Source organism: Dactylosporangium sp. NPDC049140 (assembly GCF_040648435.1).
Map to the genome: position 1 here is coordinate 1 of NZ_JBEZDS010000008.1, position 57671 is coordinate 57671.

The 57671-nt window shown below is 69.7% G+C and carries 51 protein-coding genes, 1 tRNA gene, 1 pseudogene and 1 riboswitch (1 of these 54 running past the window's edge); of the genes and pseudogenes, 37 read left to right on the forward strand and 16 right to left on the reverse strand.

Features of this window, described 5'->3' with window-relative positions; translation table 11 throughout:
• The 3 genes from AB0B76_RS15220 to AB0B76_RS15230 all read right to left on the reverse strand — a co-directional run.
• A partial coding sequence (locus AB0B76_RS15220) for a hypothetical protein (RefSeq protein ID WP_360374921.1) occupies positions 1-294 on the reverse strand: 294 nt, incomplete at its 3' end.
• Between the two features lie 48 nt (positions 295-342).
• Positions 343-792 carry a hypothetical protein gene (locus AB0B76_RS15225; protein ID WP_360374923.1) on the reverse strand — a complete coding sequence of 150 codons (450 nt, stop codon included), beginning with the start codon at positions 790-792 and terminating at the stop codon, positions 343-345.
• 323 nt (positions 793-1115) lie between these two features.
• A complete protein-coding gene (locus tag AB0B76_RS15230) occupies positions 1116-2867 on the reverse strand; it encodes a DUF6119 family protein (protein WP_360374925.1) in 1752 nt (583 codons plus the stop codon).
• Positions 2868-3226: 359 nt separating this feature from the next.
• Between AB0B76_RS15230 and AB0B76_RS15235 the strand changes: the two genes are divergently transcribed.
• Genes AB0B76_RS15235 through AB0B76_RS15250 form a run of 4 tightly spaced genes read left to right on the forward strand, consistent with a single transcriptional unit; the run spans position 3227 to position 11443 of the window.
• Positions 3227-5338 carry an N-6 DNA methylase gene (locus tag AB0B76_RS15235; RefSeq protein WP_360374926.1) on the forward strand — a complete coding sequence of 704 codons (2112 nt, stop codon included), beginning with the start codon at positions 3227-3229 and terminating at the stop codon, positions 5336-5338.
• A 57-nt stretch (positions 5339-5395) separates the two neighbouring features.
• Entirely contained in the window at positions 5396-7024 is a 1629-nt protein-coding gene (locus AB0B76_RS15240) for a class I SAM-dependent DNA methyltransferase (protein ID WP_360374928.1), read from the forward strand.
• Complete coding sequence (locus tag AB0B76_RS15245; RefSeq protein ID WP_360374930.1) at positions 7017-8243, forward strand: restriction endonuclease subunit S; 1227 nt, start codon at positions 7017-7019, stop codon at positions 8241-8243. Before AB0B76_RS15240 ends, AB0B76_RS15245 begins: the two co-directional genes overlap by 8 nt.
• Entirely contained in the window at positions 8240-11443 is a 3204-nt protein-coding gene (locus AB0B76_RS15250; RefSeq protein ID WP_360374932.1) for a type I restriction endonuclease subunit R, read from the forward strand. The genes AB0B76_RS15245 and AB0B76_RS15250 overlap by 4 nt, the downstream gene beginning before the upstream one ends.
• Before the next feature lie 532 nt (positions 11444-11975).
• Here the strand turns inward: AB0B76_RS15250 and AB0B76_RS15255 are convergent.
• The gene (locus AB0B76_RS15255; protein ID WP_360374934.1) at positions 11976-12212 is read right to left on the reverse strand and encodes a winged helix-turn-helix domain-containing protein; all 237 of its coding nucleotides are present in this window, start codon (positions 12210-12212) and stop codon (positions 11976-11978) included.
• 967 nt (positions 12213-13179) lie between these two features.
• Here AB0B76_RS15255 and AB0B76_RS15260 point away from each other — a divergent pair.
• From AB0B76_RS15260 to AB0B76_RS15270, 3 genes and pseudogenes are all read left to right on the forward strand, one after another.
• The gene (locus AB0B76_RS15260; protein WP_360374936.1) at positions 13180-13641 is read left to right on the forward strand and encodes a hypothetical protein; all 462 of its coding nucleotides are present in this window, start codon (positions 13180-13182) and stop codon (positions 13639-13641) included.
• Between the two features lie 891 nt (positions 13642-14532).
• Positions 14533-14976: pseudogene (locus AB0B76_RS15265) on the forward strand (replication-relaxation family protein); the annotation flags it as partial.
• Between the two features lie 552 nt (positions 14977-15528).
• The gene (locus tag AB0B76_RS15270; RefSeq protein ID WP_360374938.1) at positions 15529-17166 is read left to right on the forward strand and encodes a recombinase family protein; all 1638 of its coding nucleotides are present in this window, start codon (positions 15529-15531) and stop codon (positions 17164-17166) included.
• Here AB0B76_RS15270 and AB0B76_RS15275 read toward each other — a convergent pair.
• Positions 17141-17212, reverse strand: a tRNA-Lys gene (locus tag AB0B76_RS15275). The two genes, AB0B76_RS15270 and AB0B76_RS15275, sit on opposite strands and share 26 nt — an antisense overlap.
• Before the next feature lie 139 nt (positions 17213-17351).
• Here AB0B76_RS15275 and AB0B76_RS15280 point away from each other — a divergent pair.
• The gene (locus tag AB0B76_RS15280; protein WP_360374940.1) at positions 17352-18143 is read left to right on the forward strand and encodes a hypothetical protein; all 792 of its coding nucleotides are present in this window, start codon (positions 17352-17354) and stop codon (positions 18141-18143) included.
• Positions 18144-18246: 103 nt separating this feature from the next.
• Here the strand turns inward: AB0B76_RS15280 and AB0B76_RS15285 are convergent, their stop codons facing one another.
• Complete coding sequence (locus AB0B76_RS15285; RefSeq protein WP_360374942.1) at positions 18247-19353, reverse strand: glycoside hydrolase family 19 protein; 1107 nt, start codon at positions 19351-19353, stop codon at positions 18247-18249.
• Between the two features lie 247 nt (positions 19354-19600).
• A riboswitch (cyclic di-AMP (ydaO/yuaA leader) is annotated at positions 19601-19747 on the forward strand.
• Positions 19748-19756: 9 nt separating this feature from the next.
• On the opposite strand from AB0B76_RS15285, the gene AB0B76_RS15290 reads away from it, so the two are divergent.
• Positions 19757-20779 (forward strand): hypothetical protein, encoded by a 1023-nt coding sequence (locus AB0B76_RS15290; RefSeq protein ID WP_360374944.1) that lies wholly within the window; start codon positions 19757-19759, stop codon positions 20777-20779.
• A 26-nt stretch (positions 20780-20805) separates the two neighbouring features.
• A complete protein-coding gene (locus AB0B76_RS15295; protein WP_360374946.1) occupies positions 20806-21018 on the forward strand; it encodes a hypothetical protein in 213 nt (70 codons plus the stop codon).
• A gap of 5 nt (positions 21019-21023) precedes the next feature.
• Here AB0B76_RS15295 and AB0B76_RS15300 read toward each other — a convergent pair whose 3' ends face one another.
• Positions 21024-22109 carry a phosphatase domain-containing protein gene (locus AB0B76_RS15300; RefSeq protein WP_360375465.1) on the reverse strand — a complete coding sequence of 362 codons (1086 nt, stop codon included), beginning with the start codon at positions 22107-22109 and terminating at the stop codon, positions 21024-21026.
• A gap of 150 nt (positions 22110-22259) precedes the next feature.
• Between AB0B76_RS15300 and AB0B76_RS15305 the strand changes: the two genes are divergently transcribed.
• Positions 22260-22565, forward strand: coding sequence for a hypothetical protein (locus AB0B76_RS15305; RefSeq protein ID WP_360374948.1), 306 nt, complete (start codon positions 22260-22262; stop codon positions 22563-22565).
• 42 nt (positions 22566-22607) lie between these two features.
• The gene (locus tag AB0B76_RS15310; RefSeq protein ID WP_360374950.1) at positions 22608-22880 is read left to right on the forward strand and encodes a hypothetical protein; all 273 of its coding nucleotides are present in this window, start codon (positions 22608-22610) and stop codon (positions 22878-22880) included.
• A gap of 96 nt (positions 22881-22976) precedes the next feature.
• Here the strand turns inward: AB0B76_RS15310 and AB0B76_RS15315 are convergent, their stop codons facing one another.
• Positions 22977-23873 (reverse strand): AAA family ATPase, encoded by an 897-nt coding sequence (locus tag AB0B76_RS15315; RefSeq protein ID WP_360374952.1) that lies wholly within the window; start codon positions 23871-23873, stop codon positions 22977-22979.
• A complete protein-coding gene (locus tag AB0B76_RS15320) occupies positions 23870-24631 on the reverse strand; it encodes an RNA ligase family protein (RefSeq protein WP_360374954.1) in 762 nt (253 codons plus the stop codon). The genes AB0B76_RS15315 and AB0B76_RS15320 overlap by 4 nt, the downstream gene beginning before the upstream one ends.
• Positions 24632-24801: 170 nt before the next feature.
• On the opposite strand from AB0B76_RS15320, the gene AB0B76_RS15325 reads away from it, so the two are divergent.
• Entirely contained in the window at positions 24802-26412 is a 1611-nt protein-coding gene (locus AB0B76_RS15325; RefSeq protein WP_360374956.1) for an alpha/beta hydrolase, read from the forward strand.
• 64 nt (positions 26413-26476) lie between these two features.
• Here the strand turns inward: AB0B76_RS15325 and AB0B76_RS15330 are convergent, their stop codons facing one another.
• The 3 genes from AB0B76_RS15330 to AB0B76_RS15340 form a co-directional block, all read right to left on the reverse strand.
• On the reverse strand, positions 26477-27592 hold the full coding sequence (locus tag AB0B76_RS15330; protein ID WP_360374958.1) for a MerR family transcriptional regulator: 1116 nt from the start codon (positions 27590-27592) through the stop codon (positions 26477-26479).
• A gap of 84 nt (positions 27593-27676) precedes the next feature.
• Positions 27677-28204 carry a hypothetical protein gene (locus AB0B76_RS15335; RefSeq protein ID WP_360374960.1) on the reverse strand — a complete coding sequence of 176 codons (528 nt, stop codon included), beginning with the start codon at positions 28202-28204 and terminating at the stop codon, positions 27677-27679.
• Positions 28191-28739 (reverse strand): RNA polymerase sigma factor, encoded by a 549-nt coding sequence (locus AB0B76_RS15340; protein WP_360374962.1) that lies wholly within the window; start codon positions 28737-28739, stop codon positions 28191-28193. The genes AB0B76_RS15335 and AB0B76_RS15340 overlap by 14 nt, the downstream gene beginning before the upstream one ends.
• 75 nt (positions 28740-28814) lie before the next feature.
• Between AB0B76_RS15340 and AB0B76_RS15345 the strand changes: the two genes are divergently transcribed.
• The 8 genes from AB0B76_RS15345 to AB0B76_RS15380 all read left to right on the forward strand — a co-directional run bounded on the left by AB0B76_RS15345 (position 28815) and on the right by AB0B76_RS15380 (position 36586).
• Positions 28815-29102, forward strand: a complete 288-nt coding sequence (locus tag AB0B76_RS15345) for an antibiotic biosynthesis monooxygenase (protein ID WP_360374964.1) — start codon at positions 28815-28817, stop codon at positions 29100-29102.
• Positions 29103-29106: 4 nt separating this feature from the next.
• Positions 29107-29547, forward strand: coding sequence for a GyrI-like domain-containing protein (locus tag AB0B76_RS15350; RefSeq protein WP_360374966.1), 441 nt, complete (start codon positions 29107-29109; stop codon positions 29545-29547).
• 160 nt (positions 29548-29707) lie between these two features.
• Complete coding sequence (locus tag AB0B76_RS15355; protein WP_360374968.1) at positions 29708-31069, forward strand: S53 family peptidase; 1362 nt, start codon at positions 29708-29710, stop codon at positions 31067-31069.
• 150 nt (positions 31070-31219) lie between these two features.
• Entirely contained in the window at positions 31220-31729 is a 510-nt protein-coding gene (locus AB0B76_RS15360) for a DUF664 domain-containing protein (RefSeq protein ID WP_360374970.1), read from the forward strand.
• An 84-nt stretch (positions 31730-31813) separates the two neighbouring features.
• Complete coding sequence (locus tag AB0B76_RS15365; RefSeq protein WP_360374972.1) at positions 31814-33139, forward strand: NAD(P)/FAD-dependent oxidoreductase; 1326 nt, start codon at positions 31814-31816, stop codon at positions 33137-33139.
• Positions 33140-33283: 144 nt separating this feature from the next.
• Entirely contained in the window at positions 33284-34519 is a 1236-nt protein-coding gene (locus AB0B76_RS15370) for a reverse transcriptase family protein (RefSeq protein ID WP_360374974.1), read from the forward strand.
• Between the two features lie 21 nt (positions 34520-34540).
• On the forward strand, positions 34541-35620 hold the full coding sequence (gene cax, locus AB0B76_RS15375; protein ID WP_360374976.1) for a calcium/proton exchanger: 1080 nt from the start codon (positions 34541-34543) through the stop codon (positions 35618-35620).
• Positions 35621-35677: 57 nt separating this feature from the next.
• On the forward strand, positions 35678-36586 hold the full coding sequence (locus tag AB0B76_RS15380) for an expansin EXLX1 family cellulose-binding protein (protein ID WP_360374978.1): 909 nt from the start codon (positions 35678-35680) through the stop codon (positions 36584-36586).
• On the opposite strand, the gene AB0B76_RS15385 is transcribed toward AB0B76_RS15380, so the two are convergent.
• Positions 36539-37078, reverse strand: a complete 540-nt coding sequence (locus AB0B76_RS15385; RefSeq protein WP_360374980.1) for a helix-turn-helix domain-containing protein — start codon at positions 37076-37078, stop codon at positions 36539-36541. The genes AB0B76_RS15380 and AB0B76_RS15385 overlap by 48 nt on opposite strands.
• Positions 37079-37155: 77 nt before the next feature.
• On the opposite strand from AB0B76_RS15385, the gene AB0B76_RS15390 reads away from it, so the two are divergent.
• From AB0B76_RS15390 to AB0B76_RS15430, 9 genes are all read left to right on the forward strand, one after another.
• The gene (locus tag AB0B76_RS15390; RefSeq protein WP_360374982.1) at positions 37156-38343 is read left to right on the forward strand and encodes an FAD-dependent monooxygenase; all 1188 of its coding nucleotides are present in this window, start codon (positions 37156-37158) and stop codon (positions 38341-38343) included.
• 105 nt (positions 38344-38448) lie between these two features.
• Positions 38449-38769: a MarR family winged helix-turn-helix transcriptional regulator gene (locus AB0B76_RS15395; protein WP_360375467.1), complete on the forward strand. Its 321-nt coding sequence runs from the start codon at positions 38449-38451 to the stop codon at positions 38767-38769.
• An 826-nt stretch (positions 38770-39595) separates the two neighbouring features.
• Positions 39596-41002: a hypothetical protein gene (locus AB0B76_RS15400; RefSeq protein WP_360374984.1), complete on the forward strand. Its 1407-nt coding sequence runs from the start codon at positions 39596-39598 to the stop codon at positions 41000-41002.
• Entirely contained in the window at positions 40999-42507 is a 1509-nt protein-coding gene (locus tag AB0B76_RS15405; protein WP_360374986.1) for an NADH-ubiquinone oxidoreductase-F iron-sulfur binding region domain-containing protein, read from the forward strand. The genes AB0B76_RS15400 and AB0B76_RS15405 overlap by 4 nt, the downstream gene beginning before the upstream one ends.
• A 4-nt stretch (positions 42508-42511) precedes the next feature.
• Entirely contained in the window at positions 42512-43102 is a 591-nt protein-coding gene (locus AB0B76_RS15410; protein ID WP_360374988.1) for a sigma-70 family RNA polymerase sigma factor, read from the forward strand.
• 119 nt (positions 43103-43221) lie between these two features.
• The gene (locus AB0B76_RS15415; protein WP_360374990.1) at positions 43222-43869 is read left to right on the forward strand and encodes a hypothetical protein; all 648 of its coding nucleotides are present in this window, start codon (positions 43222-43224) and stop codon (positions 43867-43869) included.
• A gap of 86 nt (positions 43870-43955) precedes the next feature.
• The gene (locus tag AB0B76_RS15420; protein WP_360374992.1) at positions 43956-44777 is read left to right on the forward strand and encodes a DUF4142 domain-containing protein; all 822 of its coding nucleotides are present in this window, start codon (positions 43956-43958) and stop codon (positions 44775-44777) included.
• A 164-nt stretch (positions 44778-44941) separates the two neighbouring features.
• Positions 44942-45505 carry a hypothetical protein gene (locus tag AB0B76_RS15425; protein WP_360374994.1) on the forward strand — a complete coding sequence of 188 codons (564 nt, stop codon included), beginning with the start codon at positions 44942-44944 and terminating at the stop codon, positions 45503-45505.
• Between the two features lie 391 nt (positions 45506-45896).
• A complete protein-coding gene (locus AB0B76_RS15430; RefSeq protein ID WP_360374996.1) occupies positions 45897-46112 on the forward strand; it encodes a hypothetical protein in 216 nt (71 codons plus the stop codon).
• A 108-nt stretch (positions 46113-46220) separates the two neighbouring features.
• On the opposite strand, the gene AB0B76_RS15435 is transcribed toward AB0B76_RS15430, so the two are convergent.
• The 3 genes from AB0B76_RS15435 to AB0B76_RS15445 all read right to left on the reverse strand — a co-directional run bounded on the left by AB0B76_RS15435 (position 46221) and on the right by AB0B76_RS15445 (position 49932).
• Positions 46221-47429: a DUF6596 domain-containing protein gene (locus AB0B76_RS15435; RefSeq protein WP_360374998.1), complete on the reverse strand. Its 1209-nt coding sequence runs from the start codon at positions 47427-47429 to the stop codon at positions 46221-46223.
• Positions 47430-47486: 57 nt separating this feature from the next.
• Positions 47487-48131: a LysE family translocator gene (locus AB0B76_RS15440; protein WP_360375000.1), complete on the reverse strand. Its 645-nt coding sequence runs from the start codon at positions 48129-48131 to the stop codon at positions 47487-47489.
• Positions 48132-48615: 484 nt separating this feature from the next.
• Positions 48616-49932, reverse strand: coding sequence for an MFS transporter (locus tag AB0B76_RS15445; RefSeq protein WP_360375002.1), 1317 nt, complete (start codon positions 49930-49932; stop codon positions 48616-48618).
• Positions 49933-49998: 66 nt separating this feature from the next.
• Between AB0B76_RS15445 and AB0B76_RS15450 the strand changes: the two genes are divergently transcribed.
• From AB0B76_RS15450 to AB0B76_RS15480, 7 genes are all read left to right on the forward strand, one after another.
• On the forward strand, positions 49999-51048 hold the full coding sequence (locus AB0B76_RS15450; protein ID WP_360375004.1) for a winged helix-turn-helix domain-containing protein: 1050 nt from the start codon (positions 49999-50001) through the stop codon (positions 51046-51048).
• A 120-nt stretch (positions 51049-51168) separates the two neighbouring features.
• Positions 51169-51585 (forward strand): VOC family protein, encoded by a 417-nt coding sequence (locus AB0B76_RS15455; protein ID WP_360375006.1) that lies wholly within the window; start codon positions 51169-51171, stop codon positions 51583-51585.
• A gap of 10 nt (positions 51586-51595) precedes the next feature.
• Complete coding sequence (locus AB0B76_RS15460; protein WP_360375008.1) at positions 51596-52867, forward strand: adenosylmethionine--8-amino-7-oxononanoate transaminase; 1272 nt, start codon at positions 51596-51598, stop codon at positions 52865-52867.
• Positions 52868-53218: 351 nt separating this feature from the next.
• Complete coding sequence (locus AB0B76_RS15465) at positions 53219-55246, forward strand: glycosyl hydrolase family 28-related protein (protein WP_360375010.1); 2028 nt, start codon at positions 53219-53221, stop codon at positions 55244-55246.
• Positions 55247-55589: 343 nt separating this feature from the next.
• Positions 55590-56138 (forward strand): hypothetical protein, encoded by a 549-nt coding sequence (locus AB0B76_RS15470; protein WP_360375012.1) that lies wholly within the window; start codon positions 55590-55592, stop codon positions 56136-56138.
• 34 nt (positions 56139-56172) lie between these two features.
• Positions 56173-56607, forward strand: coding sequence for a YbjN domain-containing protein (locus tag AB0B76_RS15475; RefSeq protein ID WP_360375014.1), 435 nt, complete (start codon positions 56173-56175; stop codon positions 56605-56607).
• Between the two features lie 69 nt (positions 56608-56676).
• Positions 56677-57671, forward strand: the 5' portion of a protein-coding gene (locus tag AB0B76_RS15480; RefSeq protein ID WP_360375016.1) for an aldehyde dehydrogenase family protein. Its footprint extends 565 nt past the window's final position; the window shows 995 of its 1560 coding nt (coding positions 1-995); its start codon is at positions 56677-56679; its stop codon lies off the right edge, out of view.

The following is a 57671-nucleotide window of genomic DNA, read 5'->3' on the forward strand; positions in this document are numbered from 1 at the left end:
ACCAGGGACCAGAAGATCCATCCCCGGCGGCAACGCCCCCACGATCCCGCCGATCGATGCGGCAGCATGGGCGTCAACGACGCCGTTCGGCTTCATCGACCGGCAGTACACGTATGCGACGGGAACATGGCCAGCTGCCAGACAAGTCGCGTGCAGAAGGGCAAACTCGTCAACACCGAACGTCGCCAGCGCAACACGCATCGAACCCGCCATCTCCGCGACAGTACGCGAGAAGCCTTGTGCCACCCCGGCTTCCCTGGAGCCCGGCCAGTGGACGCGCCCGATCACAGCCATCGGCATCTACTCCTCGATCTGGGCTGCCCCCGCAACTTCCGGACAACGTTAGTCCGTGACCTGGTCGAGCAACGTCTTGGCTGCCGATGCCTTCGCGGCTGCTTTCGTGTCGCCGATTTCGGTCGCCCGCCGCCGCTCGCTCGCCGAGGTGAGCGAGCGAGGCAGTGCAGGCGAAGGTCGGTGCGTGCGGCGGCAACCGTGTGTCTCGAACTCGTAGCGGATGTCGCCGACCACACCCGCCTGAGCGAGTTCGTTGAGCGCGCTGACCGCAGACCCTCCGCTTACTGGCATCGCCTTGGCGGGCGCCGGTTCCTGGTCGGCCAGCGTGCCGTTGGACCAGAGTTCGATGCCCGCCTCCCGCAGCCAGTGCCGCAGAGTCGAGGTCGGGATCTGCAGGTGCTCCCCGGCCTGACGGATCGTCATCCCGGAGTGCATCATCGTGCAGGCGATCTCCGTCAGCCGGGCCCGATCACGGTCTGTCGTCTCGGCGGCGAGCACGCCACGCCGGGCTCCCTCCGCGAGTTCGTCCTTCGCGCGTACCAGGCAGTCGACCGAGCAGTACACCCGAGTCGCAGATGCCAACCCGCCCCGCCGACGGCGCATTCCAGCAGGTACCACCCGCCCGGAACCCGCCGGCCTCTCGGCACCATGTGGCATGAGCGGCAGAAGTCGCTGCGCTCGGGTCGAGGCCCAGCCGTGTCCATCGAGGTCGTGTCCATCGAGGTCAGGCAACGTCGGCGGCGACCGACTCCGCCATCAGCACGACCCGTTGCCGAGGGTTAGTGGCTGGGCCTGCACGAGATCGACCCAGTCATCTTGGGTCAGTGGCCCGGAATCCCGATGACCTCCACGTCGATGTCGTCACTGCGCAGCCGTCGGACCGCACGGTAGAGGGCGACCTGCGAAAACGTGAAGAGCGTGTCGGCGGTGAGCCGCCTGCCGGAGCCGAGAGCGATGCCGTAGACGACCTTGGTCGGCTTGAACGACACGTCGATCGGATGACTTGGGTCATGGGCATGCACCAACTGGACCAGCCGTTCACGGGCCTCCGCCTCGTAGCGCAGTGCGTCCACTGCGACCTCGCCCTGCAGGAACAGATGGCTGAGCGGGGAAGACCGCTCCGCCCGCTTGATGTGAATCAGTTCGTTGCCGGGGCCGAGCAGGTCGCACGCCTCGATGCCGTGTCCTCGTTTGTGCTGCCGGGTCTTCAGCAGCCGCTTGTCGAGCAGCACGTAGCCGGGCCCGGACGCGGCGGCGTGCTTGTTGTAGGCGTCCTCATCGGCGAGGCCGCTGGTCCACGGTGGCAGAGCAACGGTGGGCGGCCTGTTCAGCAGGGCTTCGATCTCGGCACGCAGGAAGTCCAGGTGACGGTCTCCGATCTCGTACCACCTCCCCTCGTGGTAGATCATGTGCGCGGACCCGACAGCGATCTCTGCCGTGAGCCACCTGTTCGCCGGCGTGGGCGGGCACAGCAACTCTTCGCCATAGGCATCGGCGCACAGCGCGATGGCACCCGTCTTCAGCGCATCGAGCCGTTTGCCCACCGGCCTGCTCTGTGCCCGTTCGAGAATGGTTTCGAGGTCGAGTTCGGTGCGATAGGTCCGCCGGTACGGCACCTTGACCTGATAAGAGGCCGCGAACGGTTCGTACTCGACCTGCGCCGTGGGGACGGCGAGACCGAGGGCCTGCGGGTCGCTCTCGCCGAGCAGGTCGTCGAGCTGCTGGTCGAGGTTTTCGGTGCGAACGCCGGTCTGCAACGGCTGGACCTGTGCAACGAATTCGAGCTCCGGCGACGGGGTGTCGCGAGCGCAGACGCGGCTGATCTCCCGCAGGTCGGCGAGCAGGCCCGTCGGGTCGACGTTGAGCGGGATCTGCAACGAGTTCGCGCCCGCGATCGAGACCGGCCGGCTGGCGAATCGGGTGACTGTCAGCCGCTCGTTCTCAAGGAGGGTGCCGCACAACTGGCCGACGATTTCGCCCCACTGCTCGATGCCGTAGTGGCGGATGTGCTGACCTCCGGGCACCAGGCTGCGGTCGACCCGGCCGGTGGAGGCGAGCACACGGCGGGTAACCCGCCTGATCTGCTCGGGCTCGATGGCGCGGATCGCAAAGGCGATACCGAACCCGGGATCGGCGAGCTCCAGGTTGATCATGTGTCGGCCAACTGTGCCGTAGGTGAGGGCGTATACCTTGTCGTCCACGGCGACGAGCAGCGCGCCTCCGGCACTGCTGTATCCGACAGCGACGCTGCCACCGGTGAGCCTGGTGATGATGCCGCACCAGTCGGCCTTCTCCCGCGGCACGTACCCGTGCACCACCAGCGCAGGGGCGCCGGCGACGGTAGTCGGGGTGATCTCGAAGTCCTGCTCCCGCAGGTACCGATTGTTGAGGGCCCGCAGGAGCCCCTTCGGGTCCGGCGCAACGCCGTCGATCCGATAAAGAGTGGTGCGATAGGTGCTGGCAGTACGGTGGCCCTTCGCGGCGTTGCGTCCGGGCTTCGCACCAGCGGCGTGCCGGTCGGCTCGGGCGTTGCCGCTGCGGTCCCGTGATGAATGAGTTGCGGCCTCATGCATTGACGGATCGTCCTTCTCACTCAAGAAGCTGGGTGACGCCAGTCGACGCCGCGGGCCAGCGGCTTGCTGGCCCGCGTCAAGGTCGTCTCAGGCGAAACGTAGGTCTTCGCGGTGTTGCTACGTTCATGGATCGATTCCGGCAATCCGCTCGTAGCGGAGGGCCCGGGGCGCGCTACCCGATTCGCGGTGATCACCGCCTGCTTGGGTGTTTCCAATGGAGCACAGCAAGCTCCTCTGCGGCAACCGCATGACCTGATAATGGGGATAACCAGACTCGCAGCGCGTAGCGGAGTGTTCTTGTTTTATAGTTTGCGATGCGACACGCCGATCACTGACCGCGCCGATAGAGGAGGGCAACGATGAGCTTGATCGGCCCCTTCCTTGTCTCTATGGCCGAGATCGCTGCTATGGCCCAGGTCAAGCGGCCTGTGGTGACGAACTGGAAGCGTCGACATGTCGACTTCCCCGCTCCCCACCCTGGCGTCAACCCACATGCCCTGTTCGATGGTGCTGAAGTCGTCGCCTGGCTCATCCGTACCGGGCGCGGCAACGTCGACGCCGCGCAACTCCAGACGGAGCTAAGCCTCCATGCACTGTCGGCCTACGCACAGCGGATCGGCCCTCGCCCACTCGTCGAGTTGGTCAGCAGCCTCCTGTGCCTGCGCCACCTCGATGGCCGACCGCTCGTCTCTGGCGACAGCATCGGAGCATCAGATTCAGCCCACGCGCGCGCAGAGCTGCTCGCCCGCGCGCAGCGGATTGACTTCGACGACGAGTTCGTCCTCCACGAACTCCGCGGTGCAGAAAACCTGCTCGGCGACCTCGCCTACCTTGCCGAAAATCTGGTCGAGGCCGCCCACAGCGGCAGCGGGGCACATGAGTGGCTGCTGGCAGCGAGAAACCGACTCGGGCTGGTCGGTTTGTCAGCCGACACACTGGCACCTGAGCTGACCCAGCTCATCGCGAAGATCGCCGACGTGCAGCATCGAGCCACCGGCCAGTTGCAGGTGCGGATTGCCGACCCCAATGCCCGGTCCGGCGACCTTTTGACCGCGCTGGCAAGCCAGGCCGAAGATCCCGAACAAGTCCTCGTGCTCGCCGCTGAGCCGGACGAGTGGCTGGCAAGGCTCATCCGGCGCCGCCTTCTTCTGGCAGGCGTGGCTGAGATCTCCCTCGACATCCAGGTCGGCGTCGAATTGGAGGAGCAGATCGCCGATCCGGACCTCATTGTCACGCAACTCCCCTACCAGGCCGCGGAGCAACGGTCCACGTTGGACGCACTGGACGCGGTCGAACGGGTCAGCGACCTGCTCGGATCCGGAAGCACCGGCATCGTGGTGGGGCCAGCTACTGCACTCATCGACGCCCTCTCCGGCACGCACGAAGCCAAGCGCCGATCCGCGCTGCTGCGCGGCGGCGTCGTCGAAGCGGTCATCGGGCTACCGAACGGAGCTGTCCCCTTCCGAGCTGGCTACCGCACCGCCATGTGGGTGTTGACCCGCGATCCAGTGCCGGCCGCCAGAGGGAACGTACTGCTCATCGACGCCAGCACACATGCGCTCGGCGACAGGTTCCTGGCCCACGTCGCTGAGGATCTGCTCGTGTGGCGAGCCGAGGGCTTGCGGCCGGACGACGGACACGCGCCACGCACCGGCCACATTGTGCGGGTCGGCGACCTCAACGCCAACCTGCATGCTCCACTCATCCGACCGGCGCTGCACCCACACAGTCACGCGATCGACGACCGACCGGCCCTCATCGGCGAACTTGAGCACCGTCTGCTCCGCGCGCACAACGACACACTGCGGTACGTCGAAGAACACGGCGCGCTACGCGGCCGGGTGGTCCGACGCACCGGCGCCAAACCTGCGCGGACCACAATCGGCACACTCGTCACCAAGAAACGGATCACCCGCCTGGCCGGCCACCGCCTGGCTCCAACACACGTCACACCGGACGGTACGTACCGCGTGATCGGTTCGGCGGAGATCAGCGCAGACCACCCGACCGCCCGGCGGGGAATCGATTGGTTCACCTTGGCCGCCGAGTACGAGCACACCATCCTGACCGAACCCGGCGACGTCATCTACACCAGCACACCGACATGGGCAGCCATGGTCGACTCAGAAGGATCATCCGTCATCGAGTTCCCGGCCCGTGGCCTCCGAGTGAACCCCACAGCCAAGAACCCGCTGACCGGGCGGATCCTGGCGGCATTACTCAACACCGCTCGCGAGCCTGGCAAAGACACCATTGCCCGCGTCTCTACTGGACGTGTCGAAGGCCTCAGCATCCCCGACTTGAACTCGGACGAGGTAGACAGGCTCGATGCGCTCCTAGTCGAGATCGAGCAACGAGCCTCACTCCTGCGACAACAGGTCGACACCCTTGCTGAACTACGCCGGCTGACCCTAGCCGGTGTCGCAGACGCCACCCTCACGATCGAGACACCCACGATCGAGCCGGAGTAGCCGGCATCGACGAGGACCCGCAGCCGCAAGAACTCCCCCTGAAGGAAAGATGAGCCGATGCCTCCACGGAAACGCGCCAACCCCGTTCAGAACGAATTGCCCGGGGTCTCCAGCACCAAGGAAATCCAGGACATCCTCTGGAAGGCCGCCGACAAGCTGCGGGGTTCCATGGACGCCGCACAGTACAAGGAGTTCGTCCTCGGACTGGTGTTCCTGAAGTACGTCTCGGACGCCTTCGCTGAGCGGCGTGCCGAGATCGAGAAGAGCCTGGACGCCATCGCCGAGCAGCGGCGCGCCCAGTTCCTCGACGACAAGGACGAATACACAAGCCAGAACGTTTTCTGGGTGCCCGAGGTCGCCCGCTGGGACTCCATCTCCGAACAGGCCGCGAGCACGGACGATGGCGTAGGCCGGCTTCTCGACGACGCCATGGACGAGATCATGAAGCACAACCCGGTCCTTACAGGCGTGCTGCCGAAGATTTTCAACCGGGACAACGTCGACAAACGGCGCCTCAAGGAGTTGGTCGACCTCATCAGCGACGCCAGATTCACCGGCCACGGCAACCGACCCGCGCAGGACGTACTCGGTGAGGTCTACGAGTATTTTTTGGAGAGGTTCGCCCGGGCGGAGGGTAAGCGCGCAGGCGAGTTTTACACCCCGGCAAGTGTGGTCAAGCTGCTGGTCGAGGTGCTGGAACCGTACGAGGGGCGCGTTTACGACCCGTGCTGCGGCTCGGGCGGAATGTTCGTGCAGGCAAAGAAGTTCGTCGCCGCGCATGCCGGCCGCGACCACACCCACGACATCGCCATCTACGGCCAAGAGGCGAACGAACGCACCTGGCGCCTGGCGAAAATGAACCTCGCTATCCACGGCATCGACCCCGAAGGCATCGGCAACCGCTGGGCCGACACCTTCGCCGAGGACAAGTTGCCTGACCTCAAGGCCGACTTCATCATGGCGAACCCGCCGTTCAACATGTCCGACTGGGCGCGCAAGACTACCGATCCGCGGTGGCGCTACGGCACTCCACCGCAGAGCAACGCCAACTACGCCTGGCTCCAGCACATCGTCTCGAAGCTTGGCGACCGAGGCAGCGCAGGCGTCGTACTCTCCAATGGATCAATGTCGTCTAAGCAATCAGGTGAAGGTGAGATTCGCGCCGCAATGATCGAGGCCGACTTGGTCGCCTGTATGATTGCATTACCCGCCAACCTTTTCCGAACCACCGCGATCCCCGCCTGTCTGTGGTTCCTGAATAAGGACAAAGGCCCCCAGGGGGCCAAAGCGCTTGCCGACCGGCGCGGCGAGGTGCTCTTCATCGACGCCCAAGCGATGGGAACGATGGTTGACCGCACTGAACGCGTCCTCACCAATGACGACTTGTCCAAGATAGCCGATACATTCCACGCCTGGCGCGGCACCCAGTCAGCGACCAATAGAGGAGTCGGCTACAAGAATGTTTCCGGCTTCTGTCACTCCAGGACAATCGAGGAGATCCGCAAGCAAGACTTCGCACTAACTCCAGGTCGCTATGTTGGCCCCGCCGAGACCGAGCCGGATCCCAACGCCGAGCCAATTCAGGATCGAATCGACCGCCTCACTAAGGCACTCTTCAGTCAGTTCGAAGAAGCCGACCGGCTAGAAGCAGTCGTACGCGAACAGCTGGGGAGGATTTGTGACTGAATGGCAGTGGGTTGAGTACCAATCTCTAGCCTCCAAGGACCGGTCGGCATTCGCCATGGGTCCTTTCGGATCTAAGATCACGAAGGAAAACTACGTATCTTCAGGCGTTCCGGTTGTCAGAGGAGTGAACCTCGCACGCGGCATATTTTCCGATGAGGAATTTGTCTATATAACGAGCGGCAAGGCTGACGAGTTAATGTCGGCAAACGTGCAGCCAGGAGATCTAATCTTCACCCACCGTGGAACCATTGGGCAAGTTTCAATGATTCCACGCAGGCCGAAGTTCAATCGCTACGTAATCGGCTCAAGCCAGGTTAAAACGCGCCTCGATGAGTCGCAAGCGGTCCCGGAGTTCTACTACTATTGGTTCCAGTCCCTCGAAGGGCAGCGCTCCATCCTGGCGAATGCGTCGACGGTTGGTGTGCCTGGCATCGCTACTCCGTTGACCTCGATCCGATCATTGAATGTTCCCCGGCCTTCGATGGCAGAACAGAGGTCGATCGTAGCAACGCTAGCGGCACTAGACGACAAGATCTCGATTAACAGACGCATCGCGACCACCGCCCGCCAGCTTGCCATTAACATGCACCACCGCGAGACAAGTGTTGATGGCAGGGTTATGGATATCGGAGAAGTCGCCGCCTATCTCAACCGAGGTCAAGCGCCACGGTATACAACACAAGGCCACGGCATGTTGGTCGTTAATCAGAAGTGCGTGCGAGATGGTCGCGTAATCATTGATCCGGCACGACACACCGAGTCGGCTCGCGTTGATCCCGAGCGACAGCTGCTCAAGAATGACGTTCTAGTTAACTCGACCGGCGTCGGAACGCTTGGCAGGGTTGGCATCTGGTCGCGCGAAACGATGGCAACCGTTGACTCGCATGTCACTATCATTAGGATAAATCAGCAAGTCGTGCCGTCAATTGTTGGTGCATTTGCGATCCTAGCCGAACAGTCACAGATTGAAGGCATGGGTGAAGGGTCGACCGGCCAAACCGAGCTGAATCGCACAAAGCTTGGGAGTGTGAAAATCAAGCTTCCGACAGGAAGCTGCGAAAAGCTCGCCAGCGAGCTGGATGTTCTTGAGCAAAGGGCAGCCGCGGCCCTCTCTGAATCTCAAATACTTGCCAACCTGCGCGACACCTTATTGCCAGAGTTGATGTCCGGACGGTTGCATGCCAAGCGTGCCGAACAAGTCGTAGAGGACGCTGTATGAACGACGACGGCAAGATGAGCGAGTCCAGCTGGGAGGCGCTCACGCTGGACGAGTTGGCAGAACTCAGCTGGGAGCCCCGACTCGGCAAGGAAGTCGCACCCGGCTCGGGCAGCCGTGCAAGCTGGACCGATGTGACCCTTGTCGATGAGCTGCGCACGGCGATCGAGCGCCTCAACCCTGCCCTGCCATCGTCGGCCGTCCGTGAGGCATTGAGCATCGCAACCTCCCCGAAATCTCGGGAGGCGCTGCCGGAGAATCGTGACGCGCATGAGTACCTAGTCCACGGCATTCGCGCGGTTGTCTACACCGACGAGTTTGGTGCCGAACACAACCCGACTATTCGGCTGGTCGACCTCCGGGATCCGAACCGCAACACGTATCGCGCGGTCAGCCAGGTCATCGTCATGGACGGAGACCATCATCGCCGGTTCGACGTCGTACTCTACGTCAACGGCCTACCGCTGGCGGTCGTCGAGCTCAAGAGCGCCAGCGATGAGAAGACAACCCTCCGCGACGCGCATGCCCAGCTACAGACCTACGTCGAAGAGTTCCCTCTCGCCTTCCGGTACAACGTCTTGTGCCTGATCTCCGACGGCATCACCGCGAAGTACGGCACACCGTTCACTCCGTACGAGCACTTCGCCCCATGGAACGTGGACGAGGCAGGCAAGCGCGTCGACACCAACTCGCCGGAGTACGACGGTGAGGAGGCGCTGACCGTCGCGCTGCATGGACTCTTCACCCAGCGACAGTTCCTGGAACTCGCCGAGGGGTTCGTGAACTTCACACCCAAGGGAAAGCGGATCGCCAAGGCACATCAGTACTTCGCCGTCGCCAAGGCCATTGCCGCGATTGTGAAGGCCTCCCGCAGCAACGGGCAGGCCGGCGTCGTTTGGCACACCCAGGGCTCCGGCAAGTCCGAAGAGATGGTGTGCACCGCCGCCCTGACGTCCAAGCATCCAGCGCTGAACAACCCAACCATCGTCGTGGTCACCGACCGCAACGACCTCGACGACCAGCTCTTCGACACGTTCCAGGACAGCAAGGACCTGCTCGGCCAGGATCCGCGGCAGGTTTCCACCCGTGAAGAGCTGCGCGAAGAGCTGCGCATCCGGCGTACCGGCGGGATTGTCTTCACGACCTTGCAGAAGTTCGGCCGGACCCTGGAGGAGCGGGAGACCGGCACGGATCATCCGATGCTGTCCGACCGCACCAACATCTTGGTCATCGTCGACGAGGCGCACCGCAGCCACTACGACAGTCTCGACGGATATGCGCGACACCTCCGTCAGGCCCTGCCGAAGGCCACACTGATCGCCTTCACGGGTACGCCGATCTCGAAGGCCGATGCCAACACCCAAAAGGTATTCGGTGGCTACATCGACATCTACGACCTCAAGCGGGCGGTGGACGACGAGGCGACCGTGCGGGTCTACCACGAGCCGCGGATCATCCCGGTCTCACTGCCGAAGGACGTCGATCCCGAGACGATCGACGAGCGGGCCAACACACTGACCGCCGGTATGAACGATGCCGAGCGTCAGCGGGCCGAGAAGTACGCGACGGCGATGAACAACATCTACGGTGCGCCAGATCGGGTCCGAACCCTCGCGGAGGACCTTGTGGCGCACTGGGAGCAGCGGTCGCTGCGCATGCGCCCGCAGTTGGGCGGCCCGGGTAAGGCGATGATCGTCTGCGCGACCCGTGAGATCTGCGTCGCGATCTTCGACGCGCTCGCCGTGCTAAGGCCCGCCTGGGTCGACGATGCGGTCGACAAGGGCAAGATGAAGATCGTCTTCCACAGCATTCCAGCCGACAAGCCGCACCTGCGCAGACATTCGTTGCGACCGTCCCAGCACAAGGTCGTCCAGGCGCGGGCCAAGGACTCGGACGACGAGTTGGAACTGCTCATCGTCCACTCAATGCTGCTCACCGGCTACGACGCGCCACCGATCCATACCATCTACATGGACCGCCCTATGCGGGGCGCGAACCTGATGCAGGCGCTCGCCCGGGTCAACCGCCGATTCAACGGCAAGCAGGACGGTCTCCTGGTCGGCTATGCGCCGCTCACCGAGAACCTGCGCGAGGCGCTCGCCGAGTACAGCCCCGGGGACCGCCAGGATCAGACGCTCGGGCGCGACCTCGACCGTGCGATCACCGAGGTCCGCAACGAACACTCGACCATCTGCGGCATGCTCGCCGGCATTGGCTGGCGGGCACTGCTGGCTGACACGACGCATCCGAAGCCCCGGATCCACACACTGCGCATGGTCGCCAACCATCTGCGGGATCCGCGCACTCCGGGCAACACTGTCGAGCCCGGCGCCAAGGCGCTCGGCGCACGGTTCCGTGAGAGCGCCAGAAGGCTGGAACGCTTCTACGCCCTATGCTCAATGAGCCGAGAGCTCTCCGACCGATTCGACGATCTCGAGACGTGGCGACACGACATCGTGTTCTTCGTCGAGGTGCGCGCCTGGATGGTCAAGCTCGATGCCGCTGAACGGGAAGCAAGCGGACTACCGCTGCCCGCCGAGGTCAACCTCTACCTGTCACAACTGGCCGCGTCCGTCGTCGACGCCGAGGCGATCACTGACCTATATGCCGAGGCCGGCATTGGTCAGCTCGACATCACGCAGCTCAACGAAGTGCAGCTGCGCCGACTGGTGGATTCAGAGACTCCGCACTTGTCGATCGAGGCGCTCCGCCGCCTGATCGAGCAGAAGATGCGGGAGGTGACCCGGCACAACATCATCCGTCAGGAGAGCTTCGCCAAGCGACTTCAAGACCTGATGGTGCGCTACATGAAGCAACAGCTCACCAGCGCCCAGATGATCGCCGAGCTGGTCGCGATGGCCAGGGATGTCTCCGCCGATGCCCGCCGCGGTGAGCAGTTCGATCCGCCCCTGAACCACGCCGAACTCGCCTTCTACGACGCCGTCGCGAACCATGGCATGGCGAAGGCGCTCATGGGCGACGACATCCTCGCGGAGATCGCCCGTGCACTGGTGACCACGATCCACAAGGAACTTAGCGTGGACTGGCTTTCCCGCGAACCAGTCCGCGCCAAGCTCCGCACCGTCATCCGCCGCCTGCTCGCGAAGTTCGATTACCCGCCGGACGAGGAGCGCGAGGCTGTCGACCTGGTCATCAAGCAGATGGAGACCTTCGCCAGCGAGTGGGCTCCGGCAACCCCATAAGGTGGTATCGGTGACAACACCCGTCATACATCGGCTCCGTGCGCTGGCGGCAGCCCGCCGAAGCCTATGCCCTTGAGGCGATGATGGCCTCGGTGCGGACGAGTTCATGGGAGGTGCCCGCAGGGGTATACAACGCCCCCGCACGCGCGGGGGTGCTCCCTCGATATTCGAGGTGGCCTGGATGGACTGGGCGTCGTCCCCACCACGCGCGGGGGTGCTCGGACTAGGGAGCGACCCGTGGCGTACACGACCCCGGTCGTCTCTGCACGTGCGGGGGTGCTCCTCGGGGGGTGCCCGCGCCCCGGTCGTCCCAGTTTGTCGTCCCCGCGCAGCGCTGACGACGTTTGGGATCGCTACGTCCAGCCCGGGCGACAGCCGGGATGGTCCCCGCAGATCCGCGCGGTACGAGGACTCGACGACGATCGAAAGCTACGCTCCTGTGGTGGCCGTCTACCGCCAGCGGCCTTAGGTGCCGAAAACTGTGCGGACGAAGACGGACGGCTCGCTCAGCGCCGCCTCGATGCTGAGCGGCTCAGGCTGGCCGCTCTGCCACGTACACGCCGCGTCCCGGCTGGCCGACCACCAGGCCCTGCGCCTTGAGCTCGACCATGGCGAACTGAATGACGGTTCCGCTGACCCCGTAGATGTCGCGCAGTTGCTGGGTGCTCGGGAGCTTGTCGCCCGGTTTCAGAGTGCCTGCCCCGATCTGCGCGCGTAGATCCGCCGCCACCTGGCGGTAGTACGGCGTCCCGTCGTTCTTCAGAGGCACGTGCGCACCCTGCCCCGTTGCTCACGGAACCTGCATCACTGGGTATCGCCTGCATCACTATGTGATGTAGGTTGACCGCGGGTTCGATGGTCTGTAGATGCGAGCATGAGGCCGCCGCGCCCTGCCCCCTTATCGGCGAGCCAGGAGCGATCATGAGCGAAGAGCCGCATCCGAATTGGTGCGTCCGTACGGTATGCACCGCGTACAGCCCGGAGATGGATGAGTACCACCGGTCCGAGCCATTCGTGGTTCAGACTGACGATCCCCGCGTCAGCCTGTTCATCTCCAAGGTGGCGGATCCCGACGGCACCAACGAGTACATCGAAATCGCAGAGCTGGAGGCCGGGAACACAGACCGACCCTGGCACCTACGGGAACCAAGGCGGGAGCTATTCCTTCCGCGAGCATCTGCTGACGCGACGTGGCGTGCCATGGCGGAGCTAGTCTGAGTGGGCAAGCGGGCGCTCCCGGCCATTCCGCCGTTGTGCGTGGGCTTGGCACGCCTCGCATCAGCCCGCCAAGCCCTGAGCGCAGCGGGCTCGGAGGGCACCAGCGGCAGCCAGGCCAGCGGCGAGCAGCGGGAGTAGGTGGCCGCCGAGAGGGGGCGCCCAATGCCCTATATCCAGTCGCGACCGCGCACGCCCAGGACCAGCGCAGTCCAGGGTTGCGTAGACAAATGACCGCGCAGCCCGTGGACGGCTGCGCGGTTAAGGATGGGATTGGCGGGCCGCGGACGGCTGCCCGCGCCTTCACGCCGTGGCGAGGGCGGCGCCGGGTATGCGCCGGGGGAGGTAGCGGTGGGGACGCCAGTCGTTGACGGCGGTGGCGGCGCTGGTGAACCAGTCGGTGAAGCGGCCGACGTTGGGACTGGGACTGGGGCTTGGCCGACGGCGGTTGTCGGCTGGTGGCTGGCTGGCGCGTGGCGGGGTGGGGCGGGCGGCGCTGGCGCCGGTCGGCGGCGTGCCAGGTGCAACGCTCGCTGGGCCTGCCTGGCGGCGGCGCATGGACCGCGTTCGCTGGTGCAGCGCAGGTTGGTGCAGTTGCCGTCCGGGCCGCGTTGGTGTTCGACCGCGACGTCGAACGCGAGCCGCCACAGCAAGATGTCGACGACGTCGTCGGGGACGGGCACGTCGGCGGAGGGGTGCTGGCGGTGGCCGGTCGTGGTGGTGGGCATGGCGTCGTCTCCCGCGTCGCTGGCATCCGGGCAGCCGTCGACGCCAGCAGCGCGGTGCGGGTGTGCAGAGGGGCCGGCTGCCGGGTGGCAGCACACAGATCGACGCTTGACTTTCGATCCGGGTCAAGTCGTGCCGGTCATGGGCCGTGGCTGCTCGACGGCGTCGCTGCTGCCGACGCGCTTGCCATGTCCGTACCTTCGGCCGGCGACCGGGATGGGTCGATCTCGACGACGCCATTGGCCTGTGGCCGTTGATGGCGCGAAATTTGGCACATCGATGTCCGTGGACGCAGGCGGACGGGTGAGCACCAATCAGCACCGATCGGCTTCTCTTAGCACCAGCCAGGACTGGCGTCAATACTCTCTGCGAAATAGTCGTGTCGAGTCTCTTGACCGAGCGACTGAGCTGGTGCCTACTGGAAGCACGTCCCCCGTGCGGCGGTCTCGTTCGCCGGGCCATATCGGTCGATCTGTGGGCGCTCCTCGTGGGCGCTCGCGGTCGTTCAAGGCCCCGGTCCGGGTGCCCGCCGACGGTGGTCCGATCGACGACAGGAGGACCGCGATGAAGGATCCGTTCCCGGCGAGCTGAGCCGCAGCCAGCCGAACGGCGTGCGCCGTACGCCCGCGCCCGGCTCGGATGGTTGCCTTGCCTGAGCGGCCGTCACGTCGGCCGCCGTCGCCGTTGTTGCCCTATTCCCGCGCGCCCGCTGACCGCGGTCGTGCCGATGAACGCTGCCCAACCCTGCCGCCGGCACGCCGGACGGCACGTTCGTTGAGAACTCCACAGTGGATCCGCCTGCACCGCAACCGCCCGGCCGGGCGTTACCCGGCAGGCCACCACCTGCCCGGAATCGCCTCCAGCACCGGGCAGACCCCCAGTCTCCGATGATCAGGAGTGTTCGTGTTGCTGCCCCATCCAACCTTCCCTCAACGTCCACACGGCGACGGTTCCGGTCTTGGTCTCCGGGCGGGTCTCCGGCTCGCTGTCCGCGTCGGCGTCCGTCTTGAACTGGACACCCGGACGGACCCCGCCGATCGGCTCACAACGCAGCCAGCGGCGGCTGTCAGCGTCGCCGGTCGCGCCGCGACTGACCCGTCTGGTCGGGTCCTCCCTCGGGTAGGACCTGCCATGGACGGTGCGTGCCGATGACCGATCCGGTGCTGCGGGTGCAGTCCAGCCTGACCGACCGGGACCACCTCCTGCTCGGCTGGCTCGCCGAGCACGGTGTGCTGACGTCGTTCCAGATCGCCGGTGCGCTGTTCCCGTCCCTGGACTACGCCCAGGAACGGCTGCACCGCCTCACCCGCCTCCATGTGCTGGACCGGTTCCGGCCGCAGAAACCCGACGGCGGTTCCTACCCCTACCACTACGTCCTGGACCAACTCGGCGTCGAGGTCGTCGCCGCGCAGCGCGGCGACGACCCGCCCCGCCGCACCCAGGCCCGCACCCGGCGGCTACACCTGACCCGCCGGGCGAACCTCCCGCACCTGCTCGGCGTGAACGGGTTCTTCACCGACCTCGCCGCCCACGCCCGCACCCACCCCGGCACCGCACTCGTGGAATGGTGGCCGGCGGCGCACTGTCAGCGGCTGTCAGCCGTGCGCCGTGACCCGTTGACAGCGCCCTGAGAGCGCCAAACCCTTCCCAGCACCGGACATCGGAGGTACCTTCCGCGCCGCTCACCACAAGCAACCTGCGGACCCGTCAATCGCACTTCCGTATTCCACATCGTCGCGTATCTCGCGCAAGAAAGGAAACAGATGAACCCAGGACTCCGACCCCAGACAGCATTCACGCTTTTCGGAGGACCGTGGCGAAAACGCCCCACCACGAAAACGCCGTCCGGAGCTATCCTGACGATCCGCATCCCGGTACCACCACACGCCACGGTGGTACAAACCACTCCACCGCTATCCGCCGGAAGAAACCGCCGTCGATTCCAATGTGCATCGCCCGTGTCGACACCATATCCATGACCGACGAAGACCTCGACAAAGCCGGAAAAGCCCTCGGTGTCCTGCTCAACCAATTCCGGCGCGCACACCCCGAACTCTTTCCCTAACCGCAAAGCCAGGTGTCCCTGGTGGCGGCCCACGCCGGGCCGCCACCGGGTCCACCCCCGACCATGGAGGACCAGCCTGATGACAGGCCACCCCACCAGCCCACCCAAACGCCGCGGCCGACGCGCGACCACCGCCGGCACCCCACCGGAACGGACCGGCCCCTGCCGCGTCTGCGTCTACATCCGCCGCTCCACCGACGACGAACACCAACCCTTCTCCCTCGACGCCCAACGCGCGGCCCTCAACAAATACGTCGCCGCAAAAGACGACTGGACCATCGTCGCGGAATACGAAGACGACGCCTCCGGCGCGACCACCGAACGACCCGGACTCCAGAAAGCTCTCCAAGCCGCGAAAGCCGGACTCTTCGACGTGCTCCTCGTCTACCGACTCGACCGATTCAGCCGCAGCGTCGCCAACCTCCTCGACCTCATCAACCAACTCGAACAAGCCGGCGTCAGATTCTCCTCCGCCACCGAACCCGTCGACACCGGCGGACCCTTCGGCCGCATGATGCTGCAACTCCTCGCCGTCTTCGCCGAATTCGAACGCAACATCATCATCGACAGGGTGAAAAGTGGCATGACCGCGAAAGCGAACAAAGGCAAATGGGCCGGCGGCACCCGACCCTACGGCTACCTCGTCGAACCCCGCACCCACACACTCGTCCCCCACCCCGAGGAGACACCAACTCTGCGCGAGATCTTCCGCCTCTACACCCAGGACCGGCTCGGCACCCGAGCCATCGCCGACGCCCTCAACACCCGCGGCGTCCGCAGCCGCACCGGCAGCCCCTGGGCCGGCTACACCATCAACCGCATCCTCGACAACCCCGCCTACACCGGCGACATCGCCTACGGCGACGTATACGTCCCCGACGCCCACGAACCACTCATCGACCGCGCCACCTACGCCATCGCCCAACAGATCGCCAACGCCCGCGGCGACACCCAGACCCAGCGCGCCATGAGCGACTCCGACTACTACCTCACCGGCCTGCTCACCTGTCCCCAATGCGGCCACCGCTACATCGGCACCTCCGCAAACGGCCGCACCCGCCGCTATCGCTACTACACCTGCTTCACCCGCACCCGCTACGGCAAAGCCGCCACCTGCACCGCCCCACGCATCGCCGCCGACGACATCGACCAACTCGTCCTACAAGCCCTCCACGACTTCTACGCCAACACCGACCCTGTCCTCATCGCCATGATCGAAAGTGCCACCGCCCAGCGCGAGGACACCACCGACGACCGGCACGCCGAACTCGCCACCCTCTCCACCCGCATCACCGCCACCGAAGCCGCCATCAACCGGTACCACGCCGCGTTCGAGGCCGGAACCATGGACGACACCAGCGCCGGACCCCGCATCCGCGAACTCCGCGACCAACTCGCCCAGCAACAGGCCCGACACGCCCAACTCGACACCGAACTCGCCACCCAACCTGCAGCGCCGGAACCCGACACGCTCGCTCACGTCCGGACCTACCTGCAGCAGGTCATGGCCACCGGAACTACTGCCGCCCGCAAAGCCGCCATCGAAGCCCTCATCGCCGAAGTCCAACTCACCGACCAGGGAGTCGTCCCCGTGTTCAAGATCCCCACCCAAGACACGCCAATGCCCCCGCCCAACCCGGACGGGGGCACCAACCAAGACAGGTTACGGGTTCGCACAATGGTGCGGTCGGTGGGCCGCCAGGGACTCGAACCCTGAACCTACGGATTAAAAGTCCGCAGCTCTGCCATTGAGCTAGCAGCCCGCGCTGTACAGGGTACCGGGCGGTCCGCTGATGGCCGCAACGACTTTCCGGCCGGCCGTGTTTCTGCAGCTTACGGTCGATCGCGGCCAGCGGTCGTGACGGAGCGTAACGGCTTGCTGGCGGGCGTCACACTGCTGGCATGGACGGGGAATGCGCCGAGCTGGAGTGGAGCCCGATCGTCTCCGCGCCGGTGCACTCGGCGTTTGCCGGGGTGCTGGCCGGGCTGGTGTTCGCCGGGATCGTGGTCCTGCTGTCCGGGGCCGGCGATCAGGTGCGGCGCACGAATGCGCTGGTGACGTTCGGCAGCTCGTTTCTCGTCCTCGCGTTCGACGCGTTCCTCTTCGGGGTCATCGCCGGTGAGCGGGTGTGCGGGCGGGCCTGGACCGAGACGCTGTACGCGAGCGGCCTGCTCGGGCTCGGCGCGCTGGGCATCTTCGCGGGCATCTGCTGGCTCATCGACGCCGGGGACACGACCTCCGGCCGGATGACCCGGTTCTACGTCGTGACCACGTACGTCATCGCGCTCATCGTCAGCTACCACGTCGGCGCGACGGCTATCGAGTACCTCGACGATCTTCGCCGGACGTCGAGTGTGCCGGGGTGGCTGGTGGCGGTCGCGGCGGTCTACCGGTGGGTGATGCTCGTCGCCGTTCTCCTGGTGGGCGCGTGGCCCCGGTTCCGGCGACGGTGGGGGACGCTCGTGACGTCCACCGCCTACGCGTACGTCGCCTGCGTGGTGCTGGCGCTCTACGGCGCCGGTGGCGCATCGGGCAGCGCTCAGGACTGGACGCATCCGTCGGCCGCGCTGATCGCCGGTAACACGGTCCTCGCGCTGGCGTTCCCGGCGCTCGCCGTTCTGGCCCAGGTCGTCACGCTGCCGTCCCGCGTGCTGGCGGTCGTGGAGGAGAAGGAGCCGGAGCGCCGCACCTGACCGCCCGGCGTCGGTCCGCAAATGAAGGAGGGCCTGAACGACCCGGCGGCGGCCCCCCACACCCCAGGGAGGGCCGCCGCCAGGTTCGGAAGGAAGCGCTGAATCAGCAGGACAGGGAGCCGGCCCCCACGCCCGTGCCCAGGATCGACACGAAGCGCTGGTACGCCGACACGCGGCTCTGCACCTGTGCCGGGTTGCGGCCGCCGCACTCCAGGCTGCCGTTGATGCTCCGGATCGTCTCGCCGAAGCCGGCGCCGTTGACGATGGCGTTGTGCGGGGTCATGGTGCCCGGGCCGCTCTGGGTGTTCCAGTACCAGAGGGCGGTCTTCCAGGCCACGGCCGAGTCGGTCTGCACGAGGTTCGGGTTGTGCAGCAGGTCGATGCCCAGCGCGTCGCCCGCGGCCTTGTAGTTGAAGTTCCACGACAGCTGGATCGGGCCGCGGCCGTAGTACGCGGACTGGCCGGCCGGGCAGCCGTAGGACTGGCTCGTGTCGCAGTAGTGCGGGTAGTTGGCGGTGTTCTGCTCCACCACGTACACCAGGCCGCCCGTCTCGTGGTTCACGTTCGCCAGGAACGCGGCCGCTTCCTGCTTGCGCACGTCGTCCGAGCCGGTCTTCGCGAAGCCGGGGTACGCCGACAGCGCCGCCACCAAGCCCGAGTACGTGTAGAAGGAGTTCCGGCCCGGGAACATCTGGTTGAACTGCGCCTCGCTCACGACGAAGGAGCCGTTCGAGGGGGGAGGAGTCGTCCCACCAGTTCCACCACCGGTGCCGGTGCACGCGTACGGGTCCCAGTACCAGGTGCTGATCACCGGACTGTAGCCCGGGTTGTCATGTTCGGCGACGTAGAAGTTACCGTCCGTGAACTTCACGATGTCCCCGGTCGCGTAGTTGCGGCCCTGCACCCACGCCGGGAAGCTGCAGCCGCCCGCGGTGCCGGTCTGGGTCGGGGGCTGCGGGGTCGAGCCGCCGCACGAGCCCTGGTCCTGCCAGACGCCGGTCGTACCGGGGGGCGCCTCGTTCTGCGTCCACCACTTGGCGAGGAAGTTGTGGCCGTTGCGGGAGACCGTCGCGCCCCCGGTGTAGACCGCCGAGGCCTGCCAGGCGGGGCTGCAGGACGCGGCCGACGCGGGGAGCATGTTGAAGACCGCGACCACCCCGCCCACGACGGTCACCGCGGCCAGCATCGCCCACAGGCGCACTCTCGACACCGTTGATCACTCCTTACCCAGGTCGTCTGACCTGCCCATCCGACCAGGCGGAGGGGCGTGAAGGAGCGAACGTCATCTTTTTATGAAGAATATTTACGGTTGTCTTGAGGCATGCGGCCCGACGGTGATCTACGTCACTGCGGCGTGTCTTCAACTGGAAGAGGACAAACCGTCCGGTGCGCGAATTCGGCACCCTGGGTACAGTGACCCACGGTCACGTCCACGAGGGCACCGCCCCCGGTGCCGGGCGAGGCTGCCGCCTAATCGCCGCACTGTGGCGAGCCGGGGACCCACCGTAACGTTGGGGTGAATCCGCCCTTCTTCCGAAGGGTGGTAGGGGTCGTTCCGTCCCGAACCCGTCAGCTAACTCGGTCGGCGGCCGACGGAAGGAACAGCGAACAAGATGTCATTGCGACATCCCTACCGGCGCCTGATGGTCGCGCTGCTGGCGGCATTCGTGCTCGGGGGGCTCGCCGCCACGCCCGCCGCGGCCGAGCCCGGCGGTGACACCGGCGACGAGGGCTCGAGCGCGAACCCCACCCTGGGCTCCGTGCTCGAGGACAGCACCCGGGCCTGGTCCGAGGCGAAAGAGAAGTTCGACGCCTCGGTCAAGCGCCAGGGCGAGCTCACCGCGCAGCTGCAGGCGACCGAGGCCCAGCTCGCGACGGTGCAGGACCAGGTGGCCTCGATCGCCGTCGCGGCCTACCGCACCGGCCCGCTCACCACGTTCGCCGCGCTGATGGACTCCGGCAGTCCGGACGGCTTCGCCGAACGGGCCGGCACCATCAACCAGATCGCCCACCACAACGACAACCTGCTGCACCAGCTCAAGCAGCTCAAGGACAGCCAGGCCGCGCAGAAGAAGGCGCTCGAGGACGAGGTCGCCGCGCAGCAGCAGCAGGTCCAGACGATGGAGCAGAAGAAGAAGGACGCGGAGAACGCCCTGAAGCTGGCCGGCGGGCCGAGCAAGGGCTTCGTCACCGCCAACCTGCCGACCGCCGACCCGGTGCCCCGCACATCCACCGGCGCGCTGCCGAAGGAATCGTGCAGCGTCAAGGACCCCACGACGACCGGCTGCATCACCCCGCGCATGCTGCACGCGATGCAGGAGGCGCAGAAGGACAACTTCAAGCGGTTCGTGGCGTGCTTCCGCCCGAGCGGGCCGTACGAGCACCCCAAGGGCCGGGCCTGCGACTTCTCGGTACAGACGAAATCGGGATTCGGCGGCGTGGCCTCCGGTGACGACTTCGTCTACGGCAGCACGCTTGCCGCGTACTTCGTCAAGAACGCGAATGCGCTCGGCGTGATGTACGTGATCTGGTTCAAGGAGATCTGGACGCCCGCCGTCGGCTGGCACCATTACAGCGGCGTCGCCGGCGATCCCTCCAGCGACCACACGAACCACGTACACCTCTCGATCCTGTAATCCTCAAAGACGCGAGCGGCCGGCCGATGGGGCAACCGTCGACCGGCCGTTTCCGTGGCAAGGACGGCGCGGTCGACGTGGGCCCGACGGACATCCTCACCGACCTGCCGTACGCCCCCGGCGCCCACCTCGCCGCCGGCACCTGCCAGGTCCCGCACGACCAGTCCGAGCAGGTCCTGCACGAGCTGATCGAGAAGGTCGGCGCCCCGATGAGCTCGAGTGCGGGCCGCAAGGGCTAGAGGAGCTACAGGAGTTCCGTGTCGCGCAGCAGGCGCCACAGGCCGGCACCGTCCGGGGCGCCGAGCCAGCGCCAGTCGTGGGGCGGGAAGCGCCGCGGGTTGCCGGCCACGCCCGGGACCGCGCCGGCCAGCACCGCCTGCGTGGGCGAGAGGTGCCGGATCGCGACCGCCGCGATGCTGTCCGGGTGCTCCGCGGCGAACTCGGCGTAGATCTCCGGGTCGTGCTGGCCGTCGTCGCCGACGAGCAGCCAGCGGATGTCCGGGAACTCCTGGGCGAGCCGGGACAGCGAGGCCCGCTTGTGCGCCTGGCCGCTGCGGAAGAACCGGTCTGCCTGCGGCCCCCAGTCGGTGAGCAACAGCGGGCCGGCCGGGTACAGGTGCCGCGACAGGAACCGCGTGAGGGTCGCCGCCACGTTCCAGGCGCCGGTGGACAGGTAGAAGACGGGCGCGCCCGGGTTGGCGTTGACCAGCCGCTCGTACAGCACCGCCATCCCTGGTACCGATGCCCGGGCGTGCTCATCCAGCACGAAGGTGTTCCAGGCCGCCAGCAGCGGTCGCGGCAGCGTCGTGACCATTACCGTGTCGTCCACGTCGGAGACGATGCCGAGGCGGGTGGCGGCCGGGTCGATGATCCGGACCGGCGCCTCGACGGGGTCGCTGTCCTCGCACTGCAGCGTCACCGTGGCCCAGCCGGGGGCGAGGTCGGCCTCGACCACGAAGTCCACGAACCCGCCGCGGTCGCAGCGCACCTCGCAGGTCTGCCCGCCGGCCTGGATCCGCACGAGCGCGTTGCTGACCGACACCGCGGTGAACGAGCGCCAGCCGCGCAGCTTCTTGAGGCGCTTGCCGGGCTTCGGGTCGATGCGGGCCAGCAGCACCCGGCCGAGCACCCGGACCCAGCCGGGCCTGGTCTCGGTCGCGGCGGAGCCGTAGCCGGTGTAGGCGGTGACCGCGACGCTCCAGCCCCGCCGGCGCAGCCGCCGCTCCAGCACGGCGTGGAAGGCGTCCTCGATGCGCGCCGCCCGGTGCAGCGGCAGAGGCGCGCTGCTCGGAGAGCTCGGGGTCAGGGACACCGCCCCACCCTGCCACAGCCCTGCCACCGGTGCACCCTGCTAGCCGATCAACTCAACGTGACCAACAGACGACGGTGGCATGAAACCGTGAGCCCGAACCGGCGGGGCACTTCTAACGTGAATGTCATCGAGGAAACATGAAGGTACGAGGCGCACAGGAGGTGCGAGATGGCTACCACTTTCGAGGCCGTTCGGGCCGAGGCTCTGTTCGCCTCGGATCTGCAGGGCTCGCAGGCCCCGGCGCGCGGCGAGATCCGCACCGCGGTCGCGGCGACCCTGCGGCGCATGGGCGTTCAGGGCTGCGCGGCCCGGGTCGCGAGCGAGTTCGGCGACCACCCGGAGACCGCCGTCGCCCGCATGGCGTGGGCGCTGGCCCAGATCCGCGCGACCTACCCGGTCGAGGGCTCCAAGACGCTGCGGGCCATGCGCTCGATGCGCCGCCCGGGCGCGGTAATCCGTACGATGGCCGCCTGAAAGCCTGAATAAAAGGCGCGGCCGTCGGGCATTACCACGGCCATGCAGGAACTGCACGTCACCATTGACCCGGACGGCGCCGACCCCGCCGTCCAGCGGCTCCAGGAGCCGCTCGAGGCCCAGCTGACCTCGGCGCTGCAGCGCGCCGCCGAGGTCGTCGAGGACGACTACCACGGCGAGTCCGTGGACGAGGTGAGCCAACGGCTCCTCGAGGTCGCCCGCGCGAGTCTGCATCCCGACATCGCCGGCGCCTGGCTGCCCGACCAGCGCGAGCTGCGCCAGGCCGCCGAGGCGATCGTGAGCGATTTTCACTGATTGCCCCGATCGTGCAACTTGGCTCAACCCGCTCCTGCTGATCCGCTCGTCGGCCCTGCAGGCCCTGGCGATGCAGCGGCAGAGCATCACCGCGCGCTAGACGTTGCTGATCCAGCGCACCGCGTGCGCCTCGGTCGGGTCGGGCGGCTCCCAGCGCCCGGCCATCCGGTCGATCACCGCGGCCGGCACCGTCCGGGCCCGCGCGCGGTTGCGCCGGTGCACCACGTCGGGCGGCGCCTCGACGCTGACGACCTCGACCCGCGCGCCGTAGTCGGCGGCCAGCCCGATGCTCCGCGAGCGCAGGGCGCGGGTGAGGTTCGTGGCGTTCCAGACATACGCCGTGCCCGCGCGCAGATGCTCGCGGGCGCGCGCATAGGCGGCGGCGATGACCGGGCCCTGGTCGCCGGTCGGGCGCACGCCGAGCTCGTCGCGCAGGTCGTCGAGGCTGATCACGGGCACGCCGGGCCGGTTGGCCGCGATCCAGTGGTCCTTGCCCGCGCCGGGCAGACCCGACATCACGGTCACCGTGAACCGCGTGCCGTCGAAGGCGGCATAGCCCGGATCGCGGCCCGGGGTCCGGAAATATTCGAACCGGGCATGGTCCGAGGGGAATGTGCGGGGCCGGTCGAAACAGCCGATTTCCCGGGTGTACTGCATGAAGAGCGCGACTTCCGCGAGCCGCTCGGCGTCGCCGCCGGACGCCGCGGCCGCCAGCAGCGCCAGATCGTCGTTGCGGGCGAGCAGGCTGACCCGGAAGGCGACGCGGTCGAGATCGGGGCGCTCGAGCGCCCCGAAGGGGAGCCGCTGGTGGCGTACCAGGGCGGCGACATGCTCCCGCCAGGCGATCGGCACGCCGCGCGCCCACAGGACGCGCCGCGCCCCGAGCTCGCCCGCGTCGAGCAGGAGCGCCGCCGCCCGCACCCGTTCGCGCTCCTCCGGCGGCCGCGCCCGCCACGCGTCGAGGCCGTCCAGCGCCTCCGCGACCGGGTTCACGCGCGGACCCGGTTGGCCACGATCGGGCGGTCCTGCCAGTGGCTGCCCGAGTCGAGGATCGCGGTGTGGAAGCTCGGCCGCACCCATTTGTAGCGGCCCAGTACGGTGCCCGCGTTCTCGAGCTTGAGGTACAGCCCCTCCATCTCCTCGGACATGTCGGTCTCGCGCACGACCTGCTCCGGGTCGGCACCCCCGGCCACCGCCGCCTCGCGCAGCGCGCCCCGCCAGCCGGGCGTCCGGCACGTCGACGGGCCGGCCAGCTTGGTCAGCGTGGCGAGGTCGGCATACTCGCCCTCGCCCAGCACCGGCACGGAGGCGACGCCGAGCCCGGCGAGCAGCTCCCGGCGGCGGGGCGTGGAGAGAAATGTTTCGGATTGACGGTCGTAGACGTCGAACTCGCAGAAATGATGCGGCAGCGCGTCGTAGAAGACGGTGTGCTTGGCGTACAGCCACTCGCCGTACAGGATGAAACGTTCGCGCAGGACGGGCCACAGCTGGTATTGCCGTCCGGCCGCCCACGCCTTGAACGGGGCGAACTGCTTCTCGCGCGGCCCGCCCGACAGATAGTGACCGCGCGACTGCAGCCGCAGCGTGCCGTCGGCATCGAAGCTGATCGCGGCGTTGGCCCCGTCGAGCTTCTCCTCCACCACCAGCGGCCGGCCGGCCAGCTCGGCGAACGGCACCTGGGCGAGGTCGTGGTCCCCCGGCTGCAGCCGCGATCCCTGCAGGTGGGGCGTCCGGGGGTACTTGCGCAGCATCTTCCCGTTGTACCGGACCGCGGATGTTGCCCGACATCGGTTTTTACGCGGGTGAGGGAAAGGGTCCTACGGCTTCCGCGCGGCGGGCCTGCCCGAAAGCATCGGCGTGACATTGTTTGACCCGAATCAGCTGGCCACTGCACAGATTTGGGCAGATTGGGAGGGTTGTCTTGACGAACAGAACCGTGAAGGGGCTGGTCCTCTTCACCGCCGCGGCCACGCTCGCGGCCGTCGCGCCGGCCTCGAGCGCCCTGGCCGCGCCCGGCGCACCAGGCGCAGACGGCTACGCGGCCTCGATCCCCTGGGGCCAGTGCGCGAGCAGGGGGCTGCAGTCCCGCGGGGCCGAGTGCGGCCTGCTCGACGTGCCCCTGGACTACGGCAAGCCCAACGGCAAGAAGATCCAGATCGCGGTCTCGCGGATCAAGCACAAGGTCGCCGACAAGGACTACCAGGGCGTCATGCTGGTCAACCCGGGCGGCCCCGGCGGGTCCGGGCTGACGCTGTCGGTGCTGGGCGAGTACGTGCCCAACGGCGCCGGCGACGCGTACGACTGGATCGGCTTCGACCCGCGGGGCGTGGGCTCGAGCGTTCCGGCGCTGCACTGCGACGACGACTACTTCAACGGTCCGCGTCCGGAGTACATCCCCTGGAACAAGAGCATCGAGAGCACCTGGCTGAACCGGTCGAAGGGCTACGCCGAGGCCTGTGGCAAGTCCGGCGGTGACCTGCTCAACCACATCACGACGGTCGACTCGGTAAACGACATGGAGTCGATCCGCAAGGCGCTCGGCGCGAAGCAGATCAACTACTACGGCTTCTCCTACGGCACGTACCTCGGCCAGGTCTACGGCACCATGTACCCGGACAAGGTCCGGCGCATGGTCCTCGACGGCAACGTCGACGTGCGCAAGGTCTGGTACCAGGCCAACCTGGACCAGGACGTGGCCTTCGAGCGCAACGAGAAGATCTGGTTCGGCTGGCTGGCCAAGTACGACAGCGTGTACCACCTGGGCACGACCGCCAAGCAGGTCGAGCTGCGCTGGTACGCCGAGCAGAACAAGCTGCGCACCGCCCCCGCCGGTGGCGTCGTCGGCGCCGACGAGTGGACGGACATCTTCCTCTACGCCGGCTACTACCAGTCGACGTGGACGGAGCTGGCCGACGCCTTCTCGGGCTGGGCCAACGACCACAACACCGAGATCATCGTCGACGCCTACAACAACTATGTCGGCCCCGGCGACGACAACGGCTTCGCGGTCTACAACGCGGTCCAGTGCAGCGACGTCCAGTGGCCGCAGAGCTGGAACCAGTGGCAGCGCGACAACTGGCTGACGTTCCTCAAGGCGCCGTACATGACGTGGGACAACGCCTGGTACAACGCGCCGTGCCTCTACTGGCCGGCCAAGGCCCACAAGCCGGTCAAGGTCGACGGCTCGAAGGTCAAGAGCGTCCTGTTCGTCGGCACCACGCTCGACGCGGCCACCCCGTTCGAGGGCAGCCTCGAGGCGCGCCGGCTCTTCCCGCACAGCGCCCTGCTCGCCGAGGTCGGTCAGACCACGCACGCCAACTCGCTCAACGGCAACGCGTGCATCGACGACACGATCGCGGAGTACCTGTCCACCGGCAAGCTGCCGCAGCGCAAGTCGGGCGACCGCCCCGACAAGAACTGCGACGCCCTGCCGCAGCCGGACCCGACCGCGGCCGCCGCGACGGCTTCGGTGCAGTCCCTGCGCGCGGACACCAGCGTCGCGCGTGAGCCGCTCTACCCGATCGGCCGCTAGTTCGACCCGTACCGAACGAGAGGGGCGCGACCGCTACCGGTCGCGCCCCTTCTTGCGTATGGAGTCAGGCTACGAGGAGGCGGAGGCCGAGCTCGGCCGCATCGAGGCCGATGAGGTCGCCGTTGCGCTCGGCCCATCGGCCCGAGGCGAGGTCGTCGCCGAGCTCGCCGACCACCCGCCGCTCGGTCCGCGGCCCGACTCTCGTCCATACCGACACGGCTCGGCGCACATGCTCGTCCAGGTACGCCTCGGGCCGGCGCCAGTAGGCCTCGAAGAAGCCGTCCGCGCAGTCCCACGGTACGAGCACCGGCTCCGTGCGGCCCTCGATCGCGCGGGTCAGGTCGGCCAGTGCGGGCCGGCCGGCGAAGAGGTCCGCGAACTCCGGCAGGTAGTCGCGGGTCAGCCAGAATCTTTGCCGCCAGCCGGCGTCGTCGGCGTCGTACGTGAGCACCACCACCCGGCGGGCGACCCGCCGCATCTCACGCAGCCCGGCGATCGGGTCCGGCCAGTGATGAACGGTGCTGACCGCCATCGCGACGTCGAAGGACCGGTCCTCGAACGGCAGGCACTCCGCGGCGGCGGCCACACACGGCGCCGCGTCCGCGGGGCGCTGCGCCCGCATGACCGCCGACGGTTCCACCGCCGTGACGTCGCGATCGGAGGGCTCGTAGGAGCCGGTGCCGGCCCCGACGTTCAGCACCGTCCGGGCGTCCCCGAGCGCATCCCAGATACGCGCGGCGATCCGCGGCTCGGTGCGCCGCGTCGCCGGGTAGGCGGATCCGATGGCGTCGTACAGCTGCGCGCCGAACATCTGCAGTTGTTCCTCCGGTGTCGTCCTGATCCCCATGGCCCGGGCCTCCAGTTCCCTGTCGATGGCTGTCACCATGGCGGCCGCGCGGTCGCGCTGGTCCAGCAGCAGCCCGCGCAGCCGGCGCAGGTGCGCGACGGCGTCGGTGGCCGGGTCGTCGACCAGATGCGCGATCTCGCGCAGCCCGAAGCCCAGCCGCCGGTAGGCGAGCACCTCCCGCAGCCGCTCCACATCGCCCGACGTGTAGACCCGGTACCCGGCCGCGGTCCGCGAGGACGGCTGCGCGAGACCGATCTCGTCATAGTGGTGCAGCGTGCGGACCGTCACGCCGGCCAGCTCGGCCACCCGTCCCACGGTCAGGTGTTCTTCCACACGACCGACTATGCGGTATGACGCCACGTGAGGGACAAGCCCAGCCGGCCTGGGACAACGGCTGCGGCCAAGGCGGCCCGAGGGTCAGACGGGGATCTGCTCGCAGGGGGCGACCGGACCGTTCGCGAGGCGGATCACGAAGCGCTGTTCGTGCGCACGCCGGTCCACGCGCACGGTGTAGACGAGGGTCTGGTTCGCGCCGATGTACTGCGGGTGCAGGCGGAAGAAGCTCTCGTTGGTCCCCGGCCGCGGGAACTCCGCGAGCGCGAGCGGCATCTCGGCCCGCGGCACGTAGTCGGCCCTCGGCTCGCGGCAGGTCCGGTCGAAGGGCAGGAAGTCCACCACCGCCCGGATGCCGAACGCGGCCAGGCGCTGCCGCAGGCCGTCCGGGTCGCGGTAGTCGAAGATCGAGACGCGGATCGAGCCGTCCGCGTCGCGCTCCACCGCGTAGGCGGGCTGGTTCAGCTCGACCACCACCGCCGTGCCCACCGCCGCCGTGGCGGCCGCGGCCACGACGGCGAGCCAGCGCCGCCGGGCCGGCCGGCGCGCGGCGACGACGAGCTTGAGCTCGTCCAGCAGGCGGTCCTCGAAGCTCATCTCACGCGTGGACATGGGCACTGCCTCCGAAATCGATTCGTAGCTGGCGACGGGCGCGGTGCAGGCGGACGCGGGCCGCGATCGGGGACACGCCCAGGGCCGCGGCCGCCTCGGCCGTGGACAGGCCGTCGACCGCGACGAGCTCGATGAGGCGGCGCGTCGCCTCGGGGACGCCGTCGAGTGCGCGGTACACCTTCCGGGCCGCGCTCTCGGCGTCGATTCGTTCCTCGATCCGGGCGATGTCGGCCGGCTCCAGGAGGCGCCGGCCGGCTACTCGGCGCTCGATCGTGGTCTCGCGGCGGCGGCGCCGGCGTTCGGTCGCCACCACGTTGTGGGCCACGCCGTAGACCCAGCCCAGGAGGCTGCCCCGCGCCGGGCGGTAGGTGTGCGCGGAGTCGATGACGGCCACGAACACGTCGGCGGTCAGGTCCGCGGCGGTGTACGGGTCGTCGACGCGTCTCGCGATGAAGCGCTGGACGTCACCGACGTGCTGCCGGTAGAACGCCTCGAACGCCTCCGGACTTCGGGCGAACTCGGGTACTTGCCCCACTGCACCTCCCAGGTACTTGGCTTTCCACCCCGTACTTGGTCCGCCGCGCCCGGAGCGTTACATCATGCTTGACGCATGACCGCAATTGTGGAACTCACCCGCCTGCGGGTGGCGCCCGAGCAGACCGACGCGTTTCTGGCCGCGCGGCCCGGCATGGTGGCCGACTTCCGGGCCGACCGCGCGGGCTTCCTCGGCGCGCGCCTGGTGCGCCTGCCCGGCGACGAGTGGCTCGACATCGTCGACTGGGCCTCGGCCGAGGACCGGGAGGCCTCCCGCGTCAAGGGCGCGAACCGCCCCGGCATCGCGGCGTTCTTCGCCACCATCGCCGACGTCGTGTCCGCCGAAGACGGCGTACCGGTCTAGCGCGATGTACGACGTCAGGATCGTGGACGCGCAGCGCCGCCCGACCGCCGTCGTCCCCGCGCAGACCACCTGGGCGCAGTTCCCGGCCCTGTGGCGCGAGTTGAGCGGCGAGGTGTGGGCCTGCCTGCGGGCGGGCGGGGTGGAGCGGGGATGCCGCAACATCATGCTGTACCTCGACGACAGCCCGCGGGTGGAGATCGGCGTCGAGCTCGGCGTGCCCTGCGCGCTCACCGGCCGGGTCGTGCCCTCCGCGCTGCCGGCCGGGCGCGCGGCCGCCACCGTGCACCGCGGCTCCTACGCGGACCTCGGCGCCGCCCATGCGGCCGTGACCGAGTGGTGCGCCGAGCGCGGCGAGCGCACCACCGGCGTGCGGTGGGAGGTGTACGGCCCGAACGAGCCCACGCCCTGGGTCGAGGTCTTCTGGCAGCTCACAGCGGTCGAGTAGACATCGTCACGTTATGGTGGCCGGATTATTCCGGGAAGATGTCCCATTTGGAAGGGCCTCAATATCAAGAAAGGGTGACAGAAAGGGTTCCGACGGATGGCACGGCGGCGTCCCAGCGGTTCGGATGGGCTGGTCCCAGTTCCTCGCCCGAGAGGTGTCGATGAAGCTCATCTCGATCGTGTCCCGGGCCGCCGTAGCGACGGTCGTCACCACCACGGTGGCCGGCTTCGCGGCGGTGGCCGCGCCGGCGGTGGCCTCGGCCGCGACGCCCGCGTTCAAGCTCCGTCCGGCGATCACCGGGCATGTGGAAAAGGTCTCCCGGACCGCCCCGCTGTCCACGTCCGACTGCGTCGCGCAGATCGGCATCCACTGCTACTCGCCGCTGCAGTACCGCACGGCGTACAACCTGAACCCGCTGTACGCCCGCGGCGTCACGGGCAAGGGCCGCACGATCGTCATCGTCGACTCCTTCGGCTCGCCGACGATCCAGCACGACCTCGAGGTCTTCGACGCGCAGTTCGGCCTGCCGAACATCAACGTCCAGGTGGTCAAGGCCGGCAACGTTCCGGCGTTCGACCCGAACAACCCCGACCACGTCGGCTGGGCCCAGGAGACGACGCTCGACGTCGAGTACGCGCACGCGATCGCGCCCGACGCCAAGATCGTGCTCGTGGAGACCCCGGTCGCCGAGACCGAGGGCGTCACCGGCCTGCCCGAGATGATGAACGCCGAGAAGGCGCTCATCGACAAGGGCGTCGGCGACGTGATCTCGCAGAGCTTCGGCGCGACCGAGAACACGTTCCCCGGCTTCGACAAGGGCGACTTCTCAAGCATCCAGAAGCTGCGGTACGCGTACGCCGACGCGGCGCTGCACGGCGTGACGGTGCTCGCCGCCTCGGGTGACGCGGGGGCCACCGACTACCAGGAGAACGGGGAGGACCTCTACACCTACCCGGTCAACTCCTGGCCGTCGTCGGACCCGCTGGTGACGTCGATCGGCGGCACGCAGCTCAACCTCGACAACAGCGGCAAGCGCGTCACCGCCGACGTCGTGTGGAACGACGGCTACGGCGCCGGCGGCGGCGGGCTCTCGCACGTCTTCCCGCGCCCGCTGTTCCAGGCCGGCGTGAAGAACGTGGTGGGCAACCACCGCGGCACGCCCGACATCTCGATGAGCTCCGCGGTCGACGGTGGGGCGTGGGTGTACTACTCCTTCGTCGGTGCCGACTCGCCGTGGCACATCTTCGGCGGCACCAGCGAGGCCACCCCGATCTTCTCGGGCATCGTGGCCCTCGCCGACCAGCAGGCGGGCCGCCGCCTCGGTGACATCAACGCGGCCCTGTACCTGCTCGGCGCGGGCAGCACCCGCACGCACCTGCCGACCGGCCTGGTCGACGTGACCTCGGGCGACAACAGCTTCGAGGGCGTGACCGGCTTCCCGGCGAAGCCCGGCTACGACCTGAGCTCGGGCTGGGGCACCATCGACGCGAACAAGTTCGTTCCGGCTTTGGCGTTCCTGTAGCAAAAGGCGCTTCGACAACAAGGTAGAAAAGGCGGGCCGCCCCGGGTGGGGCGGCCCGCCGTCTTTTCGGGCCGGCGGGCTGGAGGCATCTCCCCGGCTCCGATGGGTAAGGATCCGGGTTGACCGAGTGTTGGAGAGGGGTACTGAGCCATGCGCGTGAACGAACTGCTGGCCGAGGGCTACGGGCGGCTGCCCGACCTGGTGCGCGGGGCCGTCGAGGGGCTGAGCGCCGACCAGCTGCACTGGGCCCCCGGGCCCGGGGCGAACTCGATCGGCTGGCTGGTCTGGCACCTCACCCGGGTGCAGGACGACCACATCACCGACCTGGTCGACGGGGCCGAGCAGCTCTGGGTCACCGGCGGCTATGCGGCGCGGTTCGGGCTCAAGCCGCAGGCCCACGACACCGGTTACGGGCACACGCCCGACCAGGTCGAGGGGGTGCGCCCGGAGTCGACGGAGGCGCTGCTGGAGTACTTCGACGCGGTGTACGCCCGCACCCGCGCCTTTATCGGGCGCCTCACCGAGGACGAGCTCGACCGGATCGTCGACGAGCGCTGGGACCCGCCGGTGTCGCTCGCGGTACGGCTGGTGAGCATTCTCGACGATGACGTGCAGCACGCCGGCCAGGCCGCCTACGTGCGCGGACTGCTGCCGCAGTGAGGTAGTACAGGACACACCGTCACCGGCCCCAAACGGTGGTGTACTTGATCCGCAGGGTCCAATGCCCCACATCGGGAGATGCACATGGACGAGCGTTCGCAGCAGCGGCACCGGGTGGTCGTCATCGGCGCCGGGTTCGGGGGACTCTTCGCGACCAAGGCGCTGAAGGGCGCCCCGGTCGACGTCACCCTGATCAACGGCACGGCGTACCACCTGTTCCAGCCGCTGCTGTACCAGGTGGCCACCGGCATCCTGTCGGAGGGCGAGATCGCGCCGCCCATCCGTGAGGTCCTCAAGCGGCAGGACAACGTCAAGACGCTGCTGGGCACCGCGACCCACATCGACCCGGTGGCCAAGCGCGTCGACGTGGTCGCGCCCGGGGTCGCCTACAGCGTCGAGTACGACTCGCTCATCGTGGCGGCCGGGGCCTCGCAGTCCTACTTCGGCAAGAACGAGTTCGCCGAGTTCGCCCCCGGCATGAAGAGCGTCGACGACGCCCTGGAGCTGCGCGGGCGGATCTTCGGCGCGTTCGAGCTCGCCGAGATCGAGACCGACCCGGCCGTGATCGAGCGGCTGCTCACGTTCGTCGTCGTCGGGGCCGGCCCGACCGGGGTGGAGATGGCCGGGCAGATCGCCGAGCTCGCGCACCGGCACCTGCCCGGGCAGTACCACAACATCGACCCGCGGCAGGCGCGCATCATCCTCGTCGACGCGCTGCCGACGGTGCTGTCCACGTTCGGCGACCACCTCTCCACGCAGGCGCTGCGCCAGCTGCACAAGCTCGGCGTCGAGGTGGAGCTGAGCACCAAGGTGGTAAACGTCGACGAGGCCGGCATCGAGGTCGAGACGGCCAACGGGCGGCGGCGCATCGAGTCGGCGACGAAGATCTGGGCCGCCGGGGTGTCCGCGCCCGCGCTGTCGGTGCAGCTGGCCGAGGCGACCGGGGCGGAGACCGACCGGGCCGGGCGGCTCAAGGTCAACCCCGACACGACCGTGCCCGGCCACCCGGAGATCTACGCGGTCGGCGACATGATGTCGCTGGACCAGCTGCCCGGGGTGGCGCAGGTGGCCATCCAGAGCGGCCGGCACGCCGCGGGGCAGATCAAGAAGCGCCTGGCGGGCGAGCCGACCGGGCAGCCGTTCAAGTACTTCGACAAGGGCAGCCTCGCCACCATCTCGCGCTTCTCGGCGGTGGCCAGCGTCGGCCGGTTCCACTTCGCCGGGCTGCTCGGCTGGCTGCTCTGGCTGGTGGTGCACCTGCTCTACCTGGTCGGCTTCAAGAACCGGGTCACCGCGGTGCTGCACTGGTTCGTGAGCTTCGTCGGCCGCGGCCGCTCCGAGCGGGTGGCCACGTTCCAGCAGGTCTTCGCGCGGCGGGCGCTGCAGGAGTACCAGTCGAAGCTGCCGTAGGGTATTGCCCGTGGCAGCGCGTCCCGAGCTGATCGCGGCTCGCCGTGATCGCTCCGGGGCAACCCCGGGGACGCGAATTTGAGCACCGCAGCACACCGCCGGCCCACTACCGCGCTGCGCGCGAGCCGGGGCAGGCACGACCGGGTGACGTCGGGGCGCGCTGCCCATGCCCTCGCGCACGCCTTCCTGGCCGCGGCCGACTGGTCACGGCCGGTTCTGCTCGCGGCCGGGTCGGAGGTCGTCGGGCGCCGCCCGCGCTGGATGGGCCCTCTGGTCACGGCGGTGCTGCGGGGGTACCGCGAAAGGCCCGCCGACCGCCCGCGCGAGCTCGCCGGTTTCCTCGCGGCCCAGCTGCCCCCACGGGTGCCGGCGCGGATCGTGGTGCGCCGGGCGGTGCCGACGCGGGTCGTGCGCATGCGGTGGGACACGCCGCCGCTCGACGACCTCGCCGCCCTGGCCGAGTGGCTGGAGCTGGACGGCGACCGGCTCGACTGGTTCGCGGACCGGCGGGAGATCAACCGCAAGAGCTCCGCGGAGCGGCTCCGGCACTACCGGTACACCTGGATCGGCAGTCGTTTGATCGAGGCGCCCAAGCCGGCCCTTCGCGGCCTGCAGCGGCGGCTGCTGGACGAGCTGCTCGGCCGCGTGCCGGTGCACCCGGCGGCGCACGGCTTCGTGCCGGGCCGCTCGGTCCACACGTTCGCCGCGCCGCACGCCGGCCGGGCCCTGGTCGTCCGGCTCGATCTCGCCGCGTTCTTCCCGAGCATCGCGGTGCGGCGGGTGTACGGCCTGTTCCGCACGATCGGCTACCCGGAGCCGGTCGCGCACACGCTCGCCGCGCTGTGCACGACGAGCACGCCCTTCGACGTCGCCCGGAGCGCCGTGCTGCGCGCCCCGCACCTGCCCCAGGGCGCACCGACCTCGCCGGCGCTGGCCAACCTCTGCGTGTTCCGGCTCGACCGGCGGCTGACCGGCCTGGCGGCGGCCTTCGGGGCGCGGTACACCCGCTACGCCGACGACCTCGCCTTCTCCGGTTCGTTCCGGCCGTCGCCGTTGATCGAGGCGGTGACGGCGGTGGTCGCCGACGAGGGCTTCCGCGTCAACCCGGCCAAGACGCGGGTGCGCGGCCGCGGCGACCGGCAGCGCCTCGCCGGGCTCGTGGTGAACGACTCGCCGGCCGTGGCGCGGGCGGAGTACGACCGGCTGCGGGCCGTCCTGCACAGCGCCGCCCGCGACGGTCTCGAGGCCGCCAACCGCGACGGCCACCCCGACTTCGCGGCCCACCTGGCGGGCCGGATCGCCTGGGTCGGAGCGGGGCGCCCGGCCCGGGCCGCAAAATTGCGGGAACTGTACAGGGCCGTGGCCGCGACAGACTTGTGATCGAATGCGATATTCGACGTCGTGACTGTGGAAGCCGCTCCCGTCCGAGTGTTCGAACGCTCCGACTACACCATCTTCGGCCTGTGCGCCGTGGCCGTCGGTGCCGCGGCGGTGACACGGTTCGCGAACGTGCCTTCGGTGGTGGCCTTCATCGTGGCGGGCGCCGCCGTGGCCGCCCTCGCCTCGCTGGTCGGCCGTAGCGTCGAGCAGCTCGGCGACCGCTTCGGCCCGGGCGCGACGGGCGTGCTGCAGGGCGCGCTGGGCAACCTGCCGGAGCTGTTCATCGGCTTCTTCGCCCTGAAGGCGGGCCTGGTCGCGGTGGTCCAGTCGGCCATCATCGGCTCGATCCTGTCCAACATCCTGCTCGTCCTGGGCCTGTCCTTCGTCGCCGGCGGCCTGAAGCACGGCACCCAGAAGTTCAACTCGGAGCGCGCCCGGACCACGATGGTCCTGATGGTGCTGGCCACGGGTGCCCTGGTGCTGCCGAGCCTCGCCTCCTACGTGCACACGCCGGCCGAGCCCCACGAGAAGGCCCTGTCCATCTTCGTGGCGGTCATCCTGCTGCTCGTCTTCGCGCTGTCCCTCCCGGCGAGCCTCAAGCGCAGCGCGACCGCGGGCGCGGACGTGCACATGGAGGCGCCGCGCTGGCCGATCTGGCTGGCCGTGGTCCTGCTCGCGGTGGCCAGCGGGTGCGCGGCCCTGGTCTCGGACTGGTTCGTGTACGCCCTGGAGCCCGCGATCGACGCCATGGGCATCTCGCAGGCGTTCGCGGGCCTGGTGATCGTGGCCATCGCCGGCAACGCGATCGAGAACGTGATCGGCATCAAGCTGGCGTACAAGAACCAGTCGGACTACGCCCTGAGCGTGATCATCAACAGCCCGCTGCAGATCGCCCTGGTCCTGGCCCCGGCGCTGGTGCTGCTGAGCCTGCTGACCGCGACGACCCTGACCCTGGTCTTCGCCCCGATGCTCATCATGGCGGTCGCGATCACGGTGATCGCCGTGGCCTTCATCGTCTTCGACGGCGAGTCCACCTGGCTGGAGGGCGCCACGCTGGTCGCCCTGTACGCGATCATCGCCGCCGTCTTCTGGTGGGGCTGAGCTTAAGCTTCGCTTTGGTCGGCGGCTCCGGTCCGGCCCGGTCGGTAGGCTGCGGCCGTGGTGGAAGCTGACGCGCCCCGTGGGCATCGCGCGGCGCCCTGGTGGCGCAGCCGCCGGGCCCTTGTCGGGGCCGGCGCCGGGATCGTCGTGGCCGGGGTCGCCACCGTGGCGCTCGTGGCACAGGCGTCCGGGGCGGCCTGCGCGGCCACCGTCGGCAGCGCCGCCGGGCAGGCCACGTACTACGCGGCCGACGGCGGCGGGAACTGCTCGTTCGACAAGGTGGCCGAGCCGCTCGTCGTGGCGCTCGGCAACGCCGAGTACCAGGGCGGGGCCGCCTGCGGGGGGTACCTCGACGTCAAGGGGCCCAAGGGCAGCGTCCGCGTGAAGATCACGGATCGGTGCCCGGAGTGCGCCGCGGGGCACATCGACCTCAGCCGGCAGGCGTTCGCCCGGATCGGGGCGATCGACGACGGGATCATCAAGGTCTCCTACAGCCAGGTCGCCAATCCCGCCGTGCCCGGGGCGATGACGGTCCGGGTCAAGGAGGGCTCGTCGCGGTACTGGCTCGCCCTGCGCTTCGACAACACCGGCAACCCGCTCGCCGGCGCCGAGATCCAGTCGGGCGGCTCCTTCAAGGCGCTCGCCCGTACGGACTACAACTACTGGATCGCCGAGAGCGGGGCCGGGAACGGGCCGTTCACCGTGCGGGTCACCGACACGGCCGGGCGGCGTACCACCCTCAACGGCGTCACGCTCAGCGTCGGCACGGTGCAGAAGCCCGGGGCGCAGGCCGCCACCGCCTCGCCGGCCACGCCGAAGCCGAGCCGGGCCACCGTGACCGGCTCGGCCGGCCCCACCGAACTCCCCGTCGCCGCGGCCTCGGCGGAGGCGAGCAGCGCCCGGCCGGAGGCGACCTCGCTACAGGCCGAGCGCAGCCCGGGCGGCCTCCAGCGTTGCGGCTCGTAGCTCGGCCGGCGGCGCGTCCGTCTCCATGACCGTGCAGTCGCCCAGGCCGCCGATCGCGACCAGGGCGCGGGTCTGCTGCACCAGGGTCGGGGCGGTTCCGTAGAGCAGGACCGCCATGCGGCGCCGCCAGCCGTCGACCGCCGCCGCCAGGTTGAGGTGAGCAAGGACACTCGGGTCGGTCATCACCATGCTGGTGATGGCGCGGTGGCGGTACGTCACGTCGAAGTAGTCGCCGAGCAGCTCCTCGGCCTCGGCCGAACCCGCCGCCTCGTAGCGGGCCAGAAGCTCCTCGACGTCGTCGATCAAGGGCTGGACCAGGCCGCGGAGCAGGTCCTCGCGCGAGGCGAAGTGGTAGTACAGCGCCGGTTTCGTGATGCCGACGCGCTCCGCGATCTCGCGCAGGCTCGCCTGCTGGAGCCCCTTCTCGAGGATCAGCTCCAGGGCGGCGGCCCGGATGCGCTCGGCGGTCTCGCTCGTTCTCGGTCTCGGCACCCCTCCAGCCTAGTTGACTTACCGGGCGGTAAGCGTTTACCGTCCGGTAGGTAAGTAAATGATTCGGGAGGGTGGACATGCGCGTACTCATCAGCGGGGCCAGCATCGCCGGACCCGTCCTCGCCTACTGGCTGCACCGGGCCGGCTTCGAGGTCACCGTCGTGGAGCGCACGGCATCGCTGCGCACCGGCACCGGCGGGCACCCGGTGGACCTGCTCGGGCCCGCGGTCGAGGTGATCGACCGGATGGGGCTCGGCGACGTCGTCCGGGCACACCGCACCCGCACGGACCTCATGGCGCTGGTGCGCCCGGGCAAGCCGGACGTCACCATCCGCGCCGCCGAGCTGCTCGCCGGCATCACCGACCGGCAGATCGAGATCATGCGCGGGGACCTGGCGCAGATCCTGCACGACGCGACGAAGGAGCAGGTGGAGTACCGCTTCGACCGGACCATCACCGGCATCGAGGACACCGCGGTGACGTTCTCCGACGGCTCCCGGGAGCACTTCGACCTGATCGTCGGGGCCGACGGGCTGCACTCGGGGGTGCGGCGGCTGGTGTTCGGCGACGAGCGGGGCTACCGGCACTTCCTCGGTGCGTACCTCGCCGTCTACACCGTTCCCGCGTTCCTGGAGACGCAGACCGTCCTGACGTACAACACCGTCGACCGGGCGATCGCGATCTACCCGACCAACGACCCCGCCCGGGCGCGGGCCGCATTCCTGATCCGCAGCCCCGAGCTCGAGTACGACCACCGGGACCTCGCGGCCCAGCGCCGGCTGCTGCGCACGCTCGCGGACGGGCTCGGATGGGAGGTACCGCGGCTGCTCTCGCACCTCGACGAGGCCCCCGACTTCTACTTCGACGAGATCAGCCAGATCCGGCTCGGCTCGTGGTCGCGCGGGCGCGTGACGCTCGTCGGGGACGCGGGCTACGGCCCCGGGCCGGCGGTCGGCGGCGGGAGCAGCCTCGCGCTGGTCGGCGGCTACGTGCTGGCCACCGAGCTCGCCGCGGCGGGCGGGGACCACACCGTGGCCTTCCCGGCGTACGAGGCCGCGATGGCGGCCACGGTCGAGGCCAGCCGCCGCATCGGCCCGTCGGTGCTCGCGACGCTCGTCCCGCGCAGCAACCTGCAGATCTGGGCGATGGCCCAGGCGATGCGCCTGCTGCCGCGCCTGCCGGCCTTCGCCCAGCGGCGGCTCACCGCCTTCGGCGGGGGCCCGGCGGCGATGCTGGACGGCGTGCAACTGCAGCCGGCTTTATAGTCGGGAACTATCGAACCCACCGACCTCGGCGTCCTCTCCGCGCAGGTCCTCTTCTCGCTGCAGAAGGAGCTGTTCGGGCACCTGGCCGAGCAGGGGCACCCGCGGCTGCGGCCCCGCCACGGCGCCGTGCTGGCCTACCTCGACCCCGAGGGCAGCCGGGCCACCGACCTGGCGGCCCGGTCGGGCCAGCACAAGCAGGTCATCGGCACGCTGGTGGACGAGCTGGAGGAGCTCGGATACGTCGAGCGCCGCCCCGACCCCCAGGACCGCCGGGCCAAGCTCGTCGTCCCCACCGACCTGGGCCTGGACCAGGCGCACAAGTCGCGGGTCATCCTTGCCGGCATCGAGGCGCGGCACGCCGCGGAGGTCGGCGAGGAGGCGTACGCCGCGTTCAAGACCGTCCTGATCCGCATCGCCAGGGGGTGAATCCGCAGCCGTTTCCCGGATGAGGCCGCCCGAAGCCCGGTAGGAAGCGGGGCATGACCCTGCTCGCGGAACGGGACAAGTCCGACACGGACCGCGGGCGGCCCTTCCGGGTCCGGTGGGGGTCGGGGTGGTGGCCAACATGCACTGCGCCTAACCGAGGACGACATCATGCCTCCGTCGCCCGACCTGTCACGCTACGCGACGCTGATGTTCCGCTCCGGCGCCTGCGGGGTGCACCACCTCGGCCGACCCCGTCGTACACACGTTCTATCCACAGGCTGTGGATAGAACGTGTGTACGAACTCCCGGATGGCCTTCTCGCGCCGGTTGTGCGGGCCCGAACGACGTGATCATCGATCGGCTCAAGGGTTTCCGAAAGAAGCCCTAACGGTCACTTAAGCAATGGTTCACGAACGGCGGGCCGTTACGGTTCGAAGTGGATCGGTGACATTAGTTCTCGAGGGTCGCGCCATGTGTGACCAATGCTCGACAAATCGGACAATTACCCCCGGCGCGCGGCGTGGGAGCGCTCCTTAACGGTGACCTTCGATGTCCAGCGATCAATAAAGAGGTTTAACAGACTTTGAAATGAGGTGTGTGGATCATGTTCCGCAAGCGTGGAACCGCTCGATGAAACTTAAATTGACCCGTTCCTCAGCCCCTGCCTAGGTTGGTTTCGCCGGCCGGTGGAAACCGCCGGAAACCAGCTCGACAGGATAGAGGAACTGCAATGGCTCAACCGCACCCGTCGGGCTCCGGCGGGGGACAGGCACCACGCGGTCGATCCACACGGGGCGGTCCGCCGTCCGCGGTCAACGTCGGGCTCGTGGCCCTCGCCGGGCTGCTGCTGCTCGGCGTGGCGACCGGCGGCGGGCGCGAGACGATGACCCAGCTCTTCGGATTCCTGGTCTTCTACTGCGGCGTCTTCACCCTGGTCTCGCTGACGCTGTCGGTCATCGTGGGGCTCGTCGCGACCGACCGCATCATGCTCGTGGCCCGGCACCGCGTCTGGGTCCAGTCGGTGCACCGCACGCTCGGCATCACCTCCGTGGCCATGCTCGGCCTGCACATCGCGACCGAGGTGATGGCCGCGCGGGTCAGCGTGGTCGGCGCGCTGGTGCCGTTCACCATGGCGCCGTTCACCATCGGCGCCGGGTCGGTCGCGGCCTACCTGATGATCCTCGTGATGTGGACCGGCATGGTCCGCGCCCGCTTCGCGCAGACCGGCAAGCCGTGGATGTGGCGGCCGCTGCACGCGACGGCGTACCTCTGCTGGCCCGTCGCCCTCTGGCACGGCCTCAACGCCGGCCGCCCGCCGGCGGTCTGGGTGACCGCCAGCTACCTGCTGCTGGCCTTCCTCACCTTCGTGGCGCTCGGGCTGCGGCTGTCCGTCGAGCGCAACCGGCGCCGGCAGCAGCTCGCCGCCGATCGCACCACGACCCTCATCGCGCCCGTGGGGCGGCCGGAGCCGGTCGGGTACGAGCGGCGCGCGCCTCGCACGTCGCGCTCGGCGAACCGGTTCCGCTGGGACGCGCCGCCGGCCGATCAGCAGTGGGCGGCGGAGGAGCGGCCGGCGGACCTGCGCGCCGACTACCGGCGCGAGGCCGTTGCCGACGTGACGCCGGTGACCGCGATCCCATCCTATGTGGACAGTTTCGTCGAGGCCCCGGTCCCTGCCTCTGCCCCTCGCTTCGTCGAGAGCCCTCGCTTCTCGGACGGCCCGCCGCGCTTCTCCGACGATCCCCCGCGCTTCTCGGCCGAAGCCCCGCGTTTCTCCGATGAAGCCCCGCGTTTTGCCGAGGGGCCGCGCTTCTCGGACGATCCTCCTTACGAGCCCGAGCACCTCGTCGAGGCCCCCTACGAGCCGGTGTACGAGCCGATCGAGGAGCCGGTCCAGACCTACCGCGGGGTCGCCGCTCCGATCCAGGGCGACTACGACCCCTACGCCGCCTACCCTGAGCCGTCCAAAGTGGACGACACCGCGGGGATGTCGCTGCGGGACCGGTTCGCCGCGCGCCGCTCGGCCGCCGCGGCGACCGCCGCCGCCGAGGCGGAGCAGGACCGCTACGCCGACGACGACACGCCCACCCTGGTCAACCTCGACACCCGGCGCGAGCTGCGCCGTCAGGAGCGCGAGCAGGCTCAGAAGAGCGTCAGCCGCGGCCGGCGCTACCGCGACGACGATGACGACGACGTCGCGTTCTGGAACCGCATTCGGGGCGAGGCCCGATGAGCTCACGCAGTCGTGGTGCTACCGCGACCGCGGCGCCGCAGGTGCCGACGGTCCTGACGATCGGCCCGGCCCGGCTCACCGCCGGGCTCGACCGGGCCGAGCGGCTGGACCTGCGCGCGCACCAGCAGGTGCACGGCCCGATCGGCCCGCTGGCGATGCGTGGCCTGCTCGAGCTCGCCGAGGACATCCGGCTCACCGGCCGCGGCGGCGCCGGCTTCCCGTTCTACAAGAAGGTCAAGGCCGTCGTCGACGTCGTCGAGCGGCGCATGCTCGCCCCGTACGTCGTGGTCAACGCGACCGAGGGCGAGCCGGCGGCGTGGAAGGACAAGGTGCTGCTGACCCGCGCGCCGCACCTCATCCTCGACGGGGCCGCGCTCGTCGCGTGGGCGCTGCGCGCGGTGGAGATCGTGCTGTGCGTGGCCGACGACGGCGTGGGGGAACGCTCGCTGCTCAACGCCCTGGCCGAGCGCGACATGCCGGTGCCGTCCCGCGTGGTGCGGGTGCCGCACCGGTTCATCTCCGGCGAGGGCGGCGCCCTGGTGCAGGGCATCAACGGCTTCCCGCACATCCCGCCGGGCATCAAGCGCCGGGCGGCCGAGGCCGGCGTGGCCGGGCAGCCGACGCTGCTGTCCAACGCCGAGACGTTCGCGCAGCTGGCGATCGCGGCCCGGATCGGGCCCCGGCGCTACTGCGAGGTCGGCGACGGAGAGAACAAAGAGCCGGGCACGGTACTGCTCAGCGTCACCGGCAGCGCCCGGCACCCGGCCGTGGTCGAGTGCCCGACGGGTACCCCGCTCGAGGAGGTGCTCGACCTGTGCGGCGTCCCGGCCGGGCCGGCCGTGCTCACCGGCGGCTTCCACGGCCGCTGGCTCGACATGGCGGGCGCGGCGCGGGCCCAGGTCTCGCGCCGCGGGTTCCAGGCGGTCGGCGGGGCGCTCGGCGCCGGGATCATCCTGCCGCTCGGGCCGGACACGTGCCCGGTGGGCGAGGTGGCGCGGGTGGTGCGGTACCTCGCGGCCGAGTCGGCGGGCCAGTGCGGCCCGTGCCGGCTGGGCCTGCCCGACCTGGCCCGGGCCGTGGACGGCCTGGCGACGGGGTCCGGCGACGCGGCCGTCGTGCGGCAGGCCGCGGCGGCGGTCAAGGGGCGTGGCGCCTGCAGCCATCCCGACGGTACCGCCGGATTCGCCACCTCCGCCCTGGAAGTCTTCGCGGACGATCTCGCCCGCCACGCCCGGTCCGGCGACTGCGGACGCCCGGTCGCCGGGGTGCTGCCGGTGCCCACCGCCCGTGACGAGGGCGGCACGCGGCGGCTGCACGTCGACTGGTCCCGCTGCGACGGCCACGGACTGTGCGCCGACGTGGCCCCGGACCTCATCCGGCTGGATGGCAACGGCTATCCGGCCTTCATGGACGCACCCGTGCCGGTGCGGCTCGAACCCGTTGCCGCGCAAGCGGTGGCGATGTGCCCGGCACTCGCGCTCCGCATGGCTGCCCCGAAACGGTGACGTGATGATCGAGGCATATGGACGCCGCACCGCGCGGCACACCTCCGGCCCCCGCGACGCGGACGACGAGCTGCTCGTCGCCCTGTACCGGGAGCACGCCGACGCCCTGCTGCGCTTCGTCGCGCGGCTGACCGGCGGCGACCGGCAGCGGGCGGAGGACATCGTGCAGGAGACTTTGCTGCGGGCCTGGCGCAACGCGGACCGGTTCGACCACAGCGCGGTCGGCTCGCTGCGCCCGTGGCTGTTCACGGTCGCGCGGCGCATCGCCATCGACGAGCACCGCAGCGCTAGCGCCCGGGCCGGCGAGACCTTCGGCCAGGACCTCGACGAGCTGTGGCTGGCCGACCTCGCGCAGTCCGACGAGACCGAGCGCGTGCTGGCCAACATGGTGGTCATGGACGCCCTGCGCAGCCTGAGCCGGGCCCACCGCGAGATCCTGGTGGAGACCTACCTGCGCGATCGCACCGTCAACGAGGTGGCCGAGCTGCTCGGCCTGCCGCTGGGCACGGCGAAGTCCCGGGTGTACTACGCACTGCGCTCCCTGCGCGCGGCGCTGGACGCTCGCAAGGGTGGTACGGAGCGCGGCGCCCGATAGTTCGAATACACGCCCGGCAATCTTTGTGAACTTGTCCACTGTGGAACCTTCAGTCTCGCGCCCCTCGGCCGCCCGTACCACTTGGCGGAACACGAGACACGCCAACCGAGGAGGATCCAGTGGCAGCAACCAGGCTCACCGCCACCGTGGCGGGATGTGCCGCGGCGGCGGCCGCGCTGGCCGCCCTGACCGCGTGCGCGCCGCAGGGCGCGGGCGCCGACAACGCCTACGATGCGGCGGCCCAGGCGCAGGCGCCGGCCCTCAATGATGTGGCCGGGGAGAGCCTCGCGCCGGTCAGCACCGCGCCCGCGGCCCCGCTGACCACCGCGCTCAAGGCGGCGTCGATTCCGAAGATGGGCAAGGTCGTCACCGACCAGGACGGGTTCGTCCTGTACCGATTCGACAAGGACACCGCCAAGCCGCCGAAGTCCAACTGCGTCGACAAGTGCGCGCAGGTGTGGCCGCCGGCGCTGACCGACGGCAACCCGGACCTCACCGGTGTCGACACCGCGGTCGTCGGTACCGTCACCCGCGCCGACGGATCCCGCCAGATCACGCTCGCCGGTTGGCCGGTCTACCGCTACATCGGCGACCCGAAGCCGGGCGCCTGGAAGGGTCAGAACGTCGGCGGTGTCTGGTTCGTCGTCGCGCCCGACGGCAAGAAGAACCTGACCTGCCTGCCCACGCCCGCGCCCACCGCGGTGCAGCCGCCGGCCGCCTCGGCCGAGCCGACCGCCACCGGTAACGGCGGGTCCGGCGGCTACTGATGTACTCCGTCGAGCCTGACGGCGCCGGTTCCCGGCCGTGGCCGCGCCGCCGTACCTGGCCCTGGTGGGTCCTGATCGCCGCGGCCGTGGGCGTCATTCTGGGCGTGCCGTCCTGGCGCGCCGCGCTGACCGGCGGTCAGGCGGGCTCGGCGAACGCTCAGCAGACCGCTCCGGCCGCCGCGTACGGCCCGGCCTCGCCGGCCGCCCAGAACCCGGTGCAGGTCGCCGCGACCGGAACGCAACCGGCCGGGGCCCTGCCCTCGGGGTACACCATGACCAGCTTCGGCCCGCTGGGCCCGGTCGACCGGGAGTTCCTGACCAAGGTGCGCCAGGCCGGGCTCTGGGAGGGCCCGGCCGGCACCATGGCGCAGTCCCGGGCCGCCGATGAGAAGGTCAAGGAGGTCGGCAAGCAGCTCGCCACCGACCACAAGGGCCTCGACCAGCAGGTCCGGCAGGTGTCGGCGCAGCTCGGGGTACCGCTGCCGGACAAGCCGAGCGACGAGCAGCAGGGGTGGCTCAACGAGATGAACGCCGCCACGAGCGGCGAGCAGTTCGACGACGTCTTCTCCAACCGGCTGCGGGCCGCGCACGGCAAGGTCTTCGCGCTCGTCTCGCAGATCCGCTCCGGCACCCGCAACGAGCTCGTGCGGACCTTCGCCCAGACCGCGGTAAACGTCGTGATGAAGCACATGACGCTGCTGGAGAGCATCGGCAACGTCAACTTCGGCGCGCTGCCCGAGCCGGTCAGCGCCGCGGCCCCGGCCAAGAAGAGCAACGCCACGCCCGCTTTTGCCCTGCAACCGGACGCCGTCTGGGCGATCGCCGGGGTGGCCGTGGCCATCGGCGCCTTCGCCGCGTTCCGCATCTTCCGCGGGAGCCGGGGTTCCCGGCACCGCACAGCGTACTGATTTTCTGTACCGTCCATCTTGGACGCTTGATCCTCGGCGCCGTCGAGTGCAAGGAAGGCCTCGACGGCGCCGAGCCCATCGGCTTTCACTGCTCCCCATCGACTGTTATCGTGCGCTAGGCCCCCGTGGAGGGGCCGGTTACCGACGCACACGGGGAGGACGCGGTGACCAACGGGGGTAGTGCCTTGCCAGTCGGCGAGGTCCCGATGGAGGTTTCACAGGCCGCTCAGGCTCGCGGGCTCGGCCCGCTGGTGAGCGAGCGGCAGCTGGCCAACATGCGCAACCGGTTCCTGCTGTGGCTGGTGATCGCCCTGGCCTGCCTCGGCCTGCTGATCGGCGTCAGCGCGATCGGCAGCAAGATGAGCGTTTTCGACGCGATGTACTCGGTCGTCCGGTTCATCGGCCTTTTCTTCTGTTTCGGCATGGTGTTCGCGATCGGCACCGCCATCCGGACGCTGGTCGTGGGTAATCGCGCCTATTTTGTCTACAGCGAGGGCTTCGTCTACCGACACAACGGGAAGGTCCGGGCGTTCACCTGGCCTGAGACCACCGGACTGCAGTCGGTGCTCGGCAAGCGCGGCGATGCGGCCGGCAAGCTGAGCCACTACAACCTGCTGGTCCAGGGGAGCGAGCCCATCATGATCCCGATCCAGATCGTCAACGGGCGGGACGAGTTCCTCGACCACCTCATGGCGGCGCTGAACCGCCACGGCCGACCGATCACCTGACAGGACCACCATGCAACCTGGATATCCACCCTCAGATCCGCAGCAGCCGCCGCAGTACGGGCAGCCGCAGCAGCCTTACTCGGCGCCGCCGGCCTATGGGCAGCCGCCGAACTCGGCGCCGCCGGCCTATGGGCAGCCGCCGCAGCAGCAGCCCTATTCGGCGCCTCCGGCTTATGGGCAGCCGCCGCAGCAGCAGCCTTATTCGGCGCCTCCGGCTTATGGGCAGCCGCCGAACTCCGCGCCGCCGTCTCCCTCTCCCCAGAGTGGGCCGCCGGCTTACGGGGAGCAGCCGGGTTACGGGCAGCAGCCCGCTTATGGGCAGCAGCCGCCGGCTTACGGGCCGCCTCAGCAGCCTTATGGGCAGCCTCAGCAGCCTCAGCAGCCGCACTACATGCAGGTGCAGCAGTCGTCCGAGGCGAAGAGTGCGCTGGCCTCGAAGGGCCAGCGGGAGATCGTCTTCGGTCTCATCTGGATCGCGGCCGGCATCGGCATCACGGTGTGCACCTACGCGGCGGACATCCCCGTGTACGTCGTCGCCTGGGGCCCCATCGTCTGGGGCGTCATCCAGGTCATCCGCGGTGTGATCAACCTGGGCCGCGGTCGCTGACGCGTTGCCGCCGGGGTGCGGTTCGTCCGCACCCCGGGGGTTCTCGGCTCGGCCGAAATTGTCGTACCCCGCCGCTAGCCTCATCCCCGAAACACGTTGCTTCACAAGTCAAGAGGGGATGGCGGCGGCCTTCTGCTCGAGGTACCGCTGCTCGGGAAGACTGGTGGTGCGCTTGGCGGCGAGGGCGTACCACTCGCGCGCCTCGCCGGGAGCACCGGCCATCTCCAGCAGGTGCGCACGCACGGCGGCCAGGCGGTGGCTCGATGCCATCCGGTCGTCGGCGTCGAGGGTCGCCAGCAGGTCCAGCCCGGCCCGCGGGCCCTTCACCATGGCCAGCGCGACGGCGTGGCTCAGGGTGACCATCGGGTTCGGGGCGACGCGGGCCAGCAGCTGGTAGAGGACCAGGATCTGGGGCCAGTCGGTCGCCGCGGTGTCGTCGGCCTCGTCGTGGACCGCGGCGATCGCGGCCTGCAGCTGATAAGGGCCGGGCGAGCCCTGCGGCAGTGTGCGCGTGATCAGGTCGGTGCCCTCGTCGATCATCGGGCGCAGCCAGAGTGAGCGGTCCTGCTCGGTCAGCGGGACCAGGGTGCCGTCGGGTCGTGTGCGGGCCGGGCGGCGGGCATCGGTGAGCAGCATCAGGGCCAGCAGGCCGGCGACCTCGCCGTCGGCCGGGAGCAGCCGGTGGACGTCGCGGGTCAGGCGGATGGCCTCCGCGGTGAGGTCGCCGCGGTGCAGGTCGGCCCCGGAGCTCGCGGTGTAGCCCTCGTTGAAGATCAGGTACAGCACGTGGAGGACGACCTCCAGGCGGGCCTCGCGCTCCTCGGGCGGCGGCGGTGCGAACCGCGCGCCGGCCGACTTGATCTTCGCCTTGGCGCGGCTGATGCGCTGGGCCATGGTGGCCTCGGGGACGAAGAAGGCGCTGGCGATCTCGGCGGTGGTGAGGCCGCCGACCGCGCGCAGGGTCAGCGCGAGCTGCGACGCCTGCGACAGGGCCGGGTGGCAGCACAGGAAGAGCAGGGTGAGCGTGTCGTCGCGGTCGGGCACCGCGTCGGACGGCTCCGGCTCGAGGGCGGCGACGGCCTGCTCCCGCCGGCGGCGGGCGTCCTCGGAGCGGAACTGGTCGGTGAGGCGGCGCACGGCGACAGTGATGAGCCAGCCACGCGGGTTGGCCGGGGTGCCCTCGGCGGGCCACTGCAGGGCGGCCGCGAGCAGGGCCTCCTGGACGGCGTCCTCGCAGGCGTCGAACTGGCCGTACCGCCGGATCAGGATGCCCAGCACCTGCGGGGCGAGCGTGCGCAGCTCCTCCTCGACCGTCACAGCCTCATCTCTACACCACCGCCGGCCGGGGCCCGCGCGCCCGTCACCTCGAGGGCGTCAGACCGCCATCGGGCGGGCCTTGTCGGTCGCCAGCTTCACGGCGATCAGGCCGAGGAGGGTGCCGGTGACGTACCGCTGGGCGCGCAGCCAGGCCGGGCGCCGGGCCAGGAACGCCGCGATGGAGCCGGCCGCGCCCACGATCCCGGTGTTGACCAGGAGGCTGACGACGATCTGCACGCCGCCGAGCAGGAACGCCTGGGCCACGAGATGACCCGCGTGGACGTCGACGAACTGGGGGATCAGCGAGGCGTACATGATCGCCGCCTTCGGGTTGAGCAGGTTCGTCATCAGGCCCATCGTGAACAGCCGGCGGTTCGAGTCCGGCGGCAGCTCGACCGGGGCGAACACCGACGTGCCGCCGGGGCGGACCGCCTGCCAGGCGAGGTAGGCCAGGTAGCCGGCGCCGGCGAGCTTGACCGTCGTGTACAGGGCCGGCACGGCGGCGAAGACCACGGAGAGCCCGGTCGCGGCGAGGGCCAGGTAGACGAGGAAGCCCACGGCGACGCCGCCGAGCGAGGTCAGGCCGGCGCGGCGGCCCTGGGAGATGCTGCGCGAGACGAGGTACATCATGTTCGGGCCCGGCGTGAGAACCATCCCGAGCGCCACGAGCGCGACGCCCGCCACCGCACCGACAGAGATCATGAAGCCCACGATGCCCCGCCGGTCGGCTACGGAGAACGGCCAATCCATGAAGAGTGGCGTACGACGGCGGGCGTAGGCGCGGTTACGCCCGTCGGGCCACGACTGGCGGCCGCGGATTTGCCAGGCTGATGGGGTGCGATTCACACCGAGATGGCGCAAGGCGATCCTGACGCTGCACGTGGCCACCGCGGTCGGGTGGCTCGGCACCGACCTGGTGCTGCTCACGCTCGGCATTGCCGGGCTGAGTGGGGCCGCCGACCGGGCGGTGGTGTACCCGGCGCAGGGGCTCATCGGCATCGTGCTCTTCGTTCCGCTGACTTTCCTGGTGTGGCTGGTCGGCGTGGTCAACGCCGTCGGCACGCCGTGGGGGCTGGTCAAGTGGTGGTGGGTCGCGGTGAAGCTCGGCATCGTGACGGTGATGCTGGGACTGGTCGTCTTCGCGCTGTACCCGAACCTCGCCGACGCCTCCGACCTGGGCGCCGCGCTACCGGCCCAGCAGCGCCTCAACCTCGTCATCGCGCCCGCCGTGTCCAGCTCGCTGCTGCTGTTCGCGACGGTCCTGTCGACGTACAAGCCGTGGGGCCGCGCCCGCCGCGGAGAGCAGGGTGGCCACGCCCAGCAGGCCGACGACCAGGCCGGGTCGCAGCGCCTCGGCGAGCAGGCCGGCCAGCGCCGGTAGCAGGCCCTGCGCGGTCATCAGGCCGGTGCTGAGCAGCCCGAACGCCTGGCCACGGCCGTCGGCGGGCAGCGCGTCGCGGAACGCGGCCTGCACGCCGAGGCCGAACGCGAAGCCGACCCCGACGAGCACGAGCGCGGCGGCGAGCACCGGCCACGCCGGCTGCCCCGCCCGGGTCGCGGGGAGGGCGAAGACCAGGCACGGCAGGCCCATGAGCGCGATGAGGGCCGGAACGAGCCGCTCGCGCCGCGCGGGTGCGAGCAGCCGGCCGACGACCAGGTTGCCGCCGACCATGCCGACCGGGATCGCGGCGAGCAGCCAACCGGCGACGCCGACGGGGAAGCCACGGTCGGCCGCGTACGGGACCATGAGCGCCTCGGCGCCGGTGATGAACGCGGGCGGGAGCCATTGGACGAGCAGCAGGCGGCGGACGGTCCGGTCGCGCAGCAGGGCCGCGTTCCCGCGCCAGCTGGCCGCGGCGAGGCCTTTCGGCCCGGAGGCGGTGCGGATGCCGGCCCGAGGGGCGGTGGGCCGGTCCGTGACGTGGGCGGGGGGTCGGTCGGCCAGCGACAGCCGGGTCCAGACCGCGGCGATGATGTGGCCGAGCGCGGCCAGCAGCATCGCGTCGCGTCCACCCAGGACCGCGACCGCTACGCCGGCGCCGGCCATGCCGACGAGCTGGGCCAGCGAGGAGGCGACGTTGGCGAGGGAGCGGCCCAGCACGTACGCGTCGCCGGTGAGGGTCTCGGCGATGAGCGCGTTCTGGGCCCCCATGAACACCGGGGTGAGCAGCGCCCCGGCGGCGACCAGGGCCAGGGCGGCCCAGACCGGCAGCGCGAAGGCGGCGAGCAGCGCGGCGACGGCGGCCTCGGCGAGGTAGCCGAGCACGATCAGCGGCCGCGGCCGGATGCGGTCGGCCAGGGCACCCAGCACGCTGGCCCCGAGCAGCTGGGGCAGGAAGCCGATGCCGTACGCGAGGGCGGCCAGGGCCGGCGAGTCGGTGGCGGCGTAGACGAGCAGCGAGAGCGCGACGATGCGCAGGCTGTCGGCCAGGATGCTCAGCGTCCGGGTGCCGAACAGCACGCGGAACGTGCGATCGCGCAGCACCGCCGTGTACGTGGTCATGCTCCTCAGCCTCACCACGCGCCGCGTCGCGGGAGAATCATTCGTCCCTGGACGTAAGGTCGGGGCATGCTCCGGCTCGCGGTCGCCGCCGACGACCTGCTGCACACCCGGTTCGCGGTGTCGCCGCTGTTCGAGCTCGGCGCGCTGCTGCGGCGACTGAGCGGGCTGGCGCCGCTGGGGCCGTTCGCGCGGCTGCGGCCCGCCTACGAGCGGCTGCGGGCCGAGACGGACCTCGACGCGGTGGTGGCGTTGCACACCGCGCGGTACGGGGCCGACTTCGTCGGTTCGCCGCCGGCCGGGATGCAGCAGACGTGGCAGGACGACCTCGCGGCCGTGCGGGCGACGCCGCTGCCCGTGGCGCGCCGGGAGATCGCGCGGGCGTTGTCCGCGGGGCCGCGGATCGGCCCGGCGGCGCTGGCCGTGCTCCGCGCCGACGACGTGGTGCCCCGGCTGGCCGCGGCGCTGGAGGAGGCGTGGCTGACGCTGCTGGCGGCGGACTGGCCGCAGCTGCGCGCGATCTGCGAGAGCGACGTGGTGTACCGCGCGGGGCGGCTGGGCGAGGGCGGCTGGGCGGCGGCGTTCGCGGGCCTGCACCGACGCGTGCGCTGGCACGACGGGGCCGTGGAGATCACGGTTCCGTCGGAGCCGCCCGTTGCGCCGACGGTGGCGTCCGATGCGGCGGCGGGGGTCGCCGGTTCGGTCGCGCGGGAGGAGGTCGGCGGGGCGGGCGTGCGGACGGTCGCCTCCGACGGGGCCGGGCTGTTGCTGGTGCCGTCCGCGCTGGTCTGGCCCGGGATCGGGATCTACACCGATCCGCCGTGGCGGCGGGCGCTCGTCTATCCGGCCCGCGGGGTCGCGGCGCTCTGGGAAGGGGCGCCGGTCAGTGGCGGGGCGCTCGGGGAGCTCGTCGGGCGGTCGCGGGCCCGGCTGCTGCTGGCTCTGGAGGAACCGGCCAGCACCACGCAGCTCGCGGGGCGGCTGGGGCTGGCCGCCGGGGCGGTCGGTGATCATCTCGCGGTGCTGCGGCGGTGCGGGCTGGTGCGTTCGGCGCGGGCGGGGCGGTCGGTGCTGTATCGGCGTACGGCCCTCGGGGACGCGCTCGCCGCCCAGGCTTGAACGGCTCCCGGCCATCGGTGTCGGCCTTAGCGTGAACCTTTTCCGCATCGGGGTCCCGCGCCCGCGCGGCGAACTAGGCTGCGGTTAATCGCGCCCGTCACACGACCAAAGGAGTTTGCTGTGGCTTCGAGGCTCAACCCGTACATCAATTTCCGGGGCAACGCCCGACAGGCGATGGAGTTCTACCAGAGCGTGTTCGGCGGCGAGCTGCGCATGAACACGTTCGGCGAGTACGGCTCCGACGACACGGCGATCGCCGATCAGATCATGCACGCGCAGCTGGAAAGCCCGATCGGGTACACGATCATGGCGTCCGACACGCCGCCGAACATGACGCTCACCCCCGGTGACCACATCACGGTCAGCCTGAGTGGCGACGACGCCACGGAGCTGCGCGGGTACTGGGAGAAGCTGTCCTCCAGCGGCAAGGTCTCGATGCCGCTGGAGAAGCAGATGTGGGGCGACGAGTTCGGCTCCTGCGTCGACCAGTTCGGCATCCAGTGGATGGTCAACATCACCCAGCCGCAGGCTGACTAATCTCGGGGGCATGCCCACCGAGGATGAGCTGACCGCGCTCGATCGCGAGCACGTCTGGCACCCGTACGCTCCGATGCCGGCCACGCAGCCGCCGCTGGTGGTCTCGTCGGCATCGGGCGTGCGGCTGACCCTGGCCGACGGCCGGGAGCTCATCGATGGGATGTCCTCGTGGTGGGCGGCGATTCACGGGTACCGGCACCCGGCCCTCGACGCCGCCGTGACCGACCAGCTCGGGCGGATGAGCCACGTCATGTTCGGCGGCCTCACCCACGAGCCCGCGATCCGGCTGGCCAAGACGCTCGTCGACATCACGCCCGGCCCGCTGCGGCACGTGTTCCTGTGCGACTCCGGCTCGGTGGCCGTCGAGGTCGCGGTGAAGATGTGCCTGCAGTACCACCGCTCGCTGGGCCGCACCGGGAAGCGCCGGATGCTCACCTGGCGCGGCGGGTACCACGGCGACACGTTCCACCCCATGTCGGTGACCGACCCCGACGGCGGCATGCACAGCCTGTGGCGCGGGGTGCTGCCCGAGCAGGTCTTCGTGCCGATGCCGCCGGTCGAGTACGACCCGGGCTACGTGGCGGGGATCGCCGAGACGCTGCGCGAGCACCGCGACGAGATCGCCGGCATCATCGTCGAGCCCGTCGTGCAGGGGGCGGGCGGGATGCGTTTTCACAGCCCGCGGTACCTCACCGCACTGCGCGAGCTCGCCGACGAGCACGACGTGCTGCTCGTGTTCGACGAGATCGCCACCGGCTTCGGCCGCACCGGCGCGCTGTTCGCGGCCGACCACGCCGGGGTCGCGCCCGACGTGATGTGCGTGGGCAAGGCGATGACCGGCGGGTACCTCTCGATGGGGGCCACCCTCTGCGTGCCGCGCGTCGCCGCCGGCATCAGCCGCGGCGAGACCCCGGTGCTCGCCCACGGCCCGACGTTCATGGGCAACCCGCTCGCCTCGGCCGTCGCCAACGCCTCGATCGACCTGCTGCTCGCCGGCGACTGGGCCGGCAACGTTCGCCGCATCGAGTCCGGGCTGCGCGCGGGCCTCGAGCCGGCGTGGAAGCTGCCGGGGGTGCGCGACGTGCGCGTGCTCGGCGCGATCGGCGTCGTGCAGCTCGACCACGACGTGGACATGGCCGCGGCCACGGCCGCCGCGGTCGGGCACGGGGTCTGGCTGCGGCCGTTCCGCGATCTGGTTTACACGATGCCGCCGTACGTCACGGGCGACCTCGATCTGGCCGCCGTCTGCGCGGCCGTGGTCGCCGCCGCGGAAGCGGCCTGAGCGCCGCGCGCAATCGGATCTGAGCATCGCGCCGCAATCGGTCTGAGTGCCTTGCCACGAACCCGTCTGAGCGCCGTGCGCGCCCGGGTGAAGGTGGCTTCCGTCGTCGCCGAAGTTGCCTAGTCCGTCCATTTGGGACATCGCGCCGTGCAAGAAGGCGGCAGTGTTACGCAATTATGTCGCAAGGCCTTGTGCAAGGGCGTGCGGCCGCCCTAATGTCACCTCACTCCACGGCGTCCGCTCCCACTCCGCCTCGAGCGTCCGAGGTGTACACCCCTTCACCCCGCTCGACGTCCCGCCATCTCGATGCATCTGGGTGCGACCGCCTACCCGAGAGAAACGAGTCAATCGATGTCACGGAGCACCACAGGAGCACCACCGCGGTGGTCCGCGGCGGCGACCGCGGCCGCCGTCGGCCTCGGGCTCATCGTCGCCGGTGGCACCACCGCCTACGCCGCTTCGGCGGCGCCGGCCGTGACGCGGGCGGGCCTGGACCCCGCGCTGGTCGCGGGCCGGGGCGCCAACGTCGGCTTCGCCGAGCAGGAGGCGGAGAACGCCAAGACCAACGGGGTGGTCATCGGACCGGACCGCGCGGCGTACACGCTGCCGGCGGAGGCCTCCGGCCGGTCGGCGGTCAAGCTCACGCCCGGGCAGTACGTCGAGTTCACGCTGCCGAGTGCGGCGAATGCCATCAACGTCCGCTACAGCATTCCGGACGCCCCGAACGGCGGCGGCATCACCGCGCCGCTGGACGTGACGGTGAACGGCAAGTCCAAGCAGACGATGTCGCTGACCTCGCAGTACTCCTGGCTGTACAACCAGTATCCGTTCACCAACGACCCCAACGCAGACCTGCTGCACGCCGACTGGTGGATCACCGAGTGCGGCTGCGTGCCGGCCGCCACGTCGCCGGCGCCGCAGATCAGCAAGCCGTTCCGGCCGTTCCACTTCTACGACGAGCAGCGGCTGCTGCTGGGCAAGACGTACAAGGCGGGCGACAAGGTCCGGCTCGCGGTGCCGGCCGGCAGCAACACCGCCTGGACCGCGATCGACCTGCTCGACTCGCAGCTGGTCGCCGCCCCGAAGATCGATCTGATCGCGTCGAACGTGCTGTTCTTCGGCGCGGACCCGACCGGCAAGCGCGACTCCGCGGACGCGTTCGACATGGCTGTCGCGTTCGCCAAGTGGACGCACCTGAAGGTGTACGTGCCGCCGGGCACGTACCAGGTGAACCGGCACATCGTCGTGGACAACGTCACGGTCGAGGGCGCGGGCTCCTGGTACACCATCATCAAGGGGCACGAGGTCGCGCTCAGCGAGCCCGCGCCCGACAAGTCGATCCACACCGGGGTCGGCTTCTACGGCAAGTACGCGCAGGACGGCGGCAGTCGTAACGTGCACCTGTCGGGCTTCTCGATCGTCGGTGACGTGCGCGAGCGCATCGACACCGATCAGGTGAACGGTATCGGCGGGGCGATGTCGGACTCCACCATCGACGGGCTGTACATCCAGCACACGAAGGTGGGCCTGTGGTTCGACGGCCCGATGAACAACACCAAGGTCACCAACACCACGGTCGTCGACCAGATCGCCGACGGCCTGAACTTCCACACCGGCGTCACGAACTCGTCCGTGTCGAACAGCTTCTTCCGCAACACGGGCGACGACGCGCTGGCGATGTGGTCGGAGACGACCGCGGACGCGAACAACACGTTCGACCACAACACCGTGCAGACCCCGACGTTGGCCAACGGCATCGCGATCTACGGCGGCAAGGACATCACGGTCTCCGGCAACCTGGTCGCGGACCCGATCCGCGAGGGCAGCGCGCTGCACCTGGGCACCCGCTTCGGCGCCCAGCCGTTCGCCGGCACGATCAACGTCACGAACAACACCACGGTCCGGGCCGGGACCTACGAGCTCAACTGGAACATCGGCCTGGGCGCGATCTGGCTGTACGCGCTCGAGCGCAACATGGACGCGAACATCCAGGTCGTCGGCGACAACTTCCTCGACAACACGTACAACGCGATCATGCTGGTCGTCGACTTCCCCGTGAAGGACCAGTACTCGATCACGAACGTCCACTTCAAGGACATCAAGGTGGACGGCACCGGCACGTCGGTCGTCTCGGCCCGCGTGGCCGGCTCGGCGACCTTCGAGAACGTCGACGCCCGCAACGTGGGCGCGGTCGGCGTGAACAACTGCGGCTCGTTCCACTTCACCCCGGCCGGCTCGGAGTTCTCCCTGACCGACCTGGGCGGCAACGACGGCGGCGGCACCACGGGCCCGTGGCTGGCGCCGTGGGAGCTGCCGAACACCATCACCTGCGACGACCGTCCGCCGGTCGTGGCACCCCCGGCTCCGCAGCCGTGGTGATGATCGCCTGAACCAGAGCGCCCCCGCCGATCTCCGGACCGGCGGGGGCGCTTCGTTCGTTCGTGGCGCCGGATGCGCAAAAGCGGTCGCGGGGTCCGGCGAGACCCCGCGACCGCGGCTTTGTGCGCCGACGCCGCCGAGCGGATCGCGCCTGTACACGCTCCGCCCGGCGGCCACCGTCCGCGTCGCCCCGTTCCCCCCGACTTCGACGCGGACGAGCCACCGGCATGCGACCGCCCCCCGGTCCCGAACACCTTGTGGCTGGTGGGTCCGGATAAGCGTATCTAGACGTCTAGGTGAGCGCAATTGTTGATTTGCGGAATTGTGGATTAGCCTTGCGGGCGTGCGGGGCCGCCTCTTTCCAGTCGCCGACGGCTGGTACGAATGGCGCCAGGACGAGCCCCCGCTGGCCGGGGCGGTGCTGGTGCGCGTCGCGGTGGGTGCGGGCGGCCGGCTCGTGCTGACCGGGCTGCGCATCGACGGGACGCCGAGCGCCGAGCTGCTGCGCGCCATCCCGGTCGGGCGCATCGAGGCGGCGGCCAACGCGCAGCTGGCGGCCGGGGAAGCGGCCGGAGGTACAACTCCCGTGGTCAGCCTTCGGGCCCGACCCGTCGCGCCGCCGGTGGCCGAGGACATCGGCTGGGAGATGGTCGAGCCGGCGCTGGCCGTCGTGCGCGCGGCTCCGGCCGGGCCCGGACGGCTGCGGGGGCGGCCCGACGTGTTCTATCGGCAGGTCGCCGACGTGTACCTCGAGTTCGCCGCGGCCTCGGCCCGCCCCGCGCGCGACCTGGCCGACCGGCACGGGGTGCCCGTGAGCACCGCGCACCGGTGGGTGAAGGAGGCCCGCCGGCGCGGGTTCCTGCCGCCCGGGCGGCCCGGCAAGAGCGGCTGACGGCGGGCGTGCGCGTCACTTGTATCGTGGACGCGTGTCGATAGACGGGGCCTTACGGGCGAGGGTGCACGGGCTCGTCACCGAGTACCTCGGCGGCCAGGACGTGCCCGCAGACCTCGTCGACCGGCCGATCGCGATCCGCAGCGGGACCGCGGTCGTGTATCTGCGCCTGATCGCCAGCGAGCCGCCGTTCGTGCGCGTGTTCTCGCCCCTGCTGCGGCAGCTGGCGTGCTCGCCCGAGCTGCTGGCCGAGCTCAACGAGCTCAATGGGCGGCTCAACTTCATCCGGCTGTTCTGGCGCGACGAGAGCGTGTTCGCGGCGGTCGAGATGCTCGCGTCCACGCTGGACCCGATCGAGCTCAGCAACGCCTGCGACTGGGTCGCGGACACCGCGGACTACTACGACGAGCCGCTTCGCGACCAATTCGGCGGGCGGCTGGCGTTCGACCCGGCCGAGGCCTCCGGGTAGCGGGCCTCCGGGTAGCGGCACCACACACCCGCTCCCGGAAATGTCATACCCCCGGTCCAAGATGAACCCATGACCCGCCTCATCGTCTCGACCGTCGGGGGCCGACCGGTCACCGCCACCGAGCACCGCATCCCCTCTCTCAACCCCTCCCGGCTGGACGACGTCGTGGCCGAGGTCGCGCTCGCCGACGCCGACACCTTCGTCGCCGCCTGCCGCTCCGCCCGCCGCGCGCAGAAGGCCTGGGCCGACGTGCCGGCACCGGTGCGCGGGCGGGTCGTGGCCAACCTCGGCCGCCTGGTCGAGGCCAACTTCGAGGCGCTCGCCGCGCTCGTCACCCGCGAGGTCGGCAAGACGCTGGGCGAGGCCCGCGGCGAGGTTCAGGAGATCGTCGACACCTGCGACTTCTTCCTCGGCGAGGGGCGGCGGCTCTACGGGCAGACCGTGCCGAGCGAGATGCCCGACAAGCAGCTGTTCACGTTCCGGGTGCCGGTGGGGGTCGCGGCGATCGTGACCGCGGGCAACTTCCCGGTGGCGGTCCCGAGCTGGTATCTCGTGCCGGCCCTCCTGTGCGGCAACGCGGTGGTGTGGAAGCCGGCGGAGTACGCGGCGGGGTGCGCCGAGGCGTTCGCCGAACTGATCCGCCGCGCCGGGGTGCCCGAGGGCGTTTTCGAGGTGGTGTACTGCGACGGGCCGACGACCTACGCCGGGCTCGAGTCCGGGCTCCGTGAGCAGCTCATCGACAAGGTCGGGTTCACGGGCTCGTCCGAGGTCGGTGCGCGCATCGGCGAGCTCGCCGGGCGGCACCTGCAGAGCGCCTGCCTGGAGCTCGGCGGGAAGAACCCGATGGTCATCACCGAGGACGCCGACCTCGACCTGGCGGTGCACGGGGCCCTCTTCGCCGGCTTCGGCACCGCGGGGCAGCGCTGCACCTCGCTGGGGACGCTGATCGTGCACGACAGCGTGCTCGACGAGTTCACGCGGCGGCTCGAGGACGCGGTGCAGGGGGCGGTCGTCGGGGACCCCGCCGACGCCTCGGTGCTCTACGGGCCGCTGATGAGCGAGCG

Excerpts from the sequence above, each read along its gene's own strand:
- AB0B76_RS15305 (WP_360374948.1), top strand. The coding sequence starts at position 22,260 with ATGGCTACCACTTTCGAGGCCGTTCGGGCCGAGGCTCTGTTCGCCTCG.
- AB0B76_RS15240 (WP_360374928.1), top strand. The coding sequence starts at position 5,396 with ATGCCTCCACGGAAACGCGCCAACCCCGTTCAGAACGAATTGCCCGGG.
- AB0B76_RS15250 (WP_360374932.1), top strand. The coding sequence starts at position 8,240 with ATGAACGACGACGGCAAGATGAGCGAGTCCAGCTGGGAGGCGCTCACG.
- AB0B76_RS15270 (WP_360374938.1), top strand. The coding sequence starts at position 15,529 with ATGACAGGCCACCCCACCAGCCCACCCAAACGCCGCGGCCGACGCGCG.
- AB0B76_RS15365 (WP_360374972.1), top strand. The coding sequence starts at position 31,814 with ATGGACGAGCGTTCGCAGCAGCGGCACCGGGTGGTCGTCATCGGCGCC.
- AB0B76_RS15430 (WP_360374996.1), top strand. The coding sequence starts at position 45,897 with ATGCAGGTGCAGCAGTCGTCCGAGGCGAAGAGTGCGCTGGCCTCGAAG.
- AB0B76_RS15290 (WP_360374944.1), top strand. The coding sequence starts at position 19,757 with ATGTCATTGCGACATCCCTACCGGCGCCTGATGGTCGCGCTGCTGGCG.
- AB0B76_RS15235 (WP_360374926.1), top strand. The coding sequence starts at position 3,227 with ATGAGCTTGATCGGCCCCTTCCTTGTCTCTATGGCCGAGATCGCTGCT.
- AB0B76_RS15345 (WP_360374964.1), top strand. The coding sequence starts at position 28,815 with ATGACCGCAATTGTGGAACTCACCCGCCTGCGGGTGGCGCCCGAGCAG.
- AB0B76_RS15465 (WP_360375010.1), top strand. The coding sequence starts at position 53,219 with ATGTCACGGAGCACCACAGGAGCACCACCGCGGTGGTCCGCGGCGGCG.
- AB0B76_RS15335 (WP_360374960.1), bottom strand. The coding sequence starts at position 28,204 with ATGTCCACGCGTGAGATGAGCTTCGAGGACCGCCTGCTGGACGAGCTC.
- AB0B76_RS15440 (WP_360375000.1), bottom strand. The coding sequence starts at position 48,131 with ATGATCTCTGTCGGTGCGGTGGCGGGCGTCGCGCTCGTGGCGCTCGGG.
- AB0B76_RS15350 (WP_360374966.1), top strand. The coding sequence starts at position 29,107 with ATGTACGACGTCAGGATCGTGGACGCGCAGCGCCGCCCGACCGCCGTC.
- AB0B76_RS15320 (WP_360374954.1), bottom strand. The coding sequence starts at position 24,631 with ATGCTGCGCAAGTACCCCCGGACGCCCCACCTGCAGGGATCGCGGCTG.
- AB0B76_RS15295 (WP_360374946.1), top strand. The coding sequence starts at position 20,806 with ATGGGGCAACCGTCGACCGGCCGTTTCCGTGGCAAGGACGGCGCGGTC.
- AB0B76_RS15360 (WP_360374970.1), top strand. The coding sequence starts at position 31,220 with ATGCGCGTGAACGAACTGCTGGCCGAGGGCTACGGGCGGCTGCCCGAC.
- AB0B76_RS15450 (WP_360375004.1), top strand. The coding sequence starts at position 49,999 with ATGCTCCGGCTCGCGGTCGCCGCCGACGACCTGCTGCACACCCGGTTC.
- AB0B76_RS15230 (WP_360374925.1), bottom strand. The coding sequence starts at position 2,867 with ATGCATGAGGCCGCAACTCATTCATCACGGGACCGCAGCGGCAACGCC.
- AB0B76_RS15460 (WP_360375008.1), top strand. The coding sequence starts at position 51,596 with ATGCCCACCGAGGATGAGCTGACCGCGCTCGATCGCGAGCACGTCTGG.
- AB0B76_RS15445 (WP_360375002.1), bottom strand. The coding sequence starts at position 49,932 with ATGACCACGTACACGGCGGTGCTGCGCGATCGCACGTTCCGCGTGCTG.
- AB0B76_RS15405 (WP_360374986.1), top strand. The coding sequence starts at position 40,999 with ATGAGCTCACGCAGTCGTGGTGCTACCGCGACCGCGGCGCCGCAGGTG.
- AB0B76_RS15410 (WP_360374988.1), top strand. The coding sequence starts at position 42,512 with ATGATCGAGGCATATGGACGCCGCACCGCGCGGCACACCTCCGGCCCC.
- AB0B76_RS15310 (WP_360374950.1), top strand. The coding sequence starts at position 22,608 with ATGCAGGAACTGCACGTCACCATTGACCCGGACGGCGCCGACCCCGCC.
- AB0B76_RS15390 (WP_360374982.1), top strand. The coding sequence starts at position 37,156 with ATGCGCGTACTCATCAGCGGGGCCAGCATCGCCGGACCCGTCCTCGCC.
- AB0B76_RS15355 (WP_360374968.1), top strand. The coding sequence starts at position 29,708 with ATGAAGCTCATCTCGATCGTGTCCCGGGCCGCCGTAGCGACGGTCGTC.
- AB0B76_RS15280 (WP_360374940.1), top strand. The coding sequence starts at position 17,352 with ATGGACGGGGAATGCGCCGAGCTGGAGTGGAGCCCGATCGTCTCCGCG.